General features: G+C 70.8%; 52 protein-coding genes, 1 tRNA gene and 1 pseudogene (2 of these 54 only partly in view). 39 read left to right on the forward strand and 15 right to left on the reverse strand.

All coding sequences use genetic code 11. From position 1 onward, the window contains the following. Window positions 1-87 carry the 3' portion of an FAD-binding dehydrogenase gene (locus tag ACIPK4_RS24585; protein WP_402315953.1) on the forward strand. The gene continues 1,569 nt to the left of window position 1, outside the view, so the window shows 87 of its 1,656 coding nt (coding positions 1,570-1,656); the start codon falls outside the window, past its left edge; the stop codon is at window positions 85-87. A gap of 88 nt (window positions 88-175) precedes the next feature. Here ACIPK4_RS24585 and ACIPK4_RS24590 read toward each other — a convergent pair whose 3' ends face one another. Next, the gene (locus ACIPK4_RS24590; protein ID WP_402315955.1) at window positions 176-598 is read right to left on the reverse strand and encodes an ASCH domain-containing protein; all 423 of its coding nucleotides are present in this window, start codon (window positions 596-598) and stop codon (window positions 176-178) included. A 194-nt stretch (window positions 599-792) separates the two neighbouring features. Here ACIPK4_RS24590 and ACIPK4_RS24595 point away from each other — a divergent pair, with 194 nt between their 5' ends. The 3 genes from ACIPK4_RS24595 (at window position 793) to ACIPK4_RS24605 (ending at window position 4,996) form a co-directional block, all read left to right on the forward strand. After that, window positions 793-1,746 (forward strand): hypothetical protein, encoded by a 954-nt coding sequence (locus ACIPK4_RS24595; RefSeq protein ID WP_402315957.1) that lies wholly within the window; start codon window positions 793-795, stop codon window positions 1,744-1,746. 52 nt (window positions 1,747-1,798) lie between these two features. After that, window positions 1,799-3,343, forward strand: a complete 1,545-nt coding sequence (locus tag ACIPK4_RS24600) for an APC family permease (protein WP_402315959.1) — start codon at window positions 1,799-1,801, stop codon at window positions 3,341-3,343. A gap of 216 nt (window positions 3,344-3,559) precedes the next feature. Further along, on the forward strand, window positions 3,560-4,996 hold the full coding sequence (locus ACIPK4_RS24605; RefSeq protein WP_054223225.1) for an amino acid permease: 1,437 nt from the start codon (window positions 3,560-3,562) through the stop codon (window positions 4,994-4,996). A gap of 174 nt (window positions 4,997-5,170) precedes the next feature. Here ACIPK4_RS24605 and ACIPK4_RS24610 read toward each other — a convergent pair. Further along, a tRNA-Leu gene (locus ACIPK4_RS24610) sits at window positions 5,171-5,255 on the reverse strand. 168 nt (window positions 5,256-5,423) lie between these two features. Between ACIPK4_RS24610 and ACIPK4_RS24615 the strand changes: the two genes are divergently transcribed. The 3 genes from ACIPK4_RS24615 (at window position 5,424) to ACIPK4_RS24625 (ending at window position 7,986) form a co-directional block, all read left to right on the forward strand. Continuing rightward, a complete protein-coding gene (locus ACIPK4_RS24615) occupies window positions 5,424-6,749 on the forward strand; it encodes a M20/M25/M40 family metallo-hydrolase (RefSeq protein WP_054223755.1) in 1,326 nt (441 codons plus the stop codon). A 129-nt stretch (window positions 6,750-6,878) separates the two neighbouring features. Then, window positions 6,879-7,112: a chaplin ChpH gene (gene chpH / locus ACIPK4_RS24620; protein ID WP_402315962.1), complete on the forward strand. Its 234-nt coding sequence runs from the start codon at window positions 6,879-6,881 to the stop codon at window positions 7,110-7,112. 97 nt (window positions 7,113-7,209) lie between these two features. Then, on the forward strand, window positions 7,210-7,986 hold the full coding sequence (locus ACIPK4_RS24625) for a chaplin family protein (RefSeq protein ID WP_402315964.1): 777 nt from the start codon (window positions 7,210-7,212) through the stop codon (window positions 7,984-7,986). A gap of 42 nt (window positions 7,987-8,028) precedes the next feature. Here the strand turns inward: ACIPK4_RS24625 and ACIPK4_RS24630 are convergent, their stop codons facing one another. Then, complete coding sequence (locus tag ACIPK4_RS24630) at window positions 8,029-8,217, reverse strand: DUF5703 family protein (RefSeq protein ID WP_054223753.1); 189 nt, start codon at window positions 8,215-8,217, stop codon at window positions 8,029-8,031. A 47-nt stretch (window positions 8,218-8,264) separates the two neighbouring features. On the opposite strand from ACIPK4_RS24630, the gene ACIPK4_RS24635 reads away from it, so the two are divergent. Next, complete coding sequence (locus tag ACIPK4_RS24635) at window positions 8,265-8,948, forward strand: hypothetical protein (RefSeq protein WP_054223752.1); 684 nt, start codon at window positions 8,265-8,267, stop codon at window positions 8,946-8,948. Between the two features lie 66 nt (window positions 8,949-9,014). Here the strand turns inward: ACIPK4_RS24635 and ACIPK4_RS24640 are convergent, their stop codons facing one another. Both ACIPK4_RS24640 and ACIPK4_RS24645 read right to left on the reverse strand, forming a co-directional pair. Beyond that, a complete protein-coding gene (locus tag ACIPK4_RS24640; RefSeq protein ID WP_402315967.1) occupies window positions 9,015-11,234 on the reverse strand; it encodes a helix-hairpin-helix domain-containing protein in 2,220 nt (739 codons plus the stop codon). Then, a complete protein-coding gene (locus tag ACIPK4_RS24645; protein WP_402315968.1) occupies window positions 11,231-12,223 on the reverse strand; it encodes an aldo/keto reductase in 993 nt (330 codons plus the stop codon). The genes ACIPK4_RS24640 and ACIPK4_RS24645 overlap by 4 nt, the downstream gene beginning before the upstream one ends. Before the next feature lie 101 nt (window positions 12,224-12,324). Between ACIPK4_RS24645 and ACIPK4_RS24650 the strand changes: the two genes are divergently transcribed. Both ACIPK4_RS24650 and ACIPK4_RS24655 read left to right on the forward strand, forming a co-directional pair. Further along, entirely contained in the window at window positions 12,325-13,374 is a 1,050-nt protein-coding gene (locus tag ACIPK4_RS24650) for an LLM class F420-dependent oxidoreductase (protein ID WP_054226054.1), read from the forward strand. 266 nt (window positions 13,375-13,640) lie between these two features. Further along, window positions 13,641-14,429: a ferritin-like domain-containing protein gene (locus ACIPK4_RS24655; protein ID WP_402315969.1), complete on the forward strand. Its 789-nt coding sequence runs from the start codon at window positions 13,641-13,643 to the stop codon at window positions 14,427-14,429. Window positions 14,430-14,453: 24 nt separating this feature from the next. Here the strand turns inward: ACIPK4_RS24655 and corA are convergent, their stop codons facing one another. Continuing rightward, window positions 14,454-15,446, reverse strand: coding sequence for a magnesium/cobalt transporter CorA (gene corA / locus ACIPK4_RS24660; RefSeq protein ID WP_402315971.1), 993 nt, complete (start codon window positions 15,444-15,446; stop codon window positions 14,454-14,456). A 54-nt stretch (window positions 15,447-15,500) separates the two neighbouring features. Here corA and ACIPK4_RS24665 point away from each other — a divergent pair, with 54 nt between their 5' ends. From ACIPK4_RS24665 to mshC, 4 genes are all read left to right on the forward strand, one after another. Further along, the gene (locus tag ACIPK4_RS24665) at window positions 15,501-16,244 is read left to right on the forward strand and encodes a histidine phosphatase family protein (RefSeq protein WP_402315973.1); all 744 of its coding nucleotides are present in this window, start codon (window positions 15,501-15,503) and stop codon (window positions 16,242-16,244) included. Window positions 16,245-16,356: 112 nt separating this feature from the next. Beyond that, window positions 16,357-16,947: a DUF3090 domain-containing protein gene (locus tag ACIPK4_RS24670; RefSeq protein WP_048476940.1), complete on the forward strand. Its 591-nt coding sequence runs from the start codon at window positions 16,357-16,359 to the stop codon at window positions 16,945-16,947. Then, window positions 16,911-17,825 (forward strand): SCO1664 family protein, encoded by a 915-nt coding sequence (locus ACIPK4_RS24675; protein WP_402315975.1) that lies wholly within the window; start codon window positions 16,911-16,913, stop codon window positions 17,823-17,825. The genes ACIPK4_RS24670 and ACIPK4_RS24675 overlap by 37 nt, the downstream gene beginning before the upstream one ends. Window positions 17,826-17,947: 122 nt before the next feature. Further along, entirely contained in the window at window positions 17,948-19,177 is a 1,230-nt protein-coding gene (mshC, locus tag ACIPK4_RS24680; protein ID WP_054226059.1) for a cysteine--1-D-myo-inosityl 2-amino-2-deoxy-alpha-D-glucopyranoside ligase, read from the forward strand. Between the two features lie 136 nt (window positions 19,178-19,313). On the opposite strand, the gene ACIPK4_RS24685 is transcribed toward mshC, so the two are convergent. The 5 genes from ACIPK4_RS24685 to ACIPK4_RS24705 form a co-directional block, all read right to left on the reverse strand. Beyond that, complete coding sequence (locus ACIPK4_RS24685) at window positions 19,314-20,300, reverse strand: PAC2 family protein (RefSeq protein WP_402315977.1); 987 nt, start codon at window positions 20,298-20,300, stop codon at window positions 19,314-19,316. A gap of 126 nt (window positions 20,301-20,426) precedes the next feature. Continuing rightward, a complete protein-coding gene (locus ACIPK4_RS24690) occupies window positions 20,427-22,034 on the reverse strand; it encodes a glycerol-3-phosphate dehydrogenase/oxidase (RefSeq protein ID WP_054226061.1) in 1,608 nt (535 codons plus the stop codon). Between the two features lie 37 nt (window positions 22,035-22,071). After that, window positions 22,072-23,598 carry a glycerol kinase GlpK gene (glpK, locus tag ACIPK4_RS24695; RefSeq protein ID WP_376195856.1) on the reverse strand — a complete coding sequence of 509 codons (1,527 nt, stop codon included), beginning with the start codon at window positions 23,596-23,598 and terminating at the stop codon, window positions 22,072-22,074. 75 nt (window positions 23,599-23,673) lie between these two features. Then, the gene (locus tag ACIPK4_RS24700) at window positions 23,674-24,456 is read right to left on the reverse strand and encodes an MIP/aquaporin family protein (protein ID WP_054226063.1); all 783 of its coding nucleotides are present in this window, start codon (window positions 24,454-24,456) and stop codon (window positions 23,674-23,676) included. Between the two features lie 319 nt (window positions 24,457-24,775). After that, the gene (locus ACIPK4_RS24705; protein WP_054226064.1) at window positions 24,776-25,543 is read right to left on the reverse strand and encodes an IclR family transcriptional regulator; all 768 of its coding nucleotides are present in this window, start codon (window positions 25,541-25,543) and stop codon (window positions 24,776-24,778) included. Window positions 25,544-25,795: 252 nt separating this feature from the next. On the opposite strand from ACIPK4_RS24705, the gene metH reads away from it, so the two are divergent. The 4 genes from metH to ACIPK4_RS24725 all read left to right on the forward strand — a co-directional run bounded on the left by metH (window position 25,796) and on the right by ACIPK4_RS24725 (window position 33,876). Then, window positions 25,796-29,308 carry a methionine synthase gene (gene metH, locus ACIPK4_RS24710; protein ID WP_402315980.1) on the forward strand — a complete coding sequence of 1,171 codons (3,513 nt, stop codon included), beginning with the start codon at window positions 25,796-25,798 and terminating at the stop codon, window positions 29,306-29,308. Window positions 29,309-29,420: 112 nt separating this feature from the next. Continuing rightward, window positions 29,421-30,122, forward strand: coding sequence for an HAD family phosphatase (locus tag ACIPK4_RS24715; protein ID WP_054226066.1), 702 nt, complete (start codon window positions 29,421-29,423; stop codon window positions 30,120-30,122). Window positions 30,123-30,606: 484 nt separating this feature from the next. After that, complete coding sequence (locus tag ACIPK4_RS24720) at window positions 30,607-32,211, forward strand: ABC transporter substrate-binding protein (protein WP_402315982.1); 1,605 nt, start codon at window positions 30,607-30,609, stop codon at window positions 32,209-32,211. Between the two features lie 84 nt (window positions 32,212-32,295). After that, window positions 32,296-33,876, forward strand: coding sequence for an ABC transporter substrate-binding protein (locus ACIPK4_RS24725; protein ID WP_402315984.1), 1,581 nt, complete (start codon window positions 32,296-32,298; stop codon window positions 33,874-33,876). 99 nt (window positions 33,877-33,975) lie between these two features. Here ACIPK4_RS24725 and ACIPK4_RS24730 read toward each other — a convergent pair whose 3' ends face one another. Both ACIPK4_RS24730 and ACIPK4_RS24735 read right to left on the reverse strand, forming a co-directional pair. Continuing rightward, complete coding sequence (locus ACIPK4_RS24730; protein WP_054226139.1) at window positions 33,976-34,650, reverse strand: response regulator transcription factor; 675 nt, start codon at window positions 34,648-34,650, stop codon at window positions 33,976-33,978. Window positions 34,651-34,715: 65 nt separating this feature from the next. Further along, a complete protein-coding gene (locus ACIPK4_RS24735) occupies window positions 34,716-35,654 on the reverse strand; it encodes a RecB family exonuclease (RefSeq protein WP_402316277.1) in 939 nt (312 codons plus the stop codon). 229 nt (window positions 35,655-35,883) lie between these two features. Here ACIPK4_RS24735 and ACIPK4_RS24740 point away from each other — a divergent pair. The 3 genes and pseudogenes from ACIPK4_RS24740 to ACIPK4_RS24750 form a co-directional block, all read left to right on the forward strand. Continuing rightward, a pseudogene (locus ACIPK4_RS24740) lies at window positions 35,884-37,047 on the forward strand (site-2 protease family protein); the annotation flags it as partial. A gap of 18 nt (window positions 37,048-37,065) precedes the next feature. Further along, window positions 37,066-37,962, forward strand: a complete 897-nt coding sequence (locus ACIPK4_RS24745) for a tRNA (adenine-N1)-methyltransferase (RefSeq protein WP_030860276.1) — start codon at window positions 37,066-37,068, stop codon at window positions 37,960-37,962. A 210-nt stretch (window positions 37,963-38,172) separates the two neighbouring features. Next, entirely contained in the window at window positions 38,173-38,775 is a 603-nt protein-coding gene (locus tag ACIPK4_RS24750) for a hypothetical protein (RefSeq protein WP_402315986.1), read from the forward strand. Window positions 38,776-38,779: 4 nt separating this feature from the next. On the opposite strand, the gene ACIPK4_RS24755 is transcribed toward ACIPK4_RS24750, so the two are convergent. Next, window positions 38,780-39,100, reverse strand: a complete 321-nt coding sequence (locus tag ACIPK4_RS24755; protein ID WP_030860269.1) for a ferredoxin — start codon at window positions 39,098-39,100, stop codon at window positions 38,780-38,782. A gap of 264 nt (window positions 39,101-39,364) precedes the next feature. On the opposite strand from ACIPK4_RS24755, the gene arc reads away from it, so the two are divergent. From arc to prcA, 6 genes are all read left to right on the forward strand, one after another. Further along, a complete protein-coding gene (gene arc, locus ACIPK4_RS24760) occupies window positions 39,365-41,131 on the forward strand; it encodes a proteasome ATPase (protein ID WP_402315988.1) in 1,767 nt (588 codons plus the stop codon). Between the two features lie 248 nt (window positions 41,132-41,379). Next, window positions 41,380-42,897: a depupylase/deamidase Dop gene (gene dop / locus ACIPK4_RS24765; RefSeq protein ID WP_402315990.1), complete on the forward strand. Its 1,518-nt coding sequence runs from the start codon at window positions 41,380-41,382 to the stop codon at window positions 42,895-42,897. 164 nt (window positions 42,898-43,061) lie between these two features. Beyond that, window positions 43,062-43,274, forward strand: a complete 213-nt coding sequence (locus ACIPK4_RS24770) for a ubiquitin-like protein Pup (protein WP_030233608.1) — start codon at window positions 43,062-43,064, stop codon at window positions 43,272-43,274. A gap of 37 nt (window positions 43,275-43,311) precedes the next feature. Then, window positions 43,312-43,911, forward strand: a complete 600-nt coding sequence (locus tag ACIPK4_RS24775) for an endonuclease VII domain-containing protein (RefSeq protein ID WP_402315992.1) — start codon at window positions 43,312-43,314, stop codon at window positions 43,909-43,911. Then, complete coding sequence (gene prcB / locus ACIPK4_RS24780) at window positions 43,863-44,702, forward strand: proteasome subunit beta (protein ID WP_402315994.1); 840 nt, start codon at window positions 43,863-43,865, stop codon at window positions 44,700-44,702. Before ACIPK4_RS24775 ends, prcB begins: the two co-directional genes overlap by 49 nt. Window positions 44,703-44,743: 41 nt before the next feature. Then, the gene (prcA, locus tag ACIPK4_RS24785) at window positions 44,744-45,508 is read left to right on the forward strand and encodes a proteasome subunit alpha (RefSeq protein WP_402315996.1); all 765 of its coding nucleotides are present in this window, start codon (window positions 44,744-44,746) and stop codon (window positions 45,506-45,508) included. Between the two features lie 61 nt (window positions 45,509-45,569). Here prcA and ACIPK4_RS24790 read toward each other — a convergent pair whose 3' ends face one another. After that, on the reverse strand, window positions 45,570-46,565 hold the full coding sequence (locus tag ACIPK4_RS24790) for a LacI family DNA-binding transcriptional regulator (RefSeq protein ID WP_402315997.1): 996 nt from the start codon (window positions 46,563-46,565) through the stop codon (window positions 45,570-45,572). 147 nt (window positions 46,566-46,712) lie between these two features. On the opposite strand from ACIPK4_RS24790, the gene ACIPK4_RS24795 reads away from it, so the two are divergent. The 12 genes from ACIPK4_RS24795 to ACIPK4_RS24850 form a co-directional block, all read left to right on the forward strand. Next, the gene (locus ACIPK4_RS24795) at window positions 46,713-47,987 is read left to right on the forward strand and encodes an MFS transporter (RefSeq protein ID WP_402315999.1); all 1,275 of its coding nucleotides are present in this window, start codon (window positions 46,713-46,715) and stop codon (window positions 47,985-47,987) included. Window positions 47,988-48,113: 126 nt separating this feature from the next. Continuing rightward, window positions 48,114-49,475, forward strand: a complete 1,362-nt coding sequence (gene pafA / locus ACIPK4_RS24800) for a Pup--protein ligase (protein WP_030294339.1) — start codon at window positions 48,114-48,116, stop codon at window positions 49,473-49,475. 101 nt (window positions 49,476-49,576) lie between these two features. Further along, window positions 49,577-50,515: an FKBP-type peptidyl-prolyl cis-trans isomerase gene (locus tag ACIPK4_RS24805; RefSeq protein ID WP_376195867.1), complete on the forward strand. Its 939-nt coding sequence runs from the start codon at window positions 49,577-49,579 to the stop codon at window positions 50,513-50,515. Window positions 50,516-50,557: 42 nt separating this feature from the next. After that, window positions 50,558-50,935 carry an FKBP-type peptidyl-prolyl cis-trans isomerase gene (locus tag ACIPK4_RS24810; protein ID WP_402316001.1) on the forward strand — a complete coding sequence of 126 codons (378 nt, stop codon included), beginning with the start codon at window positions 50,558-50,560 and terminating at the stop codon, window positions 50,933-50,935. A gap of 177 nt (window positions 50,936-51,112) precedes the next feature. Beyond that, on the forward strand, window positions 51,113-52,069 hold the full coding sequence (locus ACIPK4_RS24815) for a helix-turn-helix transcriptional regulator (protein WP_402316003.1): 957 nt from the start codon (window positions 51,113-51,115) through the stop codon (window positions 52,067-52,069). A 113-nt stretch (window positions 52,070-52,182) separates the two neighbouring features. Then, window positions 52,183-53,151: a YafY family protein gene (locus ACIPK4_RS24820; RefSeq protein WP_054226079.1), complete on the forward strand. Its 969-nt coding sequence runs from the start codon at window positions 52,183-52,185 to the stop codon at window positions 53,149-53,151. A 138-nt stretch (window positions 53,152-53,289) separates the two neighbouring features. Then, the gene (locus ACIPK4_RS24825; RefSeq protein ID WP_402316280.1) at window positions 53,290-53,562 is read left to right on the forward strand and encodes a hypothetical protein; all 273 of its coding nucleotides are present in this window, start codon (window positions 53,290-53,292) and stop codon (window positions 53,560-53,562) included. Between the two features lie 26 nt (window positions 53,563-53,588). Next, window positions 53,589-53,789 (forward strand): hypothetical protein, encoded by a 201-nt coding sequence (locus tag ACIPK4_RS24830; protein WP_054226081.1) that lies wholly within the window; start codon window positions 53,589-53,591, stop codon window positions 53,787-53,789. 234 nt (window positions 53,790-54,023) lie between these two features. Further along, entirely contained in the window at window positions 54,024-54,320 is a 297-nt protein-coding gene (gene tatA / locus ACIPK4_RS24835) for a Sec-independent protein translocase subunit TatA (protein ID WP_402316005.1), read from the forward strand. A 65-nt stretch (window positions 54,321-54,385) separates the two neighbouring features. After that, window positions 54,386-55,351, forward strand: a complete 966-nt coding sequence (tatC, locus tag ACIPK4_RS24840) for a twin-arginine translocase subunit TatC (protein ID WP_402316007.1) — start codon at window positions 54,386-54,388, stop codon at window positions 55,349-55,351. Between the two features lie 42 nt (window positions 55,352-55,393). Continuing rightward, a complete protein-coding gene (locus tag ACIPK4_RS24845) occupies window positions 55,394-56,317 on the forward strand; it encodes a diacylglycerol kinase (RefSeq protein ID WP_402316009.1) in 924 nt (307 codons plus the stop codon). Between the two features lie 49 nt (window positions 56,318-56,366). Beyond that, on the forward strand, window positions 56,367-56,541 hold the start of the coding sequence (locus ACIPK4_RS24850; protein ID WP_402316011.1) for a DEAD/DEAH box helicase. 2,678 nt of this gene lie beyond the right edge of the window; the window shows 175 of its 2,853 coding nt (coding positions 1-175); the start codon lies at window positions 56,367-56,369; its stop codon lies off the right edge, out of view.

Here is a 56,541-nt window from a genome sequence, read left to right on the forward strand (position 1 = left end):
TACCGCGCCCTGGAGGGAACCTTCCTCGGCGGCTGCATCTTCTCGGGCCGGGCGGCGGGCCGCGCCGCGGCCCGGGCGGTGGGCTGAACCGGGCTCGGCCCGGGCTCGCCCGGAGCGGCTCCGGCCCGGGCTCGCCAGAGCGGCTCCGGCCCGGGCCCGGGCCGGAGCCGCCCCGTCAGAGGCGTTCGACGACCCGGAAGCGTTCCGCGACGACCAGCGTGTCGTCGGCCACCGTGAACTGCGGGTCGCCGAGGGCCTCCCGCATCTGCGGCCCGTGCCAGTACCGCTCGTGGGTATCACGCCATTCGGCGACGGACGTGTAGCCCTCCCCCTCGTCCAGGACGTGCTCCAAATCCACCTCCGCGAGCGGCAGAATCCGTACGTCCGTCACCTCCAGGACGGCCACCGGCCGTTCCGCGGAGTCCATGACCGCCATCCGCCCGCCCACCACCGGCAGGGGATCGCCCGCCACCTCGTATTCGGTCAGCAGCCCCGTGGTCGAGGTCTTCGCCCCGCTCAGCACCGCCGCCACCAGCATGTCGCGCACCGGCCCCGGAAACGCGAACAAAGCGGGAGGAAGATCCTCGTACGTCGTCATGGGCCCACCCTACGGTCGCTCCCGCGTCGGCCGTGAAGGGGTTTGCCACCCCAACTGGCGTCATGTCCACACCAGTTGAAACGCGCCACGCAGTGGACTGGACCTTGACGCGGAGCTGTGCGTACCGCTTTGCTGTGCGTGATCATCCAGCCAAACCGTCCGCCCGCGCCCGTGCTCTGGAGGGAATTCCGCGGATGTCCCCGCCTCCGCCGCCCCTCGGCCGCGCCCGCAAGCGGGACGCCCAGCTCTTCGACCCGGCCCTGTGCGACACCGAGCTGGTCGACGTACGAGCCCAGTTCACCCAGGGCCGCTGGGCCAAGGCCCGCTCCCTCCTCGTCGGCACCGGCGACGACTGGGACCGCCGCGGCCACCGTATCGTCGTGCTCGCCGAGACCCCCGCTGCCACGGCCTGGGCCCGCGAATGGCTGCTCGCCGAACCCGAGAGCGCCGACGCCGCCACCCTCCTGGCCTGCGCCGCCGTCTTCACCGCCCTGCGCCGCAAGGGCACGCCCGAAGCCGCCGAGGAGGCCTGCCGCCGGGCCGCCGCGCTGCTCCCCGCCGACCCCACCCCCTGGCTGGGGCTGCTCATGCTCTCCCGGGCCTTCGGCACAGAGGAGGAGTTCAGCCGCCACTTCGACCAGGTCCGGGCGCGCCACCGCGAGCACCACCACGCCCACCACCTCATGGTCGCCCAGCTCGCCGAGCACACCCCCGGCGCCGGCCACGATCCGCTCCACGAGGTCTACGACTTCGCCGCCTGGGCCGCCGAGGAGTCCCCGGCCGACTCCCCGCTCGCCGTCCTCCCCGTCATCGCCCACGCCGAGCGCTACCGGGTGCTGGCGGGCTCGTACGGCTCCGACAGCAGCGCCGGCGCCGTCACCCACTGGTCGAGCCGCCGCGCCCGCCAGGTGCTGCGCTCCGCCTTCGACTGGTGGCTGGAGTGGGAACGCGAGGACCACCCCCGCAACCGGGTCGACCTCAACTTCCTGGCCCACGCCAAGCTCTGCGAGGGCCGCCCGGCCGAGGCCGCCGCCCTGTTCCACCGCATCGGCAGCCACGCCACGCCCGCCCCTTGGTCCTATCCGGACCTCGACCCGCACAAGGCCTTCCTCGAGGCCCGCAGCGCCGCACTCGGCGGCACGGCCTGACCCACCCCCACCCGGCTCCACCCCGACCTTCCCCCCGAAAGGACACCCCGCCATGGCGACGGGCAGATCCACCACGCTCAGCACCGCGCCCGAGATCCGCACCTACAAGGGCCAGGACCGCGCGCTGCGCGCCGACCGCCTCGGCACCGCCGGCCTGCTGCTCTCCGTACTCGCCGCCAGCGCGCCCCTGATGGTGGTCGCCGGTGTGATGCCCACCACCTTCGGGGTCATGGGCGTGGTCGGCCAGCCGCTGCTGTTCGTGATCCTCGGCATCGTGCTCGCGCTCTTCAGCATCGGCTACGCCGAGATGAGCCGGCACGTCCACAACGCCGGCGCCTTCTACGCGTACATCGCCCGCGGCCTCGGCCCCACCGCGGGCGCCGGCGCCTCGCTCGTCGCCCTCGTCGCGTACAGCGCCATGCAGGTCGGTGTCTACGGCATCCTCGGCTTCGAGATCTCCGGCCTCTTCGCCACCTACCTGAAGATCGACGTCGCCTGGTGGATACCGGCCCTGGCCGCCGTCGCCGTCACCGGCGCGCTGGGCTGGCTCAAGATCGACCTCAACGCCCGCGTCCTCGGCGTCCTGCTCCTCATCGAGTGCGCCCTCGTCGTCGTCTTCGACGTCGCCGCCCTCGGCGCCCCCGGCCCCGAAGGCCTCTCCCTGCACGCCTTCGACCCCGCGACCCTCGGCGGCGCCGGCCTCGGCACGGCCCTGTGTTTCTGCATCGCCGCCTTCGTCGGCTTCGAGCAGTCCCCGGTCTACGCCGAGGAGACCAGCAAGCCCCACATCGTCGTCTCCCGGGTGATGTTCCTCGCCGTCGGCTTCGTCGCCCTCTTCTTCGCCTTCAGCGCCTGGGCCCTGACCGTCGCCACCGGCCCCTCCGAGATCGTCAAGACCTCCGGCGAAGCCGGCCCCGGCCTGCTCTTCCAGCTCACCGAAGGGCGGCTTGGCACGGCCTTCACCGACGTCCTGCACGTCCTCTTCGTCACCGGCATGTTCGCCGCCATGCTCAGCTTCCACAACGTGGTCGCCCGCTACGCCTTCGCCATGGGCCGCGAGGGACTGCTCCCCGCCGCCTTCGGCCGGACCAGCGCGGGCACCGGAGCCCCCGCCACCGGCTCGCTCCTCCAGACCGTCATCGCCACGCTCGTCGTCCTCGCCTTCGCCTTCACCGACGACCAGCCGGCCGGCGACCCCACCGCGCCCGTCCTGCACCTGTTCACCTGGATGGGCAGCGTCGGCGCCCTCGGGGTGACCCTCCTCATGGCCGCCGCCTCCTTCGCCGTCATCGCGTTCTTCGTCCGCCGTGGCACGGCCGGCGCCCAGATCTGGCGGCTCGTCGCGGCCGGAGCCGCCGGGATCGCCCTGCTCGGCATCGCCGTGTACACGGTGAAGGACTTCGGCGTCCTCGTCGGCGCCGAGAAGGGCTCCGCTCTCAGCTGGGTGCTGCCCGGCATCATCGGCGCCGCCGTCGTGGGCGGACTCCTGTACGGGGTCGTCCTGCGCAGCCGCCGCCCCGAGGTGCACGCCCGCATCGGCCTGGGGAACGAGGCCTTCCGCCTCGACCAGGCCGCGGAGACCGAACCCCGCGGGTGACCCCACCGCCTCGCTTTCCTGCCCGTACGAAGCCCCTGGCGTCCGTTTCCATGGTCGCCGGGGGCTTCTGTGTGAGGAGGGCGGGTTTTGGCCGTGGCCGGGGCTCATGGTCTCCTGGGGCGACAAAAACCACCGGCCCCCGCACAGGTGACCCCACCCAGCTCCCCTGCACGGCGGCCGGAACTGCCTGTCCCACCCACGAAGGCGAAGTCCTACATGAGTGACCGCACCTTGACCGAGGCCCCGGCCCCGGCGTCCGCCCGCCACGTCGACGCCGGTGACGAGGGCTACAGCAAGGACCTCAAGTCCCGCCACATCAACATGATCGCGATCGGCGGGGCGATAGGCACCGGCCTGTTCCTCGGCGCCGGCGGCCGGCTCGCCAACGCCGGCCCGTCCCTCGCGATCGCCTACGCGGTGTGCGGCATCTTCGCCTTCTTCGTCGTCCGGGCCCTCGGCGAGCTCGTCCTCTACCGGCCCTCCTCCGGCGCGTTCGTCTCCTACGCGCGCGAGTTCATGGGGGAGAAGGGCGCCTACACGGCAGGCTGGCTGTACTTCCTGAACTGGTCCACGACCACCGTGGCCGACATCACCGCCGCCGCGACCTACGCGCACTTCTGGTCGATGTTCACCAGCGTCCCGCAGTGGGTCCTCGCCCTGATCGCCCTCGCCGTCGTCCTCACCGCGAACCTGATCTCGGTGAAGTACTTCGGCGAGATGGAGTTCTGGTTCTCCCTCGTCAAGGTCGCCGCCCTGGGCGTCTTCCTGCTCGTGGGCATCTACCTGGTCGTCACCAGCCACGACATCGGCGGCCACACCCCGGGCCTGTCCTCGATCACCGACAACGGGGGCATCTTCCCGTCCGGCATGCTCCCCATGCTCCTGCTGCTCCAGGGCGTGGTCTTCGCGTACGCCTCCGTCGAGCTGTGCGGCGTCGCCGCCGGTGAGACCGAGAACCCCGAGAAGATCATGCCGAAGGCGATCAACTCGATCATGTGGCGCGTCGGCCTGTTCTACGTCGGCTCGGTCATCCTGCTCGCGCTGCTGCTCCCGTACACCTCGTACTCCTCCGACCAGAGCCCCTTCGTCACCGTCTTCGACAAGCTGGGCATCCCCGGCGCCGCCGGCGTCATGAACCTGGTCGTCCTGACCGCGGCGCTCTCCAGCCTGAACTCCGGGCTCTACTCCACCGGCCGCATCCTGCGCTCGATGGCCATGTCCGGCTCCGCGCCGAAGTTCACCGCCCGCATGAACAAGGGCAAGGTCCCCTACGGCGGCGTCCTCTTCACCGCCGCCTTCGGCCTCGCCGGCGTCGGCCTGAACTACCTGATGCCGAAGGACGCCTTCGAGCTCGTCCTGAACTTCGCCTCGCTGGGCATCCTCGGCACCTGGGGCATGGTCATGATCTGCTCGCTGTTCTTCTGGCGCCGCGCGCAGGAGGGCACCCTGGAGCGGCCGTCGTACCGCCTGCCCTGGGCCCCGTACACGCAGATCATCACGCTGGCGTTCCTGCTCGCCGTGCTGGTGCTGATGTGGTGCGACGGCGGCGTCGGCCGCACCACCGTCCTGTGCGTCCCCGCCATCGGGGCCGCCCTCGTCGGCGGCTGGTTCCTGGTCCGCCGCCGCGTCGCGGAGATCGCCGCGGGCCGCTGACGGCCGCGGCCCGGCCGCGCAGGACGAGAAGGACCCCGCCCGAGGCGGGGTCCTTCCGTGTTGTCAGGGGCCGTCGGCCAGCGCCTTGAGCGCGGTCACGCTGTCGCCAGGACAGCCCGGCCCGGAAAGGGCCCCAAACGCCGAAAACCCCACCGAAGTGGGGTTCTCGCTCTGTGTCCGAGGGGGGACTTGAACCCCCACGCCCGATAAAGGGCACTAGCACCTCAAGCTAGCGCGTCTGCCATTCCGCCACCCGGACAAGGTGTCTGTCTCGCGTCCCTCGCGGGCCGTTCCGACGTGGAAAACATTACCAAACATTCCGGGGCCCCGATCACACCCCCCTGCGGCCGGGGATCGCCCTTGGGCAGAGCCGCCCGAAGCGGGAGGATGGGGAGGCAGTCGGTACCGACCAGTGGGAGGAAGCAGCGTGAGCGAGTCGAGCGCGGGCAGGACCGTCTCCGGCGAGGACGAGGTCGTCGACCTCTGCCGGGACCTCATCCGGATCGACACGAGCAACTACGGGGACCACTCCGGCCCCGGCGAGCGCAAGGCCGCCGAGTGGGTCGCGGAGAAGCTCGCCGAGGTCGGCCTGGAACCGCAGATCTTCGAATCCCACAAGGGGCGCGCCTCGACCGTCGCGCGCATCGAGGGCGAGGACCCCTCCCGTCCGGCGCTGCTGATCCACGGGCACACCGACGTCGTGCCGGCGAACGCCGCCGACTGGACGTACGACCCCTTCGCGGGCGAGATCGCCGACGGTTGCGTGTGGGGCCGCGGCGCCGTCGACATGAAGGACATGGACGCGATGACGCTTGCCGTCGTGCGCGACCGGCTGCGCAGCGGCCGCAAGCCCCCGCGGGACATCGTGCTGGCCTTCCTCGCCGACGAGGAGGCCGGCGGCGTGTACGGCGCGCGGCACCTCGTGGACAAGCACCCCGGACTCTTCGAGGGGGTCACCGAGGCGATCGGCGAGGTCGGCGGCTTCTCGTTCACCGTCAACGAGAACCTGCGGCTGTACCTGGTGGAGACCGCCCAGAAGGGCATGCACTGGATGCGGCTCACCGTGGAGGGCACCGCGGGCCACGGTTCGATGACGAACAACGACAACGCCATCACGGAGCTGTGCGAGGCCGTGGGCCGGCTCGGCCGCCACCAGTGGCCCGTCAGGGTCACCAAGACCGTCCGGTCGTTCCTGGACGAGCTCTCGGACGCGCTCGGGACCCCGCTCGACCCGGACGACATGGACGCGACCCTGGCCAAGCTCGGCGGCATCGCCAAGATGGTCGGCGCGACGCTGCGGAACTCGGCCGCCCCGACCATGCTCGGCGCCGGCTACAAGGTCAACGTCATCCCCGGCCAGGCCACCGCGCACGTCGACGGCCGCTTCCTGCCCGGCTACGAGGACGAGTTCTTCGCCGACCTCGACCGGATCCTCGGCCCGCGCGTGAAGCGGGAGGACGTGCACGGGGACAAGGCCCTGGAGACCGACTTCGACGGGAAGCTCGTCGACGCCATGCAGAACGCCCTCAAGGCCGAGGACCCGATCGCGCGCGCCGTCCCGTACATGCTCTCCGGCGGCACGGACGCCAAGTCCTTCGATGACCTCGGCATCCGCTGCTTCGGCTTCGCCCCCCTCCAGCTGCCGCCGGAGCTGGACTTCGCCGGGATGTTCCACGGAGTGGACGAGCGGGTGCCCGTGGACGGGCTGAAGTTCGGCGTGCGCGTCCTCGACCGATTCATTGACAACTGCTGAGAATCGGGAAGGTGTGCGCATTCCACTGAGAAGAGTGAATGCGCTCATACGCTCGTAGCCCTGGTGATCCCTCCTCGTTACAGGTGGTGCGGTCCGCGGCTGGGACCGCATTGCCAACTAGGAGGAACAATGCTCAAGAAGGTTGTCGCCGCTGCGGCTGCCACCGGTGGTCTGGTTCTCGCGGGTGCGGGTCTGGCTGTCGCCGACGCGGATGCCCAGGGTGCGGCCATCGGCTCCCCCGGTGTCCTGTCCGGCAACGTCGTCCAGGTGCCGGTCCACGTTCCCGTGAACGTCTGCGGTAACACGGTCAACATCATCGGCCTGCTGAACCCGGCCTTCGGCAACACCTGCGTCAACGCCTGACGCTTCTGAAGTCTTTGGGCCCCGGAGCGCATTCCAGCGCTCCGGGGCCGCCGGGCTTTGGAGCCCGGTGTTCGTACACAGCAGGGGGATGACACACATGCGCAAGACTCTGAGCATCATGGCGGCCGCGGGAGGTGTTCTCGCGCTGGGTGGGGGTTACGCACATGCGGACTCCGGCGCGTCGGGCCACGCCGTGAACTCTCCGGGCGTGCTGTCCGGGAACTCCGTCCAGGCGCCCGTGGACGCTCCGGTGAACGCCTGCGGCAACACCGTCTCGATCGTGGGACTGCTCAACCCGGCCTTCGGGAACGGCTGTTCCCAGCACTCGGCCACACCGGGCCACCCGGGCCAGCCCGGACACCCCGGCCAGCCGGGACACCCCGGCCAGCCGGGACAACCGGGACACCCGGGAGGGCCCGGACAGCCGGGTGGGCCCGACGAGCCGGACGAGCCGTGCGACGACGAGCCGACGCATCCCGGTCACCCGGGGCACCCCGGTCAGCCGGGACACCCCGGCACTCCCGGTCAGCCCGGCAACCCGAGCACGCCCGGCAATCCGGGTCACCCCGGCAACCCGGGAACTCCGGGCAACCCCGGTACTCCGGGCAACCCCGGAACACCTGGCCAGCCCGGCAACCCCGGCACTCCTGGCCAGCCCGGCAATCCCGGTACGCCCGGCAACCCCGGCAACCCGGGTACGCCCGGTACGGGCAACGGCACGCCGGTCACACACCCCGGTGAGGGGATCGGGCCCGCCCGGCAGGCAGGGCTGGCCGCCACCGGGGCCGGTGACGTCCTCGGTGTCGGCGCCCTCGCGGCGGGCACGCTGCTGGCCGGCGCCGTGCTCTACCGCCGCGCCCGCAGCGCGGCCTGACGGAAACCCGTCACGGCGCGGGCCCCGACCCCGGGGCCCGCGTCACCAGGTGGCGCGGACCTGACGGATGATTCTCCGGCGCAGCCGGACCCGCCGGCTGCCGTCCCGATGCAGGGAGAGCCGGTCGAGTTCCCAGTTCCCGTACTCGGCATGTTCGGTGAGCAGGCGGGTCGCCTCCTTGCGAGGCACACCGCGGGGCACGTACACGTCGACAAATTCGTATTCCGGCATCGAATCTATTGTGCGGGCACAGGCCCGCTACGGATAGCGTCTGCACTATGTCTGATGCCGCTCTGCCCAGTGTTGCCGAGGTACGCGCCGCCGCCGAGGCGGTCAAGGCCGCCCTCGACCGTCACCTCGCCGCGGTCGAGAGCAGGATCGGGGACGAGGATCCGGCCGTCTACGCCGCCTTCAACGAACTCGCCGCCGCCGCCGAGGAGTACGACGAGCTCCTCTACGACCGGTACGACGAGGTCACCCCGTTCGAGATCCCCACGCCCGAGGACGGAGTCCCGTACACCGGGCCCGCCGAGCCCACCGCGTTCAGCGTGCTCATCCGCCGTGACTACGCCGTCGTCGAACCGCCCAGGCTGATCGCCCAGGCCGAGCGGGTCGCCGCGCACGACCGGGAAGCCGAGCTCGTCCACGACGGCGGCACCGCCGGTGCGCTGGGCGTGCTCTTCGGGGAGTACGAGCCCGACGAGATCGCCTCGCGCTACAAGGAGTTCGGTCTGGAGGAGGGCGACTCCACGCTCTGGATCGCGGCCTCGGAGGAGGTCGCCGAGCCGGGGGAGTGGCTCGGCTCCCCCTTCGGGCACACCGACCCGCAGGACGTGCTGCACCGCTTCGACGTCAGCTCCGTCTTCGACGAGGAGGCCGACGACTTCGACGACGAGGAGGAGGCGGAGGGCACCGGCGGTGCCGGCGGTCAGGCGACCGCGCCGGGCCTGACCCCCGCCTGACCCGTCCGCTACGCACGCCACCGCGGCCCCCGCCCCGGAAGGAGCGGGGGCCGCGGTGCGCGCAGGTCACTCCGGCTGCTCCCGCGCGGCCGCCACGAGGGCCTGCAGCAGGCCGGTCAGCCGGGTCGTACGCGGCTTCGGCAGTACCTCCGCGACCGCGCGCGGCAGCGCCTGGTCGACGCCGTGCACCACCGACAGGTGGCGCTCCGCCCGGCCGAACGCCGTGTACACCCAGTCCCGGGAGAGGGCCTGCGCCGCGTCACCGGGCAGCACGACGACCACGGCGGGCCAGCGCGCACCGACGGCCTGGTGCGCGGTCACCGCCCAGCCGTGCCGCACCTGCGCCTCCACCTGCTCCTTCGGTACGACGACCGGCGCGCCGGCGGCGTCCAGGTGCAGGCCCCGCGCGTCTGCCGACACCACGCGGGCCGCCGTGGCCCGCCCGGGCGAGGGCACGTGGACGACGCGGTCGCCGGGGTCGAAGCCGCCGAACCGGCCGGGGCCGGGGTTCAGCCGCTCCTTGAGGGCCGCGTTCAGCGCCCGGGTGCCCGCCGAGCCCCCGTGGCCCGGGGTGATCACCTGGACCGCGTCCGCCGGGATCCCGAAGGCGCGCGGCACCGACTCGGCCACCAGCTGCACGGCGCGGTGGACGGCTTCCCCGGCGTCGCGCACCGGGACGATGACGACCTCCTTGCCGGGGGCGTCCACCTGGTTCAGCTCCCCGACGCCGATCCCGGAGACGAGTTCACCGATCGGGCCCGGGTCGGGGGTGCGGGAGACCACCTGCGGGCAGGAGCGAGCCGCCAGGACATCACCGAACACCCGCCCGGGGCCGGCGGACCCGAGTACGCCGGGGTCGCCGGAGAGCACCAGCCGGGCCCCGTCGGGGACGGACTCGACGAGCGCGGCGGCGGTCTCCACGTCCAGCTGCGGGGCATCGAGGACCACGAGCAGGTCCACCGCGAACTGTCCGTCCGCGTCCCGGCCGGGCCCCTCCGTCCCGGCGAGCAGCCCGGCGACGGTGACGGCTCCCGGCGTGGGCGCGTGCGCGGCCAGGCAGACGCGCAGGCCCAGGTCGCGGGCGGCCGCGAGCAGGGCCCGCGGTTCGGCGCGGGCGGCTTCACCGCCGGTGTGGGTGACCAGCCCGTGCCCCGAGGAGGCGCGGACCAGTTCGGCGCCCACGCCGGCTGCGGAGGCGGCCTTCTCCCAGTCCGCCGGGTCGGTGAAGGTGTTGGCGAGCCGGGCCAGGCCGTCCGCCAGGCTCTCCTCGGCCAGCGCGTACCCCTCCAGGCCGACGAGGACCCGTACGGGCTGCTCCTCGCCCTCGGCGACCGGCGGGCCGAGCGGTTCGTGGAACACCAGGACGGTGCCCTCGCCGATGGCCTGCTCCAGGGACTCGGCGGGGTCCGGGACGCCGTACTGGGCCAGGGCCGACTCCAGGGTGGGGGCCTCCAGGGCGGTGTGCCCCTTGAGCGCGGCCTGCTCCAGCAGCCAGCCCACGAGAGCGGCGGCGCGCCGCTCGTCGCCCGGGCCGGCCTCGGCGCCGAGCAGGGCCCGGGCGAAGCCGTCGGCCTGGGTCGGGCGGACACCGGCGACGGCGAGGAGCCGCCACGGGTCGTCGGCCAGCTGCTCCGCGGCGCCTTCGCCGAGGGCGGTGGCGGCCGGGCCGGCCAGTGCCTCGGGGGCGCCGCCGCGGGCGAGTACGGCCCGCACGTCCTCGACGCCGGCGGCGGAGGGGGCGGCGGGCACGGCGGGTGCGGGGCGCGCCCGGGCGGGCGCGGCGGGGGCGGGCGCCGGCTTGCGGGGTGCGGCCGGGGCCTCGTCGAAGTACGCGGGGGAGGGCTTCTCCCCGCTCTCCACGGCCCTTACGGCGGCCAGCAGGTCGGCGGCCCTGCCGCTGAGCTTCGCTCCGGCCTCGACGGGACCCTGGCGTTCGGCCTTGCGGCGGGCGATGCGCTCCCGCTCGATCTTCTGCGCGGCCAGCTCGGCCTCGGCCTCGCTGAGCACCGGCTGCGCGGCGCCGGCCTCCCCGGCCCCACCTTCGCCGGCATCGGGAGCTTCCGCAGCGGCGGCCTGTGGCTCCGCCGCCTCGCCCTCGTCCGGTTCCGCGGCCGCCGGGTCCCCGGGCACGCTCCCCTCCGGCCCCGCCGGTTCCGCGCCTGTGTCCGTGTCCGCGTCGGCCGCTGCGCGCCCGTCCTGCGGCTGCGCCGGGTCCGGGTCGGTGGCCGCCTGGGGGCCGGGGGTGGCCGGGTGGTCCGCGGAAGCGGGGTGGCGGTCCGTACTCACAGCGTGCTCCAGTCCTGATCGGGATAGCGATGCACCGGCGCCGAAACATCGTCCAGCGCACGGCAGATCTCCTCGGGAAGACTAAGGGCCTCCACCGACAAAGCCGCCGCGAGCTGCTCGGACGTCCGTGCGCCCACGATGGGTGCGACCACCCCCGGCCGGTCCCGGATCCAGGCCAGGGCCACCTGGAGCGGGGTCACCGCCAGGCCCTGGGCCGCGGTCGCCACCGCGTCCACGATGCGGCCGGCCGCATCGTCCAGGTACGGCTCGACGAAGCCGGCCATGGTCGGTGAGGCGCCCCGGGAGTCCGCCGGGGTGCCGTCCCGGTACTTGCCGGTGAGGACCCCGCGGCCCAGCGGGGAGGAGGGGAGCAGTCCCACGCCCAGGTCCCGCGCCGCCGGGAGGACCTCGCGCTCCACGCCCCGCTGGAGGAGGGAGTACTCCATCTGTGTCGACGCCAGCCGGGTCCGCACCCCCGGGGCGGCGAGCTGCCACGTCGCCGCCTTGGCGAGCTGCCAGCCGCTGAAGTTCGACACCCCCGCGTACCGCGCCCGGCCACTGCTCACCGCGAGGTCCAGCGCCTGGAGGGTCTCCTCCAGCGGGGTCCCGGCGTCGAACGCGTGGAGCTGCCAGAGGTCCACGTGATCGGTGCCCAGCCGGGCCAGCGAATCGTCGAGGGCGGACAGCAGGTGGCCGCGCGAGGCGTCGAACCGGCGGTCCGGATCGGGGACGGAGCCCGACTTGGTGGCGATCACCAGCTCCCGGCGCGGGACCAGCCCGCCCATCAGCTGCCCCAGCAGGTACTCCGCCTCGCCGCCCCCGTACACGTCGGCGGTGTCGACGAGCGTGCCGCCCGCCTCCCAGAACGTCTTCAACTGCTCGGCAGCGCCCGACTCGTCCGGCCCCTCCGCGGAACGGCCCCAGGTCAAGGTGCCGAGGCCGATTCGGGACACGCGCAGTCCCGTGCGGCCGAGATGCCTCTGCTCCATGAGCGCTGAGACTACTGGGGCACTGCCGCGGCGGGCCCGGGCGCGCTACAGTCCCCCGCAGACCTACGTTACTGATCGGTAAACCGGTAAGGGGACGACACATGCGGCTCGGCATCAATCTCGGCTACTGGGGCGCTGGCATGGACGCCGACAACCTCGCCGTGGCCCAGGAGGCGGACCGCCTGGGCTACGACGTCTGCTGGGCCGCGGAGGCCTACGGCTCCGACGCCCCGACCGTGCTCGCCTGGGTCGCCGCCCAGACCGAGCGCATCGACGTCGGCTCCGCGATCCTGCAGATCCCGGCCCGCCAGCCCGCGATGACCGCCATGACGGCCGCCACCCTCGACTCCCTGACCAAGGGCCGCTTCCGGCTCGGCCTCGGCGTCTCCGGACCGCAGGTCTCCGAGGGCTGGTACGGCGTCAAGTTCGACAAGCCGCTCGCCCGCACCCGCGAGTACGTGGAGATCGTCCGCAAGGCGATGAGCCGTGAGCGCCTCAGCTACGAGGGCGAGCACTGGACCCTCCCGCTGCCCGGCGGCCCCGGCAAGCCGATCAAGCTCACCGTGCACCCCGAGCGCGAGCACATCCCGCTCTACATCGCCGCCATCGGACCGAAGAACCTGGAGCAGACCGGCGAGATCGCCGACGGCGCCCTGCTGATCTTCCCGGCCGCCGAGCACCTGGAGGCCACCGCGCTCACCCACATCCGGGCCGGCCGCGAGAAGGCCGGGCTGACCATGGACGGCTTCGACGTCTGCCCGACCGTGCCGCTGGCCGTCGGTGACGACGTGAACGCCCTCGCCGACATGTTCCGCCCGTACACCGCCCTGTACGTCGGCGGCATGGGCAGCCGGAAGCAGAACTTCTACAACCAGCTCGCCCAGCGCATGGGCTACGAGAAGGAAGCCGCCGAGATCCAGGACAAGTACCTGGCGGGCGACAAGGCGGGCGCCGCCGAGGCGGTCCCGCACTCGCTCATCGACTCGACCACCCTGCTCGGGTCCGTCGAGCGGATCGCGGACGGCATGCGGGCCTACGCCGAGGCCGGGGTCACCACCCTCACGCTCGCCCCGGCCGGGTTCACCCTCGACGAGCGAATCACCGCGCTGCGGGCCGGCACCGAGGCGATGGAGCGCGCCGGCCTGGCGTAACGCGTCCCACGACGACCCCCCCCGCACCGAGCGGGTGCGGGGGGCGGCGTCCGGAAAGGCCCTGCGGCCGTGGTGGGGGCTCGGGGGTCTTCCCCGCCACGGCCGACACAGTCAACAACGCGCGCGGCACCCTCCGGGTTACGCCCCGGCTCCCACCCGCCGGGTCACGCCCCGGCTTCACCCCTCCACCCCTTCACGTCCTTCGTACGGCCGAGTCGCACGACGCCTCGGTTGCCGGGCCCCCGCATCGGCCGTTGACTCGATGCATGCTCTCTGCCCGCAGCCTGTTCCAGGAGATCGTCGACCACGACGACTCGTTCCAGCTGTTCTGCTCCATCGCCGCCAGCGGGGAGTCGCAGGGCGGCTGGGAGAACGCCCGGATCGCGGCCCTGGTGCCCGACGGCATGCGCGAGCTCGCGCCCAAGATCACCCGGCACGGGGCCGACGAGGACAAGCACGGCCGGATCTTCCAGGCCCTGCTGCGCAAGCGCGGCCTGCCCCCGGTGCCCGTGCCGCCCGAGACCGACTACACGATGCTGCTGGAGCGGTGCGGCATCGGTCTCGCACACGAGAAGCTGCGCCGCGACGAGCAGCTGACCGAGCGGGACATCGTCGTCTACCTCGCGCACAGCCGGGTCACCGAACAGCGCGCCGCCGACCAGATGGACATGCTCCTGCGCCGGTTCGGGGACCACCCCGAGGTCGGCAAGGCGATCCGCATGATCAGCCACGACGAGGACAACCACCTCGCCTACTGCCACGAGGAACTGCTCCGCCTGGTCCGCGGGGGACACGGCCGGATCATCCAGAGGGTGCTGCGCGACAGCGCCCTCGCCGAGATCCGCGTCTACCGGGACGTGAGCCTCGCCGTCATGGACCACATGGGCCGGCTGCTGCACTGGCCCGCGCCCAAGAGGGCCGCGCTCGCCGCCGGGATCCACGCCGTGTACGCGTACGAGCGCTTCGCCGGCTGGCACCGGATGATCAGCCTGCGCCTGCCGGAGCGGCGCAACGCGCTGGGCGGCGTACCGCTGACCTCGCCCGAGTACGCGTAGCGGCCGGGCAGACGCTGCCGCCCGCTACAGCCAGCCGCGGGACTTGAACAACCGGTGCAGGCCCAGACAGATGCCCCCCATCACCAGCAGCACCGCCGGATAGCCCCAGGCCTGCCGGAGCTCCGGCATGTGGTCGAAGTTCATCCCGTAGATCCCCGCCACCATCGTCGGCACGGCCGCAATCGCCGCCCAGGCCGAGATCTTGCGCATGTCGTCGTTCTGCCGGACGCCCATCTGCGCCAGGTGCGCGGAGAGCGCGTCCGACAGCAGCCGGTCCAGGCCCTCGATGTACTCGCTCGCCTTGATCAGGTGGTCCGCGACGTCGCGGAAGAACGGCTGCGCGTGCTCGTGCACGAAGGGCACGGTCCCGAACGCCAGCCGGTTCATCGGCTGCAGCAGCGGGTTCGTCGCCCGGCGGAACTCCAGCACCTGCCGCTTGAAGCCGTAGATCCGGGCGGCGGTGTTCTTGGTGTCGGTGGCGTTCGGCGCGAAGACCTCGGCCTCCACCTCCTCCAGGTCGACCTGGAGCTCGGCCGCGACCTCGATGTAGTGGTCGACCACCGCGTCGGACACCGCGTACAGCACCGCCGTGGGACCGTGCCGCAGCACCTCCGGCTCCTGCTCCAGCCGGTGGCGCACGGCGGCCAGCGCCGCCCCCTCGCCGTGCCGGACCGTGACCACGAAGGAGTCGCCGATGAAGAGCATCAGCTCGCCCGCGGTCACCGTGTCCGCGTCGTCGTCGTACTCCACGGGCTTGAGCACGACGAACAGCGAGTCGTCGTACACCTCCAGCTTGGGGCGCTGGTGCGCGGTCAGCGCGTCCTCGACCGCCAGCTTGTGCAGCCGGAACTCCCGGCTGACGTGCTCGAACTCCTCTTCCGTGGGCTCGTACATGCCGACCCACAGGAAGGCGTCACCGCTGGCCCGCGCCTCGTCGAGCGCGTCGGAGAGGTCCTCGGGCGCAGGAGAGCGGCGGCCGTCCCGGTACATGGCGCAGTCGACTATCACGCAGGGCATTGTCTCCCGCCCACCCCCGCCCCGCACGCGCCGACCACCGCCTAGGCTTGCGTCATGGCCACGCTGATCCTCGTACGACACGGGCGGTCCACCGCCAACACCGCAGGGCTGCTCGCCGGATGGACCCCGGGAGTGGCCCTCGACGAGCGCGGGACCGAGCAGGCGGCGGCGCTGCCCGCACGGCTCGCCGCGGTGCCGCTCGCCGCCGCCGTCAGCAGCCCGCTCCAGCGCTGCCGGGAGACCCTCGCGCCGCTGCTGGCCGCCCGCCCGGAGCTGGCGCTGCACACCGACGACCGGATCGGCGAATGCCACTACGGCGACTGGTCGAACCGCAAACTCTCCGAGCTCTCCGATGAACCCCTGATGAAGATCGTGCAGCAGCACCCCTCGGCCGCCGCGTTCCCCGGCGGCGAGTCCATGCGCGCCATGCAGGCGCGCGCGGTGGACGCCGTACGGGAGTGGAACGCTCGGATCGAGGAGGAGCACGGGAGCGACGCCGTGTTCCTCATGTGCTCGCACGGGGACATCATCAAGTCCCTTGTCGCGGACGCCCTGGGCATGCACCTGGACCTCTTCCAGCGCATCCACGTGGACCCCTGCTCGGTCACGGCCGTCCGCTACACGCCGACGCGGCCGTTCCTGCTCCGGCTCGGCGACACCGGGGACTTCGGTTCGCTCGCCCCCCGTCCGGCCCGCGCACCGGAGGCCGACGCGGCCGCGGCGGACACGGAAACCTTCGAAAGCGCGACCGAGGACGGGGGGAACGCGGTCGTGGGGGGCGGTGCGGGCGCGGCGTGATCGAACGGAGCAGTAGGGTGGACTGGCCCAAATAAACCACCGCCACAGAGCAGAAGAGCACCGCCGCACGCGTGCAGCCCTGCCCCCTGCCGCCGAGACTTGGAGACTGGACGTGCCCCGTCAGGTGTTCCTCTACGACCCGCCGGACCGCTTCGTGGCCGGCACGGTCGGCCTTCCGGGACGCCGTACGTTCTTCCTGCAGGCCTCATCCGGCCCCCGCGTCACCAGCGTCTCCCTGGAGAAGACCCAGGTCGCGGCGCTGGCCGAACGGATGGACGAGCTGCTGGACGAGGTCGTACGGCGCACCGGGGGCAACGCCCCCGTCCCGGCCATGGCCCCCGCCGAGGCCGCCGACACCGCGCCGCTCGACGTCCCGGTCGACGAGGAGTTCCGCGTCGGCACCATGGCTCTGGCCTGGGACGGCGAGGAACAGCGGATGATCGTCGAGGCGCAGGCCCTGGTGGAACTCGACGCCGACTCGGAGGAGGACCTCGCCGAGGCGGAGGAGCGGCTCCTCCAGGACGAGGAGAACGGCCCGCCGATGCTCCGGGTCCGCCTCACCGGCGCCCAGGCCCGGGCGTTCGCCAAGCGGGCCCTGGACGTCGTCAACGCGGGCCGGCCGCCCTGCCCGCTGTGCAGCCTCCCGCTGGACCCGGAGGGGCACGTGTGCCCGCGCCAGAACGGCTACCGGCGCCAGGCGTGAGCGCCATGGGGGAACACGAGGAGCTGCTCGCCAGGGGTGAGCTGACGGTCGTCGGAAGGATCCGCGAGGCGTCCAACGCCGTGCTGCTGTGCACGGTGACGTACGGGGGCGTGAGCGCCGACTGCGTGTACAAGCCGGTCAAGGGCGAGCGTCCGCTGTGGGACTTCCCCGACGGCAACCTGGCCCGGCGCGAGGTCGCCGCCTACCTGGTCTCCGAGGCCACGGGATGGGGCCTGGTCCCGCCGACCGTGCTGCGCGAGGGACCGTACGGCGAGGGCATGGTCCAGCTGTGGATCGCGTCAGGAGCCGCCGGGGACGGGGGCACGCCGGCCGACGGGACCGGGGCCGACGGTGCTGCGGACGACGGTGCTGCGGACGACGGCTCCGGCGACGAGAGCGGCCTGCTGGCCCTCGTCGAGGGCGAGGAGGCGGGGGAGGGCTGGAAACCGGTGGCCCTCGCCGACGTCGGGGAGGGCCGCACCGCGCTGCTCGTGCACGCCGACGACCCCCGGCTGCGCCGGCTCGCCGTCCTCGACGCCGTGATCAACAATGGCGACCGCAAGGGCGGCCATCTGCTGCCCGCACCCGACGGACGGCTCTACGGCATCGACCACGGAGTCACCTTCCACCGCGAGGACAAGCTGCGGACCCTGCTGTGGGGCTGGGCGGGCGAACCACTGACCGGCGAGGCCCGCGAGGTGCTCGGCTCCCTTGCCGCCCGGCTGGCCGAGGGCGAACCGCTCGCCACCCGGCTGGCCGAACTGATCACCCCGGCCGAGCTGGCCGCCGTACGGGCCCGGGTGGCCGATCTGCTGCGCACCGGAGTCCACCCGCAGCCGTCCGGGCAGTGGCCGGCGATCCCCTGGCCGCCGGTCTGAGCAGGCCCGGCCGCGCCGACTGCGGGACAGGCACACAATCAGCCGGACCGCAAGACCGCCGATCAAGCCAACAGTGCAGGTCCGGTTCGTTTTCGGAACACGCGTCCGGTTAGGCTCGACACATGCATGCCTGGCCCGCTTCTGAGGTCCCCGCCCTGCCCGGCAAGGGCCGCGACCTCCAGATCCACGACACCGCGACCCAGGGGACGATCACCCTCGCCCCCGGTCCCGTCGCCCGTATCTACGTCTGCGGCATCACCCCGTACGACGCGACCCACATCGGTCACGCGGCGACCTACAACGCGTTCGACCTCGTACAGCGCGTGTGGCTCGACACCAAGCGGCAGGTCCACTACGTCCAGAACGTGACGGACGTCGACGATCCGCTGCTGGAGCGGGCTCAGCGGGACGGACACGACTGGACCGAGCTCGCCGAGCGCGAGACGGCCCTCTTCCGCGAGGACATGACCGCACTGCGGATGCTGCCCCCGCAGCACTACATCGGCGCCGTCGAGGCCATACCGGGCATCGTGCCGCTGGTGGAGCGGCTGCGCGACGCCGGCGCCGCGTACGAGCTGGACGGCGACGTCTACTTCTCGGTGGAGTCCGACGCGAACTTCGGCAAGGTCTCCAACCTCGACGCCGAGGCGATGCGGCTGCTCTCCGCGGAGCGCGGCGGCGACCCGGAACGCCCGGGGAAGAAGAACCCCCTCGACCCGATGCTGTGGATGGCCGCCCGCCCGGGCGAGCCGAGCTGGGACGGCGGCTCGCTGGGCCGCGGCCGGCCCGGCTGGCACATCGAGTGCGTCGCCATCGCCCTGGACCACCTGGGCATGGGCTTCGACATCCAGGGCGGCGGCTCCGACCTGGCGTTCCCGCACCACGAGATGGGCGCCTCGCACGCGCAGGTCCTGACGGGCGAGTTCCCGATGGCCAAGGCGTACGTGCACGCGGGCATGGTCGCGCTGCACGGCGAGAAGATGTCGAAGTCGAAGGGCAACCTGGTCTTCGTCTCCGCGCTGCGGCGCGCCGGCGTGGACCCGGCGGCGATCCGGCTGGCCCTGCTGTCCCACCACTACCGGGCGGACTGGGAGTGGACGGACGAGGTCCTGGAGCAGGCGGTGGCCCGCCTGGAGCGCTGGCGCGCGGCCGTGTCCCGCCCCGACGGCCTGCCGGCGGACGCCCTCGTCGAGGAGGTCCGCGAGGCCCTGGCGAACGACCTGGACGCCCCGGCCGCGCTGGCGGCCGTGGACCGCTGGGTGGACGCGCAGAACGCCTCCGACGGGGACGACGAGTCGGCGCCGGGCCTGGTGTCCCGCACGGTCGACGCCCTGCTCGGAGTGGCCCTGTAACCCGCGACGACGGACCACGGACGCCGGCCCGGCCGCTGATGCGGCCGGGCCGGCGTTCCTGTTTCCGGGGCCGGGCGCGGCCCGGGTCGCTCGCGCCGCGGTGTCGCGCGGGCCGGCACGATCCGGAAGGCAGGCCTCAGGCCTCCGGTGGCTCCGGGGTGTCGTCGTCGCCCGGCTCGGTGTCGGCCCCCGGCTCCGGGTCCGGCTTGCGCTTCGGGGGCCGGGTCAGCCCGCTGGAGGTGTCCCGCAGGTACGACCCGTCACCCGGCTCCGCCCCGGCGGACGGATCCCGCCGCCGCAGGTACCGCTCGAACTCCCGCGCGATGGCGTCACCCGAGGCCTCCGGCAGATCGGCCGTGTCCCGCGCCTCCTCCAGCGTCTGGACGTACTCCGCCACCTCGCTGTCCTCCGCGGCCAGTTGGTCCACCCCGAGCTGCCACGCCCGTGCGTCCTCGGGGAGTTCGCCCAGCGGGATCCGGATGTCGATCAGATCCTCCAGCCGGTTCAGCAGGGCCAGCGTCGCCTTGGGGTTCGGCGGCTGGGAGACGTAGTGCGGGACGGCCGCCCACAGGGACACCGCCGGCACCCCGGCGTGGGTGCAGGCCTCCTGGAGGATGCCCACGATCCCCGTCGGGCCTTCGTACTTGGTCTCCTCCAGGTCCATCGTCCGCGCCAGGTCCGGGTCCGAGGTGACCCCGCTGACCGGCACCGGCCGCGTGTGCGGGGTGTCCCCGAGCAGCGCCCCCAGGATCACGACCATCTCCACGCCCAGTTCGTGCGCGAAGCCGAGGATCTCGTTGCAGAACGACCGCCACCGCATGGACGGTTCGATGCCCCGCACGAGCACGAGGTCCCGCGGCTTCGCGCCGCCGATCCGCACCACCGACAGTCTCGTCGTCGGCCACGTGATCTTCCGCACCCCGTTGTCCAGCCACACCGTCGGCCGGTTGACCTGGAAGTCGTAGTAGTCCTCGGCGTCCAGCGCCGCGAAGACCTCGCCCTTCCACTCCCGGTCCAGGTGCGCGACCGCGCCGGAGGCCGCGTCACCCGCGTCGTTCCAGCCCTCGAACGCGGCCACCATGACCGGGTCGATCAGCTCGGGCACGCCCTCAAGCTCGATCACCCAGGTCTCCTTCCGAAGTTCCTTGCGTACGAGGGTCAGCCTAAGCCTTGAGACGACACCCGCCACAGCCCACGACAGAGGGGCGGTTCCCCTCGGAACCGCCCCTCTTCCCCACCTGCGCAGGAGCTATGCCTTGCGGCTCAGCATCTCCTCGACCCGTGCGCGCACGGAGTCGTCGTCCAGGCCGCGGACCGTCACGGTGGTGCGTCGGCGCAGTACGTCGTCGACCGTCTCGGCCCACTCGTTGTCCCGGGCGTAGGCGACCTGCGCCCAGATCTCAGGGCCGTCCGGGTGGATCCGCTCGGCCAGCGCCGGGTCCTCGTTCGCGAGGCGCGCGATGTCGAAGGCCAGCGAGCCGTAGTGCGACGCCAGGTGGCGGGCCGTCAGCGGGTCCATGCGCGCACCGGGGTCGCGGTCCACCAGCAGGCGGTGCGCGACGGCGTTCGGGTTGGCGACACCGGGCAGCGGGACCCGGCGTACGAGCGACTTCACCGGCTCCATGTCGTCGGTGAGGGGGCTGCCGGGCAGCTTGGCCAGCTTGTCCATGACCACGCGGCCGATGTGGCGGTACGTGGTCCACTTGCCGCCGGCCACCGACAGCATGCCGCCGGCGCCCTCGGAGACGACCGTCTCACGCTTGGCCTTCTCGACGCCGCCGGGGCCGCCGGGCAGCACCCGCAGGCCGGCGAAGGCGTACGTCATCAGCGAGCGGTCCAGGTCGGCGTCCTTGATCGAGAAGGCCGCCTCGTCCAGGATCTGCTGGATGTCCTTCTCGGTGGCGCGCACGTCCGCCGGGTCGCCCTCGTACACCTCGTCCGTGGTGCCGAGCAGCAGCTGGTCCTCCCACGGAAGGGCGAACGTGATGCGGTACTTGTCGATCGGGGTGGCCATGGCGGCCTTCCACGGCGACTTGCGCTTCATGACGATGTGCGCGCCCTTGGAGAGGCGGATCGACGGCATCGAGTGCTTGTCTTCCATGCGCCGCAGGTGGTCCACCCACGGGCCGGTGGCGTTGAGCACGACGCGCGCGTCGACGCCGAACTCGGTGCCGTCGAGGCGGTCCTTGAGCTCGGCGCCCGAGACCCGGCCGCGCGTCATGCGCAGGCCGGTGACCTCGGCGTGGTTGAGGACGACGGCACCCGACTCGACGGCCGCGCGGACCGTCATCACGGCGACGCGGGAGTCGTTCATCTGGTGGTCGTAGTAGACCGCGACGGCCTTCAGGTTGTCCGTCTTCAGGCCGGGGTTGTCGGCGGCGGCACGGGCGGGGGATATGACCTTGCCCATGCCGTCGCCGAAGGCCGAGAGGGCGGAGTAGGCGAAGACGCCCGCGCCCAGCTTGGCCGCACCCACCGGACCGCCCTTGTAGACCGGCAGGTAGAACGTGAGCGGGTTGACCAGGTGCGGGGCCACGTCCTTGGCCAGGACCCGCCGCTCGTGGTGGTTCTCGGCCACCAGCTTGACCGCGCCGGTCTGCAGGTAGCGCAGACCGCCGTGGACGAGCTTGGAGGAGGCGGAGGAGGTGGCGCCGGCGAAGTCGCCGGCGTCCACCATGGCAACCCGCAGACCCGACTGCGCGGCGTGCCAGGCCACCGAGGTGCCCAGGATTCCACCGCCGATGACCAGCAGGTCGTACGTGGCCTTCGCCAGCTGCTCGCGGGTCTCGGCGCGGCCCGGGTTCGAGCCGGCGGTCGGGTGCGTGCCCAGCGCGGGGACGCTCTGCAGGGTGCTCATATCTCTTAGCTCCTCGTCGATTGACTCAGCTGGTGCGTCAGCTGGCGTCTTCGTCGTCGATCCAGCCCATGGACCGCTCGACGGCCTTGAGCCAGTTCTTGTACTCGCGGTCCCGCTGGTCGGCGGGCATCCGCGGGGTCCACTCCGCCGCGCGGCGCCAGTTGGCGCGCAGGGCGTCGGTGTCGGGCCAGAAGCCGACGGCCAGGCCGGCGGCGTAGGCGGCGCCGAGACAGGTGGTCTCCGCGACCATGGGACGGACCACGGGGGCGTCCACGAAGTCGGAGAGGGTCTGCATCAGCAGGTTGTTGGAGGTCATGCCGCCGTCGACCTTGAGGGCCGTGAGCTCGACGCCCGAGTCCTTGGTCATGGCGTCGGTGATCTCACGGGTCTGCCAGGCGGTGGCCTCCAGGACGGCACGGGCGATGTGCGCCTTGGTGACGTACCGGGTGAGGCCGGCGATCACACCGCGGGCGTCGGAGCGCCAGTACGGGGCGAACAGGCCGGAGAAGGCCGGCACGAAGTAGGCGCCGCCGTTGTCCTCGACCGACAGCGCGAGCGTCTCGATCTCGGCAGCGGTCTTGATCATGCCCATCTGGTCGCGCATCCACTGGACGAGCGAGCCGGTGACGGCGATGGAGCCCTCCAGCGCGTAGACCGGCTTCTGGTCGCCGATCTGGTAGCCGACCGTGGTCAGCAGGCCGCTGTAGGAGTTGATGACCTTGTCACCGGTGTTCATCAGCATGAACGTGCCGGTGCCGTACGTGGACTTGGCCTCGCCCTCGGCGAAACACGTCTGGCCGAACAGCGCGGCCTGCTGGTCACCGAGCGCCGAGGCGACCGGGACACCGGCGAGGACGCCGTCCTTGACGTGGCCGTAGACCTCGGCGGAGGACCGGATCTCGGGGAGGACGTTGAGCGGGACGCCCATCGACTCCGCGATCTTCTCGTCCCAGGCCAGCGTGTGCAGGTTCATCAGCATGGTGCGCGAGGCGTTGGTGACGTCGGTGACGTGCACGCCGCCCTGGGCACCGCCGGTGAGGTTCCAGATGACCCACGAGTCCATGGTGCCGAAGAGGATGTCCCCGGCCTCGGCGCGCTCGCGCAGGCCCTCGACGTTGTCGAGCAGCCAGCGGACCTTCGGGCCGGCGAAGTACGACGCCAGGGGAAGGCCCGTCTCGCGGCGGAAGCGGTCCTGGCCGACGTTGCGGCCGAGCTCCTTGCACAGGGCGTCGGTGCGGGTGTCCTGCCAGACCAGCGCGTTGTGCACCGGCTCGCCGGTGTGACGGTCCCACAGCAGGGTGGTCTCGCGCTGGTTGGTGATGCCGACGGCCTTGACGTCGGCGGCGGTGATCTCGGCCTTGGCGATGGCGCCGGCGACGACCTCCTGGACGTTGGTCCAGATCTCGGCGGCGTCGTGCTCGACCCAGCCCGGCTTCGGGAAGATCTGCTCGTGCTCCTTCTGGTCGACGGCGACGATGCGGCCGTCGCGGTCGAAGACGATGCAGCGGGAGGAGGTGGTGCCCTGGTCGATCGCGGCGATGAACGGGCCGGTGCTGGTGGTCATGTGGCTGCTCCTGGCAGGTCTCTTGGTTGGCGTATCAGGGGGCGGTGCGGATCTTGCGATTCGTGCCGATGCTGATCAGGCGAACGCGATGTTGTACAGACCGCCGGCGAGTGCGGCACCGACGAGCGGGCCGACCACCGGGATCCAGGAGTATCCCCAGTCGGAGCCGCCCTTGTTGGGAAGCGGCAGCAGCGCGTGGACTATTCGGGGGCCGAGGTCACGGACCGGGTTGATGGCGTAGCCGGTCGGGCCGCCGAGCGAGAGGCCGATGCCGACGACGACGAACGAGGTGATCAGGACGCCGATGACGCCGAGGCCCTTGCCGTCGGCCTGGAGGCCCTGGGTCAGGATCGCCAGGACCAGGACGGCCGTACCGATGATCTCGGTCGCGAGGTTCTGGACGACGTTGCGGATCTCGGGGCCGGTGGAGAAGACGCCCAGGACCGGGCCGGCCTGGTCGTGCGGGTGCGGGTCCTCGGGGCCGAGCTTGGCGTCACGGATGTGCTCGGGGTCCGAGAGGTGCGCCGCGAACTGTCCGTAGTAGGTGACCCACATCAGGACCGCGCCGAGCATGGCGCCGAGGAGCTGTCCGGCGAGGTAGACCGGAACGTCGCTCCAGTCGCTGTTCTTGACGGCCAGGCCGACGGTGACCGCCGGGTTGAGGTGCGCACCGGAGAGCGGGGCGGACACGTAGGCGGCGATCAGAACGGCGAAACCCCAGCCGAACGTGATCGCAAGCCAGCCCGCATTGCGGGCCTTGGAGCTCTTGAGCGTCACGGCGGCGCAGACGCCACCGCCGAGCAGTGTGAGCAGGGCGGTACCGATGGTCTCGCCGATGAAGATGTCGGAGGTGGACACCCGCGACTCCTTTGCCTTGCGTCCAGGGGGTGGCGGCCACCGGGTCCCGTCCGGTGTGCCGCGCACTCGGTGAGTGGTTCACCGGTCCTTGGCCTTGCCACCCCACCCTAGCGCGTATTGCCGGTAGGTGTTCGACAATGCCGACCGATGAACGGCAGTTTTCCGCCCAGGTGAAGAACGCGTCAAGGGTTGGCCTGGCCAAAGTGTCGGATCGTTACCACTAGGTGCGATCAGCCAAATCCAGCCATCCGATGGCCGGGATATGCCCAAATCAGGGCAGAAAGCGGCCAGGCGGTGGCCGAGAAGGGCTGTACGGGGCCTAGAACCGGCCCGCGCCGAGATCGCGTGAAACAGCGCGCGCACAGTCCCGTACGGACGCCACGAGGCTCGCCCGGGGCTCCCCGGCCTCCCCGCACACCCGCTCGACCGCACCCGCGACCGCGACCGCGCCCACCGGCATCCGCCGCCGGTCGTGGATCGGCGCCGCCACCGAGGCGATGCCGTCCCAGGTCTCCTCGACGTCCGCGGCCCAGCCGCGCGCCCGGGTCAGGTCGAGGATCTCCTCGAAGCCCGCGGCGTCGGTGACCGTCCGGGGCGTGAACGCCTCGCGCTCCGCCTCCAGGGCCTCGGTGTGCGCGACCGGGTCGAACGCGGACAGCACCTTGCCCAGGGCCGTGGAGTGCAGCGGCTGCATGGCCCCGACCTCCAGCACCTGGCGGCTGTCGTCCGGGCGGAAGACGTGGTGCATGATCAGCACCCCGCTCTGGTGGAGCACGCCCACGTAGACGCTCTCCCCGCTCGCCCGGGCCAGGTCGTCCGTCCACACCAGCGCGCGGGCGCGCAGCTCGTGCACGTCCAGGTAGCTGTTGCCCAGACGGAGCAGCTCCGCGCCCAGCTGGTAGCGGCCCGAGGCGGGGTCCTGCTCGACGAAGCCCTCGGCCTGGAGCGTGCGCAGGATCCCGTGCGCCGTCCCCTTGGCCAGGCCCAGGGAGGACGCCACGTCCGAGAGGCCCAGCCGGCGTTCCCCGCCCGCCAGGAGTCGCAGCATCGCAGCGGCTCGTTCGAGCGACTGGATGTTCCGTGCCATCGCGCAGCCTCCTGCTGACGTAGTTCGACAATGCTGAACAGTATCGGTCGATGTCGACCTTGTGCATGGTTGGGCAACTGTTCAGGCCTCCGTCGGCCAGGACACCCCTGCCAGATCCCCGCGCACAGAATGCAGTCCGCCACGTGGGACGACCGCACCGGGGTTGCCACCTCGCGGTTACCCTGACCGCGTGCGCCCTTGACACAGCGAGGGTGCAAAGCCGACAGCCGTCGCACTCCAGGGAGCTCAACCATGGCCTCGTTGCCGAACCCGCCCGCAGACACCCAGACCCGGGCCGATGCCCTCCGAGAGGCGCTCGCCACCCGTGTGGTCGTCGCCGACGGAGCCATGGGAACGATGCTCCAGGCGCAGGACCCCAGCCTCGAGGACTTCCAGCAGCTCGAAGGCTGCAACGAGGTCCTGAACCTCACCCGCCCCGACATCGTGCGCTCCGTCCACGACGCGTACTTCGCGGTGGGCGTGGACTGCGTCGAGACCAACACCTTCGGTGCGAACTTCGCGGCGCTCGCCGAGTACGACATCCCCGAACGCAATTTCGAACTGTCGGAGTCCGGCGCCCGCATCGCCCGCGAGGTCGCCGACGAGTACACCGCGAAGACCGGGCGGCAGCGCTGGGTCCTCGGCTCCATGGGCCCCGGCACCAAGCTGCCCACCCTCGGCCACATCGACTACGCGACCATCCGCGACGCCTACCAGGTCAACGCCGAGGGCCTGCTCTCCGGCGGGGCCGACGCCCTGCTCGTCGAGACCACCCAGGACCTGCTGCAGACCAAGTCCTCCGTCATCGGCGCCCGCCGCGCGATGGAGGCCCTCGGCGTCAGCGTCCCGCTGATCTGCTCCGTCACCGTCGAGACCACCGGCACCATGCTGCTGGGCTCCGAGATCGGCGCCGCGCTCACCGCGCTGGAGCCGCTCGGTATCGACATGATCGGCCTGAACTGCGCCACCGGCCCCGCCGAGATGAGCGAGCACCTGCGCTACCTCGCCCGCAACGCGCGCGTCCCGCTCTCCTGCATGCCCAACGCCGGCCTGCCCGTCCTCGGCAAGAACGGCGCGCACTACCCGCTGTCCGCCCCCGAGCTCGCCGACGCCCAGGAGACCTTCGTCCGCGAGTACGGGCTCTCCCTCGTCGGCGGCTGCTGCGGCACGACGCCGGAGCACCTGCGCCAGGTCGTCGAGCGGGTCCGCGAGCTGAGCCCGGCCGTCCGCGAGCCCCGGCCGGAGCCCGGCGCGTCCTCGCTGTACCAGACCGTCCCGTTCCGCCAGGACACCGCGTACATGGCGATCGGCGAGCGGACGAACGCGAACGGCTCGAAGAAGTTCCGCGAGGCCATGCTCGACGCCCGCTGGGACGACTGCGTCGAGATGGCCCGCGACCAGATCCGCGAGGGCGCGCACATGCTCGACCTGTGCGTGGACTACGTCGGCCGCGACGGCGTCGCCGACATGAAGGAGCTCGCCGGGCGCTTCGCGACGGCCTCGACGCTGCCGATCGTCCTGGACTCCACCGAGGTCCCCGTGATCCAGGCGGGCCTGGAGAAGCTGGGCGGCCGCGCCGTCATCAACTCGGTGAACTACGAGGACGGCGACGGCCCGGACTCCCGCTTCGCGAAGGTGACCCGGCTGGCCAAGGAGCACGGCGCCGCGCTGATCGCGCTGACCATCGACGAGGAGGGCCAGGCCCGTACCGCCGAGCACAAGGTCGCCATCGCCGAACGCCTGATCGCCGACCTGACCGGCAACTGGGGCATCCGCGAGTCCGACATCCTGATCGACACCCTCACCTTCACCATCTGCACCGGCCAGGAGGAGTCCCGCAAGGACGGCATCGCGACGATCGAGGCGATCCGCGAGCTCAAGCGCCGCCACCCGGACGTGCAGACCACCCTCGGCCTGTCCAACATCTCCTTCGGCCTCAACCCGGCCGCCCGGATCCTGCTGAACTCCGTCTTCCTCGACGAGTGCGTCAAGGCGGGCCTGGACTCCGCCATCGTGCACGCCTCCAAGATCCTGCCGATCGCCCGCTTCGACGAGGAGCAGGTGAAGGTCGCCCTCGACCTGGTCCACGACCGCCGCGCCGAGGGCTACGACCCGCTGCAGAAGCTCATGGAGCTCTTCGAGGGCGTCAACACCAAGTCCCTCAAGGCCGGCCGCGCCGAGGAGCTCCTCGCGCTCCCGCTCGACGAGCGGCTCCAGCGCCGCATCATCGACGGCGAGAAGAACGGCCTGGAAGCCGACCTCGACGAGGCGCTGCAGACCAGGGCCGCGCTCGACATCGTCAACGACACCCTTCTGGAGGGCATGAAGGTCGTCGGCGAGCTGTTCGGCTCCGGCCAGATGCAGCTGCCGTTCGTCCTCCAGTCCGCCGAGGTCATGAAGACGGCGGTCGCCTACCTCGAACCGCACATGGAGAAGACCGATGACGAGGGCAAGGGCACCATCGTGCTCGCCACCGTCCGCGGCGACGTCCACGACATCGGCAAGAACCTCGTCGACATCATCCTGACCAACAACGGCTACAACGTCGTCAACATCGGCATCAAGCAGCCGGTCTCCGCGATCCTCGAAGCCGCCCAGGAACACAAGGCCGACGTCATCGGCATGTCCGGCCTCCTCGTCAAGTCGACCGTGATCATGAAGGAGAACCTGGAGGAGCTCAACCAGCGCAAGCTGGCGGCGGACTACCCGGTCATCCTCGGCGGCGCGGCCCTCACCCGTGCCTACGTCGAGCAGGACCTCCACGAGATCTACGAGGGCGAGGTCCGCTACGCCCGCGACGCGTTCGAGGGCCTGCGCCTGATGGACGCCCTGATCGCCGTCAAGCGCGGTGTCCCCGGTGCCGCCCTGCCCGAGCTCAAGCAGCGCCGGGTCGCCAGGCGGGACACCCCGGTCGCCGCGGCGGACGAGCCGCAGGAGCCCGGCGGCCGCTCCGACGTGGCCGTCGACAACCCGGTTCCCACCCCGCCGTTCTGGGGCACCCGCGTGGTCAAGGGCATCCCGCTCAAGGACTACGCCTCCTGGCTGGACGAGGGCGCGCTGTTCAAGGGCCAGTGGGGCCTCAAGCAGGCCCGCGCCGGCGGGGCCACGTACGAGGAGCTCGTCGAGAGCGAGGGCCGGCCGCGGCTGCGCGGCCTGCTGGAGAAGCTGCACACCGAGAACCTGCTCGAAGCCGCGGTCGTCTACGGGTACTTCCCCTGCGTGTCCAAGGGCGACGACCTGATCATCCTGGACGAACAGGGCAACGAGCGGACCCGCTTCACCTTCCCGCGCCAGCGCCGCGGCCGCCGGCTGTGCCTCGCGGACTTCTTCCGCCCGGAGGAGTCCGGCGAGACCGACGTGGTCGGCCTCCAGGTGGTGACCGTCGGGTCGAAGATCGGCGAGGCCACCGCCAAGCTGTTCGAGTCCGACTCGTACCGCGAGTACCTGGAGCTGCACGGCCTGTCGGTCCAGCTCGCCGAGGCCATGGCCGAGTACTGGCACGCCCGCGTCCGCGCCGAGCTCGGCTTCGGCGGCGAGGACCCGGCCGCGGTGGAGGACATGTTCGACCTGAAGTACCGCGGCGCACGCTTCTCGCTGGGCTACGGCGCCTGCCCCGACCTGGAGGACCGCGCGAAGATCGCCGACCTCCTCCAGCCGGAGCGGATCGGGGTCCACCTCTCCGAGGAGTTCCAGCTCCACCCGGAGCAGTCCACGGACGCGATCGTCATCCACCACCCCGAAGCGAAGTATTTCAACGCACGCTGAGGCCGAGCGACGTACACTTGACGGTCCCACAGGCCGGTCGCCTGATCACCGGGGGAGTTCCCCACGGGAGGAAGGCGGCCGGCCTTCTCGTCCTCTGAGAAAGGTGTGCCGGATGACCAGCACCGTTCCCGCCCCCGTCGCCCGTACGGCCGACGGGCATGCCCTCCAGGCGGTGTTGCTGGACATGGACGGCACCCTCGTCGACACCGAGGGCTTCTGGTGGGAGATCGAGGTGGACGTCTTCGGCGCACTCGGACACCAGCTCGACGAGGCCTGGCGCGACGTGGTCGTCGGCGGCCCCATGACCCGCAGCGCGGCCTTCCTCATCGAGTCCACCGGCGCCGCCATCACCCTGGCGGAGCTGACCGTCCTGCTCAACGAGCGCTTCGAGGAGCGGATCGCCGAACAGGTCCCGCTGATGCCGGGCGCCGAGCGGCTGCTGGCCGAGCTGGCGCGGCACAACGTGCCCACCGCCCTGGTCTCCGCCTCGCACCGCCGGGTCATCGACCGGGTACTGCTCACCCTGGGCCCCGAGCGCTTCGCGCTCAGCGTGGCCGGGGACGAGGTGGCCCGTACCAAGCCGCACCCCGACCCGTACCTGCTCGCCGCCAGCACGCTCGGCGCCCACCCCTCGCGCTGCGCGGTCATCGAGGACACCGCGACCGGCGTCGCCTCCGCCGAGGCGGCCGGCTGCCGGGTCGTGGCCGTGCCCTCCGTCGGCGTCATCCCGCCGGGCCCGGGCCGCACCATCGTCCGCTCGCTGGAGGACGTCGACCTCCCGTTCCTGCGCGCCCTCATCACTCCCATGAACTAACTGCACACGCTCAGTGCCGAACGGATTGACCCCCTGCCCCTGGTCCCGCGGAAGGATCTTCCGTTCCATGGCCCGGAGGCTGAAATTCCATCCTTTCGGTGGCCGTTCTCTCGGGTGACCTTTGTCACCCGCCAAGCCCCCGACGGGCCTGTCGGGGGCCTTGGAAACCTTCCCTTGTGTCCGGATTGATCAGCTCCTGACCGAATCTGCGGTGACTCCTACATAGACAGGCAGTCCGCACCCATCACCGTGCGATTACGCCCCAAGTCCTGCCAGTTCAAGCCATCCCGTCCCAGGCCACTAATGTCGACGCGGGCACTACGCCGCACCTCTGCCGCACCGAACGCACACCCCTGTGCCGGGACGGCGTGGACCGATCGTCACAACACCGGCCCGATCGTTCCGCCCTGAACGGGCGACCGCCGCGAAGTGCCCTTTACGCCGCTTTGAGCAAGTAAGTGCCGGTCAAGGGAGTACTTCCAGCATGAACCGCAAGACCCTGGTGCTGACGGCTGCGGCCGGACTGCTCACCCCCGCGCTCGCCGCATGCGGCAGCACGAGCGGCGGCGGAGCGGGATCCGGAGCGATCGTCGTCGGAACCACCGACCGGTTCGAGGCAGCTGACTACGCTCCCGCACCGTTCGACCCGGCCTACGCCTACGACGCCGGCGCCTGGAACGTCCTGCGGCAGACCGTCCAGACGCTGATGCACACCCCCCGCGGCGGCGGCCAGCCCGTCCCCGAAGCAGCCTCCGACTGCCGCTTCACCGACACGGGCAACGAAAGCTACCGCTGCACCCTGCGCCCCGGCCTGAAGTTCGCCGACGGCGAGCCGCTCACCGCCAAGGACGTCAAGTTCTCCATCGAGCGCGTCCTCGCCATCAAGGACGAGAACGGCCCCTCCTCGCTGCTGTCCACCATCGACACCATCGAGGCCAAGGCCGCCGACACCGTCGTCTTCCACCTGAAGACCCCGGACGCGACCTTCCCGTACAAGCTCTCCACCCCCGCCACCGGCATCGTCAGCGAGAAGAACTACGACGCCAAGAAGCTCCGCGAGGGCTTCACCGTCGACGGTTCCGGCCCCTACACGATGAAGGCCGAGGTCAAGGACAACCACCTCGTCCGGGCGGTCTTCACCAAGAACCCGAACTACAAGGGCGACCTCAAGCTGCAGAACGACAAGGTCGAACTGCGCACCTTCGACGACTCCGCGGCCATGGGCAGGGCACTCACCGCCGGATCCATCTCCATGGTCTCCCGCACCCTGTCGCCCGCCCAGATCACCGAGTTCGCCGCCAAGCCGCCCAAGGGCGTCAAGCTGGTCCCGATGCCCGGCCTGGAGATCCGCTACATCGGCTTCAACACCGACGCCCCGACCGTCAAGGACAAGGCCGTCCGCCAGGCCCTCGCCGCCGCCGTCGACCGCAACGCGATCATCGACAAGGTCTACGGCAAGGCCGCGCAGCCCCTGTACTCGCTGGTCCCCACCGCCGTCACCGGACACGTCAACTCCTTCTTCAACAAGTACGGCGAGGCCAACACCGCGAAGGCCGCCGACCTGCTGAAGAACGCCGGCATCAAGACCCCCGTCAAGCTGACGCTGAACTACACCAAGGACCACTACGGCGACGGCACGGCCACCGAGTTCGAGACCCTGAAGAACCAGCTGAACTCCACCCAGCTGTTCGACGTCACCGTCCAGGGCTCCGACTGGTCCGACTTCCGGCCCGCGCAGAAGAAGGGCGACTACGCCGCCTACGGGCTCGGCTGGTTCCCCGACTACCCGGACGCCGACAACTTCCTCGCTCCCTTCCTGGAGCAGGACAACTTCCTGGGCACGCCGTACGCCAACAACACGGTGCGCACCAAGCTCATCCCCGAATCCCGGCGCGCCGTCGACCGCAACGTCGCCGTCCCCGCGATCACGGAGATGCAGGACATCGTCGCCGAGGACGTGCCCGTCCTGCCCCTGTGGCAGGGCAAGCAGTACGTCGCCGCACGCGACGGGATCACCGGAGTGGAGTGGTCGGTCAACGCCATCTCCGACCTCCAGCTGTGGGAACTCGGCCGCGGTGTCAGCGGCTGAGACCGGCAGCAACCGGCAGCAACCGGCGGCGGGTGTCGCAGGCCGGCGCAACGATTCAGTGAGACTGTGAAGGACGTTCGCGTGATGAGACGTAACCAGTGGCTGGCGGCCCCGCTCGGCGCAGCCACCGCCGCCGCGCTGCTCAGCGGTTGCGGTTCGACCGATGGCCCCGCCGCCGAGGGCGGCAAGGGCGTGGTCATGGGCATATCCGACAAGGTGAAGTCCATCGACCCCGCCTCCGGTTACGACCCGGGATCCTGGCTGCTGTTCAACAACGTCTTCCAGTCCCTGCTGAGCTTCCCCAAGGGCGGCACTACGCCGGAGCCGGACGCCGCGCAGAGCTGCAACTTCGAAGGCGCCGACAGCAAGGTCTACAAGTGCACCCTGCGCGCCGGCCTGAAGTTCAGCAACGGCAACGCCCTCACCTCCAAGGACGTCAAGTTCTCCTTCGAGCGCACGCTGAAGATCAATGACGCCAACGGCCCCGCCGTGATGCTGTCGTCGATCGCCGGCATCGACACCCCCGACGACAAGTCCATCGTCTTCCGCCTCAAGACGTCCGACGCGACCTTCCCCAGCAAGATCGCGTCCGGCGCGGGCTCCATCGTCGACCACAGCGAGTACCCGGCCGACAAGCTCCGCACCGACGGCAAGGCCATCGGCTCCGGCGTCTACAAGCTGGACTCGATCAACGAGAAGAGCGCCAACTTCTCCGTCAACAGCTCCTACAGCGGCAAGGCCAAGGCGAAGAACACCGGCGTCACCCTCAAGTTCTTCAACGAGGACCAGGCCGCCCTCAAGAGGGTCCTCGAAAGCGGAGAGGTCGACTTCGCCTTCCGCGGACTCGCCGCCAAGGACATCGCCAGCCTGTCCTCCACCAAGACCGGCGACCACAAGGTCGAGGTCGTCCAGGGCACCGGCGCCGAAGTCGAGCACCTCGTCTTCAACATGAACGACCCGGTCGCCGGAAAGCTCCCCGTCCGCAAGGCCATCGCCTACCTCGTCGACCGCGAAGCGCTCGTCAAGGACGTCTACGACGGCACCGCGACCTCGCTGTACTCGATCGTCCCCGCCGGCATCGGCTCGCACAACACCGCCTTCTTCGACCGCTACGGCGGCAGCCCCCAGCCGAAGAAGGCCGAAGCCGTCCTGCGCGCCGCGGGCATCAAGGACAAGGTGAAGATCACCCTGTACTCGACGCCCTCCCGCTACGGTCCGTCCACGGACCAGGAGTTCCAGCTCATCGCCAAGCAGCTCAACGACAGCGGACTCTTCGACGCCGACGTCAAGTCCATCGAGTTCGCGCAGTACGAGAAGGACATCCAGGACGGCAAGTACGGCGTGTACGTGAAGGGCTGGGTCCCCGACTACCCGGACGCCGACAACTTCACCCAGCCGTTCTTCGGCCCGGACAACGTCCTGCGCAACAACTACGACAACAAGGAGATCAGCGGGACCATCATCCCGTCGACCTCCGCGAAGTCCGACCGCACCGCGGCCACCACGGACTACAACCGCCTCCAGGACATCGTCGCCGACGAGATCCCGATCCTCCCGCTCTGGCAGGGCAAGCAGTACGCCGTCACCCGCCAGAACGTGACCGGCCTGCAGTGGTCGCTCGACGCCTCCACCGTCTTCCGCTTCTGGGAGATCAGCAAGGGCTGAGCCACACCCGCACGACCGAAGGGGCCGGCAACCGCACCGAGCGGCTGCCGGCCCCTTCGGCCTGCCCCGTACGCGCCGCGCACGGACCGGGCGCGTGCGCTACTGACCCGCCCCCGGCCGCACCAGACCGCTCTCGTACGCGTACACCGCCGCCTGGACCCGGTCACGCAGACCCAGCTTCGTCAGCACGTGCCCCACATGCGTCTTCACCGTCGTCTCGCTCACGAACAGGTCCGCCGCGATCTCCGCGTTCGACAGACCCCGCGCCACCAGCTTCAGCACCTCGACCTCCCGCTCGGTCAACGTGCCCAGGGTGTCCGGCACGCTCTCCTCACCCGACGGCAGATGCCCCGCGTACTTGTCCAGCAGCCGCCGCGTGATGCTCGGCGCGAGCATCGCCTCACCGCCCGCCACCACCCGGATCGCCTGCACCAGCTCCACGGCCGGCGCATCCTTCAGCAGGAACCCGCTCGCCCCCGCCCGCAGCGCCTCCACCACGTACTCGTCCAGATCGAACGTGGTCAGCACCAGCACCTTCGCCGGCCCGTCCCGCCCCGGACCCGTGATCTGCCGCGTCGCCTCCACCCCGTCCATCCGCGGCATCCGGATGTCCATCAGCACCACATCGGGCTGCAACGCCCGCACCTGGTCCAGCGCCTGCAGACCGTCCCCGGCCTCACCGACGACCGCCAGGTCCTGTTCGGCCTCCAGAATCATCCGGAAACCGGTGCGCAGCAGCGGCTGGTCGTCGACCAGTAGGACGCGGATCGCCACGGAAGGTACCTCGAATTCGAACGGCGGCATCGACGGACGCCGCCCATTCTGCCCTGATCGACCCGTCAGGATTCCTCCGGGCGGCCCGCCCCCGCCCCCGCCCCCTCGCCCGACGCGGGCCTCGGGATCACCGCCAGCGGATACACCGGGGGAGTCCCGCCGAACTCCGGACACACCGCCCGATGATCACACCAGCCGCACAGCTTCGTCGGCCGCGGCCGCCACTCACCCGTCTGCGTCGCCTCCCTGATCGCATCCCACAGCGCCAGCAGCTTGCGCTCCACCCGCTCCAGATCCGCGATCACCGGGTCGTACGTCAGCACGTCCCCACTGCCCAGATACACCAGCTGCAGCCGCCGCGGCACCACCTGCTTCAGCCGCCACACCACCAGCGCGTAGAACTTCATCTGGAACAGCGCACCCTCGGCGTACTCCGGCCGCGGCGCCTTGCCCGTCTTGTAGTCGACGATCCGCACCTCACCCGACGGAGCCACATCCACCCGGTCGATGATCCCCCGCAGACGCAGCCCCGAATCCAGCTCCGTCTCCACGAAGAACTCCCGCTCCACCGGCTCCAGCCGCGTCGGGTCCTCCAGCGTGAACCACCGCTCCACCAGCGCCTCGGCCTCCGTCAGCCACCGCGCCAGAGCCGACCCCCCGTCCCCCTCGGGAAACAGCTCCGCCAGCTCCGGCTTCGACTCCAGCAGCCGGTCCCACTGCCCCGGGACCAGCGCCTTCGCCCGCGGCGCCGTCCGCTCCTGCGCCGGATGGTCGAACAACCGCTCCAGCACCGCATGCACCAGCGTCCCCCGCGTCGCCGCCGCACTCGGCTTCTCCGGAAGCTTGTCGATCACCCGGAACCGGTACAGCAGCGGGCACTGCATGAAATCGCTCGCCCGCGAAGGGGAGAGCGAGGAAGGCGCCACAGCGCACGGGGCTGCATCTGCATCGGCAGCATCAGCGGCATCGGCTGCGCCAGGAACCGGACCGGGGCTCGTCGTCATGGACAAAACCCTACGACCCGCCACCGACAGCACGCGCATACCATCGACGCCGACCCCCATCGCACTGCATGATCGGAGCATCACACCGCGCCACCACCCACCCCGCCCCGCACCGACCGTGCACCTGGACCACACTGAAAGCACCGCCGGCCGCAACCCGCCGGACAGCACCGAACGAAGGACAGCCGTGCCAGACACCGACGAAACCGGCGAGCGCGCAGACAAGCGCCCCGGACCGGGCGGCGGCATCCTCATGGGCCGCCCCTTCGGCGTACCCGTCTACGTCTCGCCCAGCTGGTTCCTCGTCGCCGCCCTCATCACCTGGGTCTTCGGCGACCAGCTCGACCGCGTCCTGCCCGACCTCGGCCCCGCCCGCTACCTCGTCTCCCTCTTCTTCGCCGTCGCCTTCTACGCCTCCGTCCTGGTCCACGAACTCGCCCACACCGTCGCCGCCCTGCGCTTCGGCCTGCCCGTACGCCGCATCCAGCTCCAGTTCTTCGGCGGCGTCTCCGAGATCGAGAAGGAATCCGAGACCCCCGGCCGCGAATTCGTCCTCGCCTTCGTCGGCCCCCTCCTCTCCCTCCTCCTCGCCGGCGCCTTCTACCTCGGCATGGAGCTCGTCGACCCGGCCACCGTCCCCGGCGTCCTCCTCGCCGGCCTGATGATCTCCAACCTGCTCGTCGCCGCGTTCAACCTGCTCCCCGGCCTCCCCCTCGACGGCGGCCGCATGCTCCGCGCCGTCATCTGGGCCATCACCGGCAAACCCATGGCCGGCACCGTCGCCGCCGCCTGGGTCGGCCGCGCCCTCGCCGTCACCGTCCTCATCGGCCTCCCGATGATCACCCACACCGGCATCCTCGGCACCGACGGCGGCGCCGTCGAGTCGACCGGCATGAACACCGTCATGGACGCCCTGCTCGCCGCGATCCTCGCCGCCATCATCTGGACCGGCGCCGGCAACAGCCTGCGCATGGCCCGGCTGCGCGAACACCTCCCCGAACTGCGCGCCCGCACCCTCACCCGCCGCGCCGTCCCCGTCGAGAACGCCACCCCCCTCTCCGAAGCCCTGCGCCGCGCCAACGCCCACGGCGCCCGCGCCATCGTCGTCGTCGACGGCCACGGCGACCCGCTCTCCATCGTCCGCGAGACCGCCATCGCCTCCGTCCCCGAACACCGCCGCCCCTGGGTCGCCGTCAGCACCCTCGCCCAGGAGCTCACCGACGGCATGAGGGTCTCCGCCGAACTCTCCGGCGAAGAGCTCCTCGACCACCTCCGCGCCACCCCCGCCACCGAATACCTCGTCCTCGAACCCGGCGGCGAAATCTACGGCGTCCTGTCCACCCTCGACGTCGAGAAGGCCTTCGTGAAGGCCATGGCACGGCCCCAGCCCTGAAGCCAATACACTGGTCACATGTCCGAACCGACCGGTGCCGCCCGCCGACGCGGGCCCTTCGAGGTCGGGGACCAGGTTCAGCTCACCGACCCCAAGGGCCGCCACTACACGTTCACGCTCGAAGCAGGGAAGAATTTCCACACCCACAAGGGTTCCTTCCCCCACGACGAGCTGATCGGCTCCCCCGAAGGAAGCGTCGTCCGTACCACGGGCAACGTCGCCTACCTCGCGCTGCGTCCCCTGCTCCCCGACTATGTCCTGTCCATGCCCCGCGGCGCCGCCGTGGTCTACCCCAAGGACGCGGGCCAGATCCTGGCCTTCGCCGACATCTTCCCCGGCGCCCGCGTCGTGGAAGCGGGCGTGGGCTCCGGCTCCCTGAGCAGCTTCCTGCTGCGCGCCATCGGCGACCAGGGCATGCTCCACAGCTACGAGCGCCGCGCGGACTTCGCCGAGATCGCCACCGCCAACGTCGAGCGCTACTTCGGCGGCCCCCACCCCGCGTGGAAGCTGACCGTGGGCGACCTCCAGGACAACCTGGACGAGACCGACGTCGACCGAGTGATCCTCGACATGCTCGCCCCCTGGGAGTGCCTGGACGCGGTCAAGAAGGCCCTCGTCCCCGGCGGCATCCTCTGCTGCTACGTGGCCACCACCACCCAGCTCTCCAAGACCGTCGAGTCCATCCGCGAGATCGGCTGCTTCGCCGAGCCGCAGCCCTGGGAATCGATGATCCGCAACTGGCACGTGGAAGGCCTCGCCGTGCGCCCCGACCACCGGATGATCGGGCACACCGGCTTCCTCGTCACCGCCCGCCGCCTCGCCGACGGCGTCGAGCCCCCCATGCGCCGCCGCCGCCCCGCCAAGGGCGCCTACGGCGAGGACTACGACGGACCCGGCAGCGACCGCTCCGCCTAGACAACGGCGAGGCCGCCCGGCCGAACCAACACCAAGGCGCTGTGGCGCAGTTCCCCCGACAACCCGGGAACTGCGCCACAGCGCCTTTTCGTTGTCCCACCACCGACCCCCAAACCGGCCCCGGCCGACACGGACCCGGCCGTTCCACCCCGGTGTGAGGTGTGGCACGATGCTGGCTCCCCGTCACCGTTCGCACAGGAGACACCCCGCGTGCCGCACCGCCCCGCCGAGCTGACGCCGACCCTGGACACCCTGGCCCACAGCAGCGCCAGGCCCCTCCACTGGCTCGCCACGGCCACCGCCATGGCCGCCGTCATCGCCGCCGCGGGACTCATCCAGCCGGCCGCCTCCGCCACCGGCCCCACCCCGGCCCCCGCCGGCGGCCCCAAGGCCTCCGCCGCCCCCGCACCGGACCCCGCCCGGGCCACCTACCCCCTCGACTGCAAGGGCCTGCCCGTGGCCGTCACGGCCACCGCCCAGGGCGACCTCGACGGCGACGGCCGGCCCGAGACCGTCACAGCCGTCCGCTGCGACGCCGGATCCGGCACCCCGCCCCACGCGATCTACGTACTCGCCCAGGACAAGGCCCCCGGCTCCGCGCCCAGGGTCGTGGCGACCCTGCTCGAGGCCGCCAAGAAGCAGACCGCCACCGACCTCGCCGTCCGCGACGGAGTCGTCACCGCCAGTCTCCTCGGCTACTCCTCGCCCCAGGTGCCCCGCTACAGCCCCGACGTGAAGCAGCTCGCCAAGTGGCGCTGGACCGGCGGAAAATTCCGCCAGGAGCTGACGAACTCAGACGCCAGGAGTGTTTGAACCGTCACTCCGCGTCCGGACCGTACACCTCGACCCTGTCCGAAACGCGCCTTACGTGGATGCAGTCACCCGGGCACTCCTTCGCCGAGTCCACCACGTCCTGCAGCAGCGTCAGAGGAACCGGAGTCGTCGCCCCCGCGTCCACCAGAAGCTCGTCCTCCGGGCTCTTCACATACGCCAGACCATCGATGTCCAGCTCGAACACCTCCGGCGCGTACTGCACGCAGATGCCGTCACCGGTGCAGAGGTCCTGGTCGATCCAGACCTCAAGCGGCTCTCCGGCCTGCCCGGCACCACCCGTGGGAGCCTCCTGCTGCACGGTCATATCTCCTGCCGTTCCCTGCGCTCAGTGATCCGTTTCCGCCACAAGCCGCGGCAAGTCGCGCGAGCCCTGACGGGTGTTGAACACTTCGACCTTACAACCGGCCGCTTTCCGATGTTGATGGGTGGGTATTTCCTTGGCGTGAGGGAGTACGCAAGGGTGAAGATCGGACACACCTCTACCGTCTTTGTGATCTAGGGGTTTCAATCACCACCAGCCCAGGTAGGGTCAGGAAGCGTCCAGCTCCCCTTGGAGGAGGTGAGGACCGTGGCAGCCCACGACGACGACATCAACCGCGGCATCCGGCCGGGGCGAGGGTCTGAGGACCCCGCCGGCCAGGTTGCCTATCTCGAGCAGGAAATCGCCGTCCTGCGACGTAAGCTCGCCGACTCTCCGCGGCACACGAGGATTCTCGAAGAGCGGATCGTCGAGCTCCAGACAAACCTGGCCGGCGTCTCCGCGCAAAACGAGCGACTGGCAAATACGCTCCGTGAGGCCCGCGACCAGATCGTCGCCCTCAAGGAGGAAGTCGACCGGCTCGCACAGCCGCCGGCCGGCTTCGGTGTCTTCCTTCAGGCGAACGAGGACGGCACCGTCGACATCTTCACGGGGGGCCGCAAGCTCCGCGTGAACGTCAGCCCCAGCGTCGAACCGGAAGACCTCCGGCGCGGCCAGGAGGTCATGCTCAACGAGGCCCTCAACGTGGTCGAGGCCATGGAGTTCGAACGGGCCGGGGACATCGTCACCCTCAAGGAGATCCTCGAGGACGGCGAGCGCGCCCTGGTGGTCGGGCACACCGACGAGGAAAGGGTGGTGAGGCTCGCCGAGCCGCTCCTGGACATCACCATCCGCCCCGGCGACGCCCTCCTGCTCGAACCCCGCTCCGGCTACGTCTACGAGGTCGTCCCCAAGAGCGAGGTCGAAGAACTCGTCCTCGAAGAGGTCCCCGACATCGACTACGACAAGATCGGCGGCCTGGGCGACCAGATCGAGCTGATCCGCGACGCGGTCGAGCTCCCGTACCTCTACCCCGACCTCTTCAAGGAGCACGAACTGCGGCCCCCGAAGGGCATCCTGCTGTACGGCCCCCCCGGCTGCGGCAAGACGCTCATCGCCAAGGCCGTGGCCAACTCCCTTGCCAAGAAGGTCGCCGAGGTGACCGGCCAGCCCGCCGGGAAGTCCTACTTCCTGAACATCAAGGGCCCCGAACTCCTCAACAAGTACGTCGGCGAGACCGAGCGGCACATCCGCCTCGTCTTCCAGCGTGCACGCGAGAAGGCGAGCGAAGGCACCCCCGTCATCGTCTTCTTCGACGAGATGGAATCCCTCTTCCGCACCCGCGGATCCGGAGTCAGCTCGGACGTGGAGAACACCATCGTCCCCCAGCTGCTCGCCGAGATCGACGGCGTGGAAGGCCTGGAGAACGTCATCGTCATCGGCGCCTCCAACCGCGAGGACATGATCGACCCGGCCATCCTGCGACCCGGCCGGCTCGACGTGAAGATCAAGATCGAGCGCCCCGACGCCGAAGCGGCGAGGGACATCTTCGCCAAGTACCTCAAGGCCTCGCTGCCGCTCCACACCGACGACCTCTCCGAGCACTCCGGCTCGCCCGAGGTCGCCGTCCACAGCATGATCCAGACTGTCGTCGAGCAGATGTACGCCGAAACCGAGGAAAACCGCTTCCTCGAGGTCACGTACGCCAACGGCGACAAGGAAGTCCTCTACTTCAAGGACTTCAACTCCGGCGCCATGATCCAGAACATCGTGGACCGGGCGAAGAAGATGGCCATCAAGGCCTTCCTGGAGCACAACCAGAAGGGCCTGCGCGTCTCCCACCTCCTCCAGGCTTGCGTGGACGAGTTCAAGGAGAACGAGGACCTGCCCAACACCACCAACCCGGACGACTGGGCCCGGATCTCCGGCAAGAAGGGCGAGCGGATCGTATTCATCCGCACCCTCGTCACCGGAAAGCAGGGCGCGGACACCGGACGCTCCATCGACACGGTGGCAAACACCGGTCAGTACCTCTGATCGAACAGGGCGGCTGCGGGTGGCCCCACCGGGCACCCGCAGCCCACTGCTTTACCGACTGTTCTTTTCAGCCGGTGACGGGGTGAAGTCAATGACTGAAATGATCTCCCCACCAGCGCGGAGTGGTTCTAGGCTCTTCCGTACCGCCGGTCGCGCAGTGCGGGGACGGGCACCGCACACGCACCGGAGCACCAGCGGTACTTGAGCGCCGCTCCCGAACGGGAGCGCCGCCGGGCAAGGAGGGCCGCATGACCGTACGGCGAGTAATGGGAATCGAGACGGAGTACGGGATCTCCGTCCCGGGGCACCCGAACGCCAATGCCATGCTCACCTCGTCCCAGATCGTCAACGCCTACGCGGCGGCGATGCACCGGGCGCGACGCGCCCGCTGGGACTTCGAGGAGGAGAACCCGCTGCGGGACGCCCGCGGCTTCGACCTCGCCCGCGAGGCCGCAGACAACAGCCAGCTCACCGACGAGGACATCGGCCTCGCCAACGTCATCCTCACCAACGGCGCACGGCTCTACGTCGACCACGCGCACCCCGAATACAGCTCCCCTGAGATCACCAACCCGCTCGACGCCGTCCTCTGGGACAAGGCCGGCGAGCGCATCATGGCCGAGGCGGCCGTACGGGCCGCCCAGCTCCCCGGAGCCCAGCCCATCCACCTCTACAAGAACAACACCGACAACAAGGGCGCCTCCTACGGCACGCACGAGAACTACCTGATGAAGCGGGAAACCCCCTTCTCGGAGATCGTGCGCCACCTGACCCCCTTCTTCGTCTCCCGCCAGGTCGTCACCGGCGCAGGCCGCGTCGGCATCGGCCAGGACGGCCGCGAGCACGGCTTCCAGATCAGCCAGCGCGCGGACTACTTCGAAGTCGAGGTCGGCCTGGAGACCACCCTCAAGCGGCCCATCATCAACACGCGCGACGAGCCGCACTCCGACGCGGAGAAGTACCGCCGCCTCCACGTGATCATCGGCGACGCCAACCTCTCCGAGATCTCCACGTACCTCAAGCTCGGCACCACCGCCCTCGTCCTGTCGATGATCGAGGACTCCTTCATCAACGTGGACCTGGCCGTGGACCAGCCCGTGCGCACCCTGCACCAGGTCTCCCACGACCCCGACCTGCACCACCTCATCACGCTCCGCAGCGGCCGCACGCTCACCGCCGTGCAGCTCCAGATGGAGTACTTCGAGCTGGCCAGGAAGTACGTGGACGAGCGTTTCGGCACCGACGCGGACGAGCAGACCAAGGACGTGCTGGCCCGCTGGGAGGACGTGCTGGGCCGGCTGGAGAGCGACCCGATGAGCCTGTCCGGCGAGCTGGACTGGATCGCGAAGCGGGAGATCCTGGAGGGCTACCGCAGGCGCGACGGGCTCGGCTGGGACGCGGCCCGGCTGCACCTGGTGGACCTCCAGTACGCGGACGTACGGTCCGAGAAGGGCCTGTACAACCGCCTGGTGGCCCGCGGCAAGATGAAGCGGCTGATGGACGAGACCGCGGTCGGGCGGGCCCAGGGCAAGCCGCCGGAGGACACCAGGGCCTACTTCCGGGGCCGGTGCCTGGAGCAGTACGCGGACGACGTGGCCGCGGCCTCCTGGGACTCGGTGATCTTCGACCTCCCGGGCCGGGACTCCCTCCAGCGGGTCCCGACGCTGGAACCCCTGCGGGGTACCCGCAAGCACGTGAAGGAGCTCCTGGACCGCTGCCGCACGGCGGAGGACCTGGTCCGGGTCCTGAGCGGGAACCAGGGCTGAAAAGCCGCCGTTAAGGGAATCATGAAAGCAGCCGCACGTTGATGAAAGTGCGGGGACGAATGCCGGACCCTCCTTGTAGGGTCCGACGTAGGGTCTGATCTTGAGAGATCCCGATCCCGGGGTCTCTCGACATGAGCGCGCGAACCGAGCGGGGTGAGGTAGACATGGCGACCAAGGACACCGGCGGCGGACAGCAGAAGGCGACTCGCTCGACCGAGGAGGTCGAGGAGGCGGCGGTCGAGGAATCGACCGACCTCAAGGAGCGCCAGGAAAAGCTCTCCGACGACGTCGACTCAGTTCTTGACGAGATTGACGATGTACTCGAAGAGAATGCCGAGGATTTCGTTCGGAGTTTCGTACAAAAAGGCGGGGAATAGCCTTCGAATCCAAGGTGAATCCGCCAGTGTGTGCTCCATGTCCAATGGAACGAAGTGGTGTCGCGGGTGTGCGCGAGACCTCCCACTGAGCGGATTCGCCTCGGATCGAAATCGCAGTGACGGGCTTCAGCCCAGATGTCGTGAATGCGTGGCTGCCTACAGTGCTCAGCACTACCGGCGCCGCCAGGCCGCCAAGGGCAAGCTCGTCAAGGAACACGTCGATGTGCCGGCGGGGTGGAAGCTCTGCCGCCAGTGCGGCGAGGTCAAGCCGCACAGCGAATGGCACAAGAACGGCACGGCGTCCGACGGGTTATCCACCCGCTGCAAGGCCTGTCGGGTCGTCCAGGGCCGGGCAGGTCATCTCAAGCGGGCCTACGGCATCACCGAGGCGCAGCGCGACGAGATGATCATGGCTCAGGGCGGTGTCTGCGTCATCTGCCAAGTGGGTGCCGCAGAGCACGTGGATCACGATCATCAGACGGGTAAGGTCCGAGGCGTACTGTGCTTCAGCTGTAACGCGGCACTGGGGCAGTTCAAGGATCGGCCGGACGTCATGCGACGTGCAGCCGCTTACGTGGAAGGAAACCTGTGGAAGCCAACAATCGTGGCACAGGGCGTCTACCGGCAGCCTTCCTGACGCCGGGGTCCTCGTCCTTCATGGACTTCCTCGGGGCGCACTCGCCCGAGATGCTGCCGGGCAACCGGAAGCTGCCCGAGGGGGTCGTCGAGGCGCCGCACGGGACGACCATCGTCGCCGCCACCTTCCCCGGCGGAGTGGTCCTCGCCGGTGACCGGCGCGCGACGATGGGGAACATGATCGCGCAGCGGGACATCGAGAAGGTGTTCCCGGCCGACGAGTACTCCGCGGTCGGCATCGCCGGTACGGCCGGCCTGGCCGTGGAGATGGTGAAGCTGTTCCAGCTGGAGCTGGAGCACTTCGAGAAGGTGGAGGGCACGACCCTCAGCCTGGAGGGCAAGGCCAACCGGCTCTCCACCATGATCCGGAGCAACCTGGGCATGGCGATGCAGGGGCTGGCCGTCGTACCGCTCTTCGCGGGGTACGACGAGGCCAAGGAGAAGGGCCGGATCTTCTCCTACGACGTGACCGGAGGCCGCTCCGAGGAGCACGGCTACGCGGCCACCGGATCGGGTTCGATCTTCGCCCGCGGGTCGATGAAGAAGTTGTACCGGCCGGACCTGACGGAGGAGCAGGCCACCACGCTGGTCGTGCAGGCGCTGTACGACGCCGCCGACGACGACTCGGCGACCGGTGGGCCGGACCTGTACCGGAAGATCTTCCCCATCATCACCGTCATCACCGACGAGGGGTTCCGCAGGCTCGACGAGGACGAGTCGCTGGCGCTCGCCCGCAAGGTGACGGACCGGCGGCTCCAGGAGCCCGACGGTCCGCGTGCCGCCCTGCTCTGACCAGTCCTCCTCGTCGCCCAGAAGAAAGGGACGGACAACCGGTGTCGACTCCGTTCTATGTGTCACCCCAGCAGGCCATGGCCGACCGGGCGGAATACGCCCGGAAGGGCATCGCTCGCGGTCGCAGCCTTGTCGTGCTGCAGTACGCCGACGGCATCGTGTTCGTCGGTGAGAACCCGTCGCGCGCGCTCCACAAGTTCAGCGAGATCTACGACCGGATTGGCTTCGCGGCCGCCGGTAAGTACAACGAGTACGAGAACCTGCGGATCGGTGGCGTGCGCTATGCCGATCTGCGCGGATACACCTACGACCGTGACGATGTGACGGCCCGTGGGCTGGCGAACGTCTACGCGCAGACGCTCGGCACGATCTTCTCGTCGGCCGGTGAGAAGCCGTACGAGGTGGAGCTGGTCGTGGCCGAGGTCGGTGCGACGGCCGCGGGTGACCAGATCTACCGGCTGCCGCACGACGGGTCGATCGTGGACGAGCACGGTTCGGTCGCGGTCGGTGGCAACGCCGAGCAGATCAGTACGTACCTGGATCAGCGCCACCGGGACGGGATGACCCTGTCCGAGGCGCTGAAGCTGGCGGTGCAGGCGCTGTCCAGCCAGGCGAACGGTGCGGACAAGGCGATTCCGGCCGAGCGGCTGGAGGTTGCGGTGCTGGACCGGACGCGGGCGCAGCAGCGGAAGTTCAAGCGGATCCGGGGCCGGCAGCTGTCGCGGCTGCTGGAGGCGGACGTCCCGGCGGCCGCGCAGGCGGATGCGGTGTCGAACGACGAGGTGCCCGAGGACGATTCCGAGTAGGGACTCCGGGCAGCGGTTCAGCGGCGCCTTCGGCCTTCGGGTCGGGGGCGCCGTTGGCGTTTCAGGCCGGGGCGGGGCCGGAGGAGGCGCGGACGACCAGTTCGACGGGGACGTCGGGGGCGGTCCAGGGGGTGCCTTCCAGGACGGCGAGGAGGGCGGTCATGCCCTGTTCGCCGACGCGTTCGGCGGGGAGGTGGACGGTGGTGAGCTCGGGTTCGACGGCGGTGGCGAGGGCGAGGTCGTCGAAGCCGGTCACGGAGAGGTCGTCGGGGATGCGCAGGCCGAGGCGGCGGGCGGCCTTGCAGGCGCCGGCGGCGAGGATGTCGTCGTCGCAGACGATGGCGGTGGGCCGGTCCCCGGGGGCCGCCAGGGCGCCTTCGACGGCCGTACGGGCGTCGGTGACGGTGAGGGGGGCCCGTACGGTGCGCAGCTCGGCGTGGGGTTTCAGGTGGGCGGCCAGGGCTTCGGCGCGGATGTCGAAGGTCCAGGAGTCGACGGCTGCGGCGAGGTGGAGGAAGCGGCGGTGGCCGTGGGCCAGGAGGTGTTCGGTGGTCTGGCGCATGCCGTCGGCCATGGCGAGGTTGACGTGGGCGGCGGCGCGTCCGGCGGTGGGGTCGCTGTCGAGCATGACGAGGGGGAGTTCGGCGTCGCCGATGGCGTCGATGGCGTGGGCGGCCATGGAGGAGGCGATGACTCCGTCGAGGGCGGCGCGGGCGGAGGGGAAGGGGTTGCGGGCGGGGCCGGTGCCGTCGGGGGAGGGGTAGAGGACGACGCCGAAGCCGTGTTCGGCGGCGATGCGGGCGGCGCCGGTGTAGACGCGGGCGAAGAATTCGTTGGTGAGGGCGGGGACGACGAGGAGGGCGGTGCGGGTGCTGCCGAGGCGGAGGTTGCGGGCGGCGAGGTTGGGGCGGTAGCCGAGGGTGGTGGCGGCTTCGCGGACGAGGCCGGCGGTGCGTTCGGAGACGCGTCCGTGCCATTTGTCGCCGAGGACGAGGGAGACGGTGGCCTGGGAGACCCCGGCGGCGGTGGCTACGTCGCGGCTGGTGGGTCTCGTCACACCGTGCTCCTGTTGTACGAGGTCGGCGGGGTGGGGGTGGTGGTCCGGTTGGACCCCTGTGCTGGGGACATGGTACGTATGACGTCGGACGTTATACGTATTACTTGGTTGACTCCCGGGCTGGGTTCCGGGCAGAAGGGGGCGGACATGGCCGCGGGATACGCGGAGCTGCTCAGGACCCGGCACGCCGCGAGGCTGCTGGCGGGCACGCTCGTCGGCCGGCTGCCGAACGCCACCGCGGCGATCGCGATCGTGCTGTTCACGCGGGCCGAGGGGGGCAGCTACAGCCTTGCGGGCGCCCTCGCCGCGGTCTACGGCGTGGCGAACGCGGTGGGTCAGCCGCTGCTCGGCCGCGCCGTGGACCTCTTCGGGCAGCCGCGGGTGCAGCTGCCCGCGGCGGTGCTCTCGGCGCTGGGCATGGCGTGGCTCGCGTTCGCGGGTACCGGGTCGGCGGCGGCCGCGTACGGGGCCGTGGTCGTCGGAGGGTTCTTCGCGCCGCCGCTGGAGGGCGGGCTGCGGGCGCTGTGGCCTTCGGTGCTCGGCGGCAAGGAGGAGCGGGTGCACGCCGCGTACGCGATGGACGCGGTGGCGCAGGAGATCATGTACGCGGTGGGGCCGCTGCTCGTGACGCTGTGCGTGTCGCTGTGGAATCCGGCGGGGGCGCTGCTGGTCATCCATGCGCTCGGGGTCCTGGGGGCGCTGTCCGTGGTGGTCTGTGAGCCCTCGCGGACGTGGCGTTCGGAGCCGCGCGAGGCGCACTGGCTGGGCGCGCTGCGCTCGCCGGGGCTGCGGGCGCTCCTGGGTGCGTTCTTCTTCGTGGGCATGGCGCTGGGTTCGATCACGGTGGCGGGCGTGGCGTACGCGGACGTCCACGGGGGCCAGGCGGTGTACGGCTGGCTGATGGCGGCGCTGGGTGTGGGCGCGCTGGTCGGCGGGGTGCTGTACGGGGCGCGGCAGTGGGCGGGTGCGCCGGAGCGGCGGCTGCGGCTGATCGTGGCGCTGCTGGCGGTGTGCTATCTGCCGCTGGTGCTGGTTCCGGGGCCGGTGGCGATGACGGCGCTGTCGGCGCTGGCGGGTGTGTTCCTGGCGCCCGCGCTGGCGTGTGCGTTCATCGTCGTGGACCGGCACGCTCCGGCGGGGACGGTGACGGAGGCGTTCTCGTGGCTGGTGACGTTCTTCGGCGTGGGTGCGGCGATCGGTACGGCTGCGGCGGGGCCGGCGGTGGAACTGGGCGGTACGGCGAGCGGGTTCGGCGTGGCGTGTGCCGCGGGTGCGTCGGCGCTGCTGGTGCTGACGTTCACTCAGCGCGCCATGGCGGCTCCGGGCCGGACCCGTACGGTGGCGGGCTCGCCGGGGCCGGCTGCGGAAGGCGGGGGCGGGGGCGTGTCGGTGGGCGTGGAGGCCGTGGGCGGCGGCGTGTAGGGGCGGTGCGCGGTGGTGCGCCGGGGGGTCCGGTGGGGGTCGCGGGGGAGCGGTCCACGGGCAACTGATCGAAACGGCGTTCACGAACCCGGTTTCAGAACAGTGCAGAAGGCGTAATGTTCAGTCATGGACCGCCGCATTTTCGGGCTGGAGAACGAGTACGGCGTCACGTGCACCTTCAGGGGACAGCGCCGGCTGTCCCCTGACGAAGTGGCGCGCTACCTCTTCCGCCGTGTTGTGTCATGGGGCCGCAGCAGCAATGTCTTCCTGCGGAACGGCGCCCGTCTGTACCTCGACGTGGGTTCGCATCCGGAATATGCAACTCCCGAATGCGACAACGTGACGGAACTCGTCACGCACGACAAGGCGGGCGAGCGCATTCTCGAAGGCCTGCTCGTCGACGCCGAACGCCGCCTGCACGAGGAGGGAATCGCGGGCGACGTCTATCTCTTCAAGAACAACACCGACTCGGCCGGAAACTCCTACGGGTGCCATGAGAACTATCTCGTGGCCCGGCACGGAGAATTCTCCCGCCTGGCGGACATCCTCATTCCGTTCCTTGTCACGCGGCAGCTGATCTGTGGCGCGGGCAAGGTGCTGCAGACCCCCCGGGGTGCGGTCTACTGCGTGAGCCAGCGGGCGGAGCACATCTGGGAGGGCGTCAGCTCCGCGACGACCCGGTCCAGGCCGATCATCAACACCCGGGACGAGCCGCACGCGGACGCCGAGCGCTACCGCCGCCTGCACGTGATCGTCGGGGACTCGAACATGTCCGAGACGACCATGCTGCTCAAGGTCGGGGCCACCGACCTGGTGCTGCGCATGATCGAGGCGGGCACGGTGATGCGGGACCTGACGCTGGAGAACCCGATCCGGGCGATCCGCGAGGTCAGCCACGACATCACGGGTCAGCGCAAGGTGCGCCTGGCCAGCGGCCGTGAGGCCTCGGCGCTGGAGATCCAGCGCGAGTACTACGACAAGGCCGTGGACTTCGCCGAGCGCCGGGGCATCCGCACCGGCACGGTGGACCAGGTGCTGGAGCTGTGGGGCCGCACCCTCGACGCGATCGAGGCGGAGGACCTGGACCGGATCGGGACCGAGATCGACTGGGTGATGAAGTACCAGCTGATCGAGCGGTACCGGGCCAAGCACGGCATGACCATGTCCAACCCGCGGGTGGCTCAGATAGACCTCGCCTACCACGACATCCACCGTCGGCGCGGGCTGTACTACCTGCTGGAGCGCAAGGGGCAGGCGGCGCGGATCTGCAACGACCTCAAGATCTTCGAGGGCAAGTCGGTGCCTCCGCAGACGACGAGGGCGCGGCTGCGCGGCGATTTCATCCGCCGGGCGCAGGAGCAGCGGCGGGACTTCACGGTCGACTGGGTGCACCTGAAGCTGAACGACCAGGCGCAGCGGACGGTGCTGTGCAAGGACCCGTTCCGGTCGGTGGACGACCGGGTGGAGAAGCTGATCGCCGGCATGTGACATCGCGCTGATCTTGGGCGGGGCCCCGTACGGATCTCGTACGGGGCCCCGCCCACGCCTTAGAGTGGCGACGACCGTGCCGTCTGAGATCTGAGGAACACGTGCGCCGACTTGCCGGCCTGCTGGTCGTACCCCTTCTGCTGCTGTCGACAGCAGCCTGTGGCGACAGCGGCTCCGACTCCGCCGAGATGAAGAACGGGGCGCCCGCGATCACCAAGGGCGCCAAGTTCGGTGAGACCCCGACCCTGTCCAAGGGCAAGGGCGACCCGCCGAAGGAGCTGAAGGTGGTGACCGTCAGCGAGGGCAACGGCCCGGTGCTGAAGAAGGGCGATGTCGCCCAGGTCAACTACTACGGCCAGGTCTGGGACGGCAAGGAGCCGTTCGACCAGAGCTTCGGCAAGGGCAAGCCGTTCGATGTGACCATCGGTGCCGGAATGGTCATCAAGGGCTGGGACCAGGGCCTCGAGGGCAAGAAGGTCGGCAGCCGTCTGGAGCTCGTGATCCCGCCGGACCTCGGGTACGGCGCGCAGGGCTCCGGTGACAAGATCAAGCCGAACGCCACGCTGGTCTTCGTCGTGGACATCGTCAAGGGCACCTCGGTCCCGGTCTCGGCCACGGGCAAGGAGGTCGCGCAGGACAACAAGGACCTGCCGAAGGTCGGTACGAACACGGACGGCAAGGAAGTCTCCGTGACCGTTCCGAAGGACACCACGCCGCCGGCCAAGCTGGTCTCGAACTACGTGCTGGAGGGTGACGGCCCGGCCGTCAAGGACTCCGACAGCGTCATCGTCAAGTTCAACGGCAAGACGTGGAAGGACGACAAGACCTTCGAAAGCACGTACGCCACGGACCAGACGGTGACCTGGCCCATGGAGCAGCTCTCCGTCAAGGGTCTCAAGGACGGCATGCTCGGCAAGAAGGTCGGCAGCCGCATCCTGCTGGTCATCCCGCCGGACCAGGGCTTCGGCGACAAGGAGACGGGCACCATCCCGGCGAACTCGACGCTGGTCTTCAGCCTCGACATCCTCGCCGTGATGTAAGACTGTCCCAGTTGACCTGATTCAGTTTTGAGGAGCAGTTCCGTGAGCAACCAGCTCGAGAAGCCCGAGATCGACTTCCCCGAGGGCCCGGTCCCGACGGACCTCGTCATCGAGGACATCTGGGTCGGCGACGGCGCCGAGGCCACGGCCGGCAACAAGGTCTCCGTCCACTACGTGGGCGTGGCCTATTCCACCGGCGAGGAGTTCGACGCCTCCTGGAACCGTGGCGCCCCGCTGCAGTTCATCCTGGGTATCGGCCAGGTCATCCCGGGCTGGGACCAGGGTGTCCAGGGCATGAAGGTCGGCGGCCGGCGCAAGCTGACGATCCCGGCGCACCTCGCGTACGGCGACCGCGGCGCCGGCGGTGCCATCAAGCCGGGCGAGACGCTGATCTTCGTCTGCGACCTGATGGGCGTCTGACACGACGTCTCGTGACAGGTGAGAGGGCCCCCGCCGTCAGGCGGGGGCCCTCGCTTTTGCCGGGGCGCGCCGGGGCGGTACGGTCAACGGTCACGGACGTGTGCCTCGTGCGCCCGGACGTGTCGTGTGTCGTGCGGGGCGTGCAACGTGTAAGCGGAGAAGGGCGGAAGGGCGTCGATGGCGATTGCCAAGGCCGAGCGGCTGATGAATCTGGCGCTGTGTCTGCTGGGGACCCGTCGGCCGCTGAGCAAGCGCGAGTTGCGCGGCTCCATCGAGGCGTACATGGAAGCCGGCAACGACGAGTCGTTCAACCGCATGTTCGAGCGGGACAAGGACGACCTGCGTGAACTCGGCCTGGTCATCGAGACGGTGGAGAACCTGGAGGGCGAGACCGGCTACCTCGCCCGGCGCGACAGCAACCGGCTGCCGCCCGTCTCCCTCGACGCCGAGGAGGCCGCCGCCCTGGGGCTGGCGGCCAAGGTCTGGCAGCAGGCCCGTCTCGCGGGAGCCGCCAGCGGCGCCCTGCAGAAGCTGCGCGCCGGCGGGATGCCGGAGGCGGGGGACCCGTACGAGGGCCAGCACAGCGCCATCGAGCCCCGCATCCCGGTCCACGAGGCGGCCTTCGAACCCCTGATGCTGGCCTGCCGTGACCGCCGGCCGGTGGTCTTCGACTACCGCAAGTCCACCGCCGCGCGCCCCGAGACCCGCCAGGTGGAGCCGTGGGCGCTGGAGTGCTGGCGCGGCCACTGGTACCTGGCCGGCTACGACCGGGACCGCGGGGCGGAGCGCGTGTTCCGCCTCTCCCGGATCACCGGCAAGGTGCGCTCCCGGGCCGGCCGGTACACCGCCGAGGTCCCGGACGTGGTCACCGTGCGGGAGACCGTGGCGAGCTGGGCCGGGGAGAGCGCGGACCGCTCCGCGCTGATCCGGCTGCGGAGCGGTGCCGGGTACCCGCTGCGGGCCAAGGCCACCGCCGTGCGGGAGGGCGGGGACGGCTGGGACGAGCTGGAGATCCCGTACGGGCACGGGCTGGACGCCTGGCTGGTCGAGTTCGGGCCGGACGTGGTGGTCGTGGAACCCGCCGACCTGCGGGCGGACGTCGTGGACCGGCTGCGCGCCGTGGCCAGGGGCTGAGGCCGACCGGGCCGGGCCCGACAGGCCGGGCCCGCGGCGGCCGCCGCACGATCCGCACGCACCGCACAACCGCACCGTTCGCAAGACGTGCCCTGAGGGGGAGACGTACCAGCATGGCTGCCAACGCCATCGACCAGACCCGCCGGATGCTGTCCCTGGTGACCTACCTGCGCGAGCGCCCCGGGGCGCACGTCGCCGACGTCGCCCGGGCCTTCGGGATTACCGAGGACGAGCTGATCTCCGACCTCGACGTGTTGCCCATGTGCGGGACCAGCTTCCGTGGCGGGGACCTGCTCGACATCGACACCGACGGGGAGCGCATCTGGTGGCGCAACCCCGACGCGTCGGGGGAGTCCACCGCCGAGCCGCTGCGCCTCGCCGCCGACGAGGCGACCGCGCTGCTGGTCGCCGCCCGCGCCGTGGCCACCCTGCCGGGGCTGCGCGAGAGCGACCGGGACGCGCTGCTGCGGGCCACCGCGAAGCTGGAGGCGGCCGCGGGCGAGGCCGCCGGCGCCAGCTCCCGCCTGTCGGTGACCTTCGAGGCGGAGGGCGGGGTCTTCGCGGACGTCGACCGGGCCATCGCGGAGCGCCGGCGGCTGTGGCTGCGCTACTACTCGCCGGCGCGGGACGAGCTGACCGAGCGCAAGGTCGACCCGATCCGGCTCTTCGCGGTCGGCCACACGTACATGGAGGGCTGGTGCCACCTCTCCGAGGCCCGGCGCACCTTCCGGCTGGACCGGGTCGCCGAGATCCGGCTGCTGGACGAGCGGGCCGAGCCGCCCGCCATCGAACCGCGGGACCTGTCCGAGGGGCTCGTCCAGCCGGCCGCCGAGGATCCGGAGGTCGTGGTTGAGGTGGGGCCGGGCGGCCGCTGGGTCGCCGAGTACTACCCGCACGACAGTGCCGAGGAGCTGTCCGACGGCGGCCTGCGGATCACGCTGCGCAGCCCCGACCCGGCCTCGCTGCGCCGCCTCGCGCTGCGGCTGGGCCGCGAGGGCCGGATCGTCGCCCCCCTGGAGCTGGCCGACAGCGCGCGGCAGGCGGCCCGGGAGGCCCTCGCCGGGTACGGCGAAGAAGGCTGAACGGGTACGGCGGACAGGGCTGAACCGGCTGGACCCGGGGAAGCGGCGGGGCCGGGCGGTACGGGCCGTGCCGTGTGCGTGCGGGAGCTGTGCCGTCTGAAATGAATGGGCTGAGGGGAGCGCCGAGCGATGTCGCCAATGTCTGGGCCACGGGGTGTGCATGCTGCCGCAGGGCCGCCGGGACGGTCGTCCACGGTCGGGCCGGTCTCCTTCAAGGCCGCCTGTTCCGACTGCCGGGCCCGGTTCGAGCTGGACGCCGCGGCGCTGCGGCTGGTGATCGGCGGGAGCCGGCGGACCACGTTCTACTCCTTCACCTGCCCCGAGTGCGGGGCCTCCGTCCGCAAACCGGCCGGTGAGCGCATCGTGGAACTGCTGACCGGCGGCGGCGTGAGCACCCTGCGCAGCATCTGAGGCCTCCGGTGGCCTAGGCTCGACCCATGCTGTGGCCCATGCTCGCGATCGCCCTGGGATTCCTGGGGCTCGCCGTCCTCGCCGTCCTCGCCGTACGGGTCGCCGTGGAGGTGCGACGGCTCGCCGGCCAGGTCGAGCTGGCCGGCCGGCGCCTGACGGACGCCTCGGTGGACCTGGAGCGCGCGGCGTCGGACCTGGCCCGCGCGGGCGGGGCCGCCCGGCCGTGACCCGCGGGCGCGCGGGGGCGCGGTGCTCGGGCGACGGGCTCGTGGCCCGCACGTCTCTGGAAAGTGCGCGCCCGTACCCGTACCGTCGGTCGCAGTCGCGCGCAAGGCGTGGTACCCCGGGGGATTGCCGGGCGTTAACCCCCGGGGGTTACGATCCTTCCCTGAGCGGTTCGGGTCCGTGGCCCGGGCCGCCCGCCACCACAACCAGCCGTTTCGGTGAGAAGGAAGTCAGACATGATCGGCAATCTGAAGCCTCTTGAGATCCTCCTGATCATCGCCGTGATCTTCCTGCTGTTCGGTGCCAAGAAGCTCCCCGACATGGCGCGCTCCCTCGGCAAGTCGGCGCGCATCCTCAAGAGCGAGGCCAAGGCGATGAAGGCGGAGAGCGCGGCGGAGGACAACGCCGGCGCCGCCACGGTCGCCGACCAGGCCCCGCAGCAGGCCGCGGCCCCGCGCACCATCAAGGCCGCCCCCGGTGACGTGACCAGCTCCCGTCCTGTCAACGAGCCGAACCACTCCGCCCAGGGCTGATCCCCCGGCCGCCGGTCCGCGGCCACGATCACGCCGGTCATCTGCAACGAGACAAGGGACGTGGGTTGCTCAAGTCTGCCCGCAAGCAGGAGAAGCAAGGCAAGCAGGCCAAGGACGCCGAAGGGCGCATGCCTCTTGTCGAGCACCTGCGTGAGCTGAGAAACCGCCTGCTGAAATCGGTCCTGGCGATCCTCGTGATCACCGTCGTGGCGGCCTTCTACTACAAGAACCTCATCGACTTCATGCTGAAGCCGATGCTGGACTCCGTCGGCTGCACCGACGGGGTGGTCTCGCAGCGCAACGGCCGGCCCTGCGCCGACATGACCGTGAACGGTCTCATCGCCCCGTTCTCGATCGCCCTCAAGGTCTCGCTGACCGCCGGTGTGGTGCTCTCCGCGCCGGTGTGGCTCTACCAGCTCTGGGCCTTCGTCGCCCCGGGCCTGCACAACCACGAGAAGCGCTACGCGATGGGCTTCGTCGCCGTCGGCGCTCCCCTGTTCGGCGCCGGTGCGGTGCTCGCGTACAACCTGCTGCCGCAGACCGCGACGATCCTCCTCGAGTTCACCCCCGAGAACGCGCGCAACCTGCTGCCGGTCGACGACTACCTCGACCTGGTGACCCGCATGGTCGTCGTCTTCGGTCTCGCCTTCGAGCTGCCGCTGCTGCTGATCCTGCTGAACTTCACCGGGATCCTCACCGCCAAGCGGCTGGCGAGCTGGTGGCGGGCCATGGTGCTGGGCATCACGATCTTCGCCGCGTTCGCCACGCCCACCGGTGACCCGCTGACCATGCTGTCGCTGGCCGCGCCGATCGTCGCCCTCTACTTCGTCGCGCTCGGGATCTGCCTGATCAACGACCGCAGGCGGCGCCGCGGCAACCCCGACGCGCTGCTCGACGACGACGAGGCCTCCGAGCTGGACCTCACGCCCGCGCCGATCGGTGAGATGGAGCCCGTCCAGGCCCCGGCCGCGCTGCCCGAGCAGGCCGACGGCGGACGCCGGCAGATCAACGGTTACGACGACGCCACCTGACAGGTACATTCTCCCCCAGCTACCGCTGGGAGGTGCCCCCAGGTGAGCGCTGAGATCACCTTGTTCGTCAATCCCACCGCGGGACGCGGCCGGGGCGCGCACGCCGCGCAGCCGGCCGCGTCCGCGCTCCGGGCCGCCGGATTCTCCGTACGGACGGTCCTCGGCGCCGACGCCGGCGACGCGCTGGCCCGGCTGCGCACCGCCGTGCGCGAGGGCACCGGGGCGGTGATCGCCGTCGGCGGCGACGGCATGGTCTCCCTGGCCCTGCAGGCGCTCGCCGGGACGCTGGTGCCGCTCGGGGTGGTCGCGGTGGGGACCGGCAACGACTTCGCGCGGGCCGTGGGGCTGCCCGTACGGGAGCCCGCGCGGGCGGGCCGGCTGGCCGCCGAGGCGCTCAAGGAGGGCCGGGTCCGCGAGGTCGACCTCGGGCGGGTGGCCGCGGCGGGGGCCGCGGGCGAGGGCGCCGCCGAGGGCGGGACCTGGTACGGGACCGTGCTGTGCTCCGGATTCGATTCGCGGGTCAACGACCGCGGCAACCGGATGCGGCTCCCGGCCGGCCGGTTCAAGTACGACCTGGCGATGCTCGCGGAGCTGGCCGCGTTCCGGCCCTTCCCCTACCGGATCACCCTCGACGACGGTCCGGTGATCGAGACCGAGGCCACGCTGGTGGCCGTGGGCAACGGGTCCTCGTACGGCGGGGGCATGCGGATCTGCGCCGACGCCGTCCCCGACGACGGGCTCTTCGACGTCGTCGTCGTGGGCGACTGCAGCCGGGCCACCCTGCTCAAGGTCTTCCCGCGGGTGTACAGGGGGACCCATCTGAGCCACCCCGCGGTGACGGTCCACCGGGCCTCGAAGGTCACGCTGGAGGCCGCCGGGATCACCGCCTACGCGGACGGCGAGCCACTGGGGCCGCTGCCCGTGACCGCCGCCTGCGTACCGGGGGCCCTGCGGCTCCTGGTGTAGATAAAGATCGCGACTGTTGTCAGGGGCGGCGGGTAGGCTCGACAGCAAGATGACCGAAGAACTCTCACCCGCCGAGCGGTACGCCGCTGCCCGGATCCGCGCCGCCGAAGAGGCCTCCGCGCTGGCCCCCTTCCGGGAGATGTACGAATTCGACCTGGACTCCTACCAGGTCGACGCCTGCAAGGCACTGGAGGCCGGCAAGGGCGTGCTGGTCGCCGCCCCGA

Origin of the sequence: Streptomyces sp. NPDC086989, from assembly GCF_044745505.1 — a bacterium.
Classification (GTDB): domain Bacteria; phylum Actinomycetota; class Actinomycetes; order Streptomycetales; family Streptomycetaceae; genus Streptomyces.

Excerpts from the sequence above, each read along its gene's own strand:
- ACIPK4_RS24590 (WP_402315955.1), bottom strand. The coding sequence starts at position 598 with ATGACGACGTACGAGGATCTTCCTCCCGCTTTGTTCGCGTTTCCGGGG.
- ACIPK4_RS24595 (WP_402315957.1), top strand. The coding sequence starts at position 793 with ATGTCCCCGCCTCCGCCGCCCCTCGGCCGCGCCCGCAAGCGGGACGCC.
- ACIPK4_RS24600 (WP_402315959.1), top strand. The coding sequence starts at position 1,799 with ATGGCGACGGGCAGATCCACCACGCTCAGCACCGCGCCCGAGATCCGC.
- ACIPK4_RS24605 (WP_054223225.1), top strand. The coding sequence starts at position 3,560 with ATGAGTGACCGCACCTTGACCGAGGCCCCGGCCCCGGCGTCCGCCCGC.
- chpH (WP_402315962.1), top strand. The coding sequence starts at position 6,879 with ATGCTCAAGAAGGTTGTCGCCGCTGCGGCTGCCACCGGTGGTCTGGTT.
- ACIPK4_RS24625 (WP_402315964.1), top strand. The coding sequence starts at position 7,210 with ATGCGCAAGACTCTGAGCATCATGGCGGCCGCGGGAGGTGTTCTCGCG.
- ACIPK4_RS24630 (WP_054223753.1), bottom strand. The coding sequence starts at position 8,217 with ATGCCGGAATACGAATTTGTCGACGTGTACGTGCCCCGCGGTGTGCCT.
- ACIPK4_RS24635 (WP_054223752.1), top strand. The coding sequence starts at position 8,265 with ATGTCTGATGCCGCTCTGCCCAGTGTTGCCGAGGTACGCGCCGCCGCC.
- ACIPK4_RS24645 (WP_402315968.1), bottom strand. The coding sequence starts at position 12,223 with ATGGAGCAGAGGCATCTCGGCCGCACGGGACTGCGCGTGTCCCGAATC.
- ACIPK4_RS24650 (WP_054226054.1), top strand. The coding sequence starts at position 12,325 with ATGCGGCTCGGCATCAATCTCGGCTACTGGGGCGCTGGCATGGACGCC.
- ACIPK4_RS24655 (WP_402315969.1), top strand. The coding sequence starts at position 13,641 with ATGCTCTCTGCCCGCAGCCTGTTCCAGGAGATCGTCGACCACGACGAC.
- corA (WP_402315971.1), bottom strand. The coding sequence starts at position 15,446 with ATGCCCTGCGTGATAGTCGACTGCGCCATGTACCGGGACGGCCGCCGC.
- ACIPK4_RS24665 (WP_402315973.1), top strand. The coding sequence starts at position 15,501 with ATGGCCACGCTGATCCTCGTACGACACGGGCGGTCCACCGCCAACACC.
- mshC (WP_054226059.1), top strand. The coding sequence starts at position 17,948 with ATGCATGCCTGGCCCGCTTCTGAGGTCCCCGCCCTGCCCGGCAAGGGC.
- ACIPK4_RS24690 (WP_054226061.1), bottom strand. The coding sequence starts at position 22,034 with ATGAGCACCCTGCAGAGCGTCCCCGCGCTGGGCACGCACCCGACCGCC.
- glpK (WP_376195856.1), bottom strand. The coding sequence starts at position 23,598 with ATGACCACCAGCACCGGCCCGTTCATCGCCGCGATCGACCAGGGCACC.
- ACIPK4_RS24705 (WP_054226064.1), bottom strand. The coding sequence starts at position 25,543 with ATGGCACGGAACATCCAGTCGCTCGAACGAGCCGCTGCGATGCTGCGA.
- metH (WP_402315980.1), top strand. The coding sequence starts at position 25,796 with ATGGCCTCGTTGCCGAACCCGCCCGCAGACACCCAGACCCGGGCCGAT.
- ACIPK4_RS24715 (WP_054226066.1), top strand. The coding sequence starts at position 29,421 with ATGACCAGCACCGTTCCCGCCCCCGTCGCCCGTACGGCCGACGGGCAT.
- ACIPK4_RS24720 (WP_402315982.1), top strand. The coding sequence starts at position 30,607 with ATGAACCGCAAGACCCTGGTGCTGACGGCTGCGGCCGGACTGCTCACC.
- ACIPK4_RS24725 (WP_402315984.1), top strand. The coding sequence starts at position 32,296 with ATGAGACGTAACCAGTGGCTGGCGGCCCCGCTCGGCGCAGCCACCGCC.
- ACIPK4_RS24735 (WP_402316277.1), bottom strand. The coding sequence starts at position 35,654 with ATGACGACGAGCCCCGGTCCGGTTCCTGGCGCAGCCGATGCCGCTGAT.
- ACIPK4_RS24745 (WP_030860276.1), top strand. The coding sequence starts at position 37,066 with ATGTCCGAACCGACCGGTGCCGCCCGCCGACGCGGGCCCTTCGAGGTC.
- ACIPK4_RS24755 (WP_030860269.1), bottom strand. The coding sequence starts at position 39,100 with ATGACCGTGCAGCAGGAGGCTCCCACGGGTGGTGCCGGGCAGGCCGGA.
- dop (WP_402315990.1), top strand. The coding sequence starts at position 41,380 with ATGACCGTACGGCGAGTAATGGGAATCGAGACGGAGTACGGGATCTCC.
- ACIPK4_RS24770 (WP_030233608.1), top strand. The coding sequence starts at position 43,062 with ATGGCGACCAAGGACACCGGCGGCGGACAGCAGAAGGCGACTCGCTCG.
- ACIPK4_RS24775 (WP_402315992.1), top strand. The coding sequence starts at position 43,312 with ATGTCCAATGGAACGAAGTGGTGTCGCGGGTGTGCGCGAGACCTCCCA.
- ACIPK4_RS24795 (WP_402315999.1), top strand. The coding sequence starts at position 46,713 with ATGGCCGCGGGATACGCGGAGCTGCTCAGGACCCGGCACGCCGCGAGG.
- pafA (WP_030294339.1), top strand. The coding sequence starts at position 48,114 with ATGGACCGCCGCATTTTCGGGCTGGAGAACGAGTACGGCGTCACGTGC.
- ACIPK4_RS24815 (WP_402316003.1), top strand. The coding sequence starts at position 51,113 with ATGGCGATTGCCAAGGCCGAGCGGCTGATGAATCTGGCGCTGTGTCTG.
- ACIPK4_RS24820 (WP_054226079.1), top strand. The coding sequence starts at position 52,183 with ATGGCTGCCAACGCCATCGACCAGACCCGCCGGATGCTGTCCCTGGTG.
- ACIPK4_RS24825 (WP_402316280.1), top strand. The coding sequence starts at position 53,290 with ATGTCTGGGCCACGGGGTGTGCATGCTGCCGCAGGGCCGCCGGGACGG.
- ACIPK4_RS24830 (WP_054226081.1), top strand. The coding sequence starts at position 53,589 with ATGCTGTGGCCCATGCTCGCGATCGCCCTGGGATTCCTGGGGCTCGCC.
- tatA (WP_402316005.1), top strand. The coding sequence starts at position 54,024 with ATGATCGGCAATCTGAAGCCTCTTGAGATCCTCCTGATCATCGCCGTG.